Consider the following 53,922-nt stretch of genomic DNA (forward strand, 5'->3'; position numbering starts at 1 on the left):
GCAACATGCTCAAGTCATTTATGGGCAAGATGCCAACTACATCTTGCCGATGTTCGCGGCCTTGGCAGTGCTTTACTTCATCACTTGCTTTGGTTTATCTTTGGTTGGAAATTGGATTGATCGCCATCTGGCTTAACTGCAAATTGTTGTTTTCAGGTTCGAAGAGAAGTAAGAAAATCCAATCGATCAAGCTAACTAATTAGAAAAGATTTATCTTTAAAGACAAAGCCAAGCGCCAAGGCTTCTGAAATGAAATTTTCCTAGTTCTTAAGTTCAACAAATCTGGCCACTTAAATAGATCTATTTTGAACAGTAGACCTTATAAGTAGACAGTAAATTAATATCTTGCGACCTGATTCCTTGATCTTGGGAAATTAGGTCGCTTTTTTAAGAAAATCTATCTATAGTTGCAAAGATTGGCTTCGAGTTTAATTTGGTGAATTTAGCTAATGAGTTGAGATATTTTAGCCTGAATAGCTAATGTTTCCTAAAGGGCATGTTCTGGGAATATAGTTTGCGATATCTGGAGTTTCTGTAATTTCTATACTGGTAACGGGGCGATCTAAATCATGAGGCTCAGAGAGTAAAGTTAAATCAGAGAAACGGGGCAATAGGAGTAATTCTTGTAATGTAGTCAAAATTATTTACCTCTCAATCAGTAAGCGCTTGCACCAATTTAATTGAAACATACTTGTTGGTAATAGACAATATAAACTTTTAATTGTGCAAAAACTTCAAAGAGTGATTGTCAAAGTCTACAAGATTTAATTTTTCTAGTTCAAAGTGGGCAATGATGCTTGATAATAAGTTATTTATAATTGTAGTAATCGTTTACATAAACGATTTGTGAGGAGGTTTGACTATGGATACAGAGCAAGAACATTTGAAAATAACTTATTGGAAAGAAATTGTAGCCTTATTATGCACGGGGTGGGATTTATCGCTCAGCCTTAGTCCCTGTTTCCCCACCAAATCAGAGCCTCTTTGGGGAGAAATATTTCGGATACAGCAGTCGGCTTAATATCTAGTTTTTATTTTTTGGGATATTTAATTATGCAGATTCCAGCAGGATCATTGGTCGATAAAATTGGTCAAAAGAAAGTTTTATTGCCAGGTTTTCTGTTTTTCGGAGTGGCAGCTCTAATTGTTGCTTTAGCTCCATCGATTCAAATGATTTATTTGGGAAGTGTTTTAGCTGTAATTTTAATTATTTTTATGACGATTACCTTTCAATTTGTGATTAAACGCCCGCAAACTAGTCCAGTAGTTCCGCAAGAGCCAAGTTCAGGCTCGAAGAAGTCTGAAGAAACGGCTGAGATTTCGCCGAAGGCTTTATTCCAACCCAAAATGTTATTTTCTTATTTATTGTATTTTACAACTTGTTATGCCTATTACATGATTGTTACTTGGCTCCCTAATTTTTTGGCAACTGAACGGGGATTTCGGGAAACTGCCATTGGTTTTTCTTCCTCGTTGGGGTGGCTTTTGCTTCTATCCCAGGAGCGTTTTTCTTCAGTAAATTAGCGGTGGAACCAATCATTATTTCTTGGTTAGGTGAGAATGCTCCTCAAGTGGGAATTGGGACGACTCTGGGAGTCTTTAACTTCTTTGGGATGATTTCCTTAATTGTAGCCCCGCCCTTAACGGGAAATATTTCAGACTTGACAGGTTCCAAAGTCTTCGGCTTTTATATTGCAATCGTTCTCTTGGTTATTGGAAAAATTTGTTTCTTATTGACAAATCTAAAGTCTAAAAAAGCCTGATTGATTTTTTGGTGGTTGGAATTTTTCTAATTTTTCTATGGAGAAGTTAAAAAATTACAAATTTGGTCATAGATGTCTAAAGATTTGGGAGTGATTTTTCGATCAAAAATCATGCTCAGCCTGGTCTAAGGTCAATAAAGTAGCTTGGGGAATTAGTTGGGTTATTTGTTGAGCGAGGTGGAAGTTGATCCCCAAGATCCCGCTTTCCAACATCCGAGTAAGCCGATTGAGGTATTCTATGATCAAACTGAAGCCCAGAATCTGGAAGAAGAAAGAGTGTGGCAGATGGTTGAAGATGCTGGTCGAGGATATCGCCGGGTTGAATTTACTAAAAGTGGTGGTCGACTAGCAATTATTTGTGCCCTGGATGAAGCTGACTTAGCCATACAAGGACAAGCGGGAACTTGGATCAGTGATAATTAAAGACTAGAAAAGATAAAATTACCGTCAATTAGTTTTGAATAGAGCTTGAATTTTATTAAGTTAGTTCGGCCAAAAAATAATAATTCACAGGAAGCTTGAGCTTCTTGCGGATTATTGTCCGTTAGTTTTAAAGAAAGGGATTTAGAAAATAAGTTGGGTTGAAGTTTTCTGGGAGTTTGTTTCTTTGACTTTGAGATTTGATTTTAAAAAAGGCATTTTTATTGTAAGGTTCGGTCAATCTCTTGCCGCAGTTCTCGGCTCGCTTTTTGAATATCTGGTTGTTGTAAAATTGCGGAAACTACTGCAAAACCTTGAATTGGATCCTGTTGAAATTGGGAAATATTCTCGCGTTTGATTCCGCCAATGACAACAATTGGAATCTGGACCGCTTGGCAAATTGCTTGCAAGGTCTCATGAGAAACATGAATTGTGTCGTTTTTGGTATTGGTATTAAACATCGCTCCGACACCCAAGTAAGTAGCTCCTTCTTTTTCCGCTTCTTGAGCTTCGGCTACCGTTTGGATGGAAACACCCAAGATTTTGTCAGGTCCTAAAGCTGCCCGAGCCTGATGGACCGGTAAATCATTTTGACCGATGTGTAAACCATCAGCGTTACTTGCTTGAGCTACTTCTAAGTTATCGTTGATAATCAAGGGAACCTGATAATCATGCGCCAATTTTTTGATGGTGTTGGCTTCCGTAAGAAAATCTGCTGCAGCGAGTTGTTTTTCTCGAAGCTGTAAGAGAGTGACGCCGCCTTCCAAGGCCTCTTGAACCGCATCAGTTAAGATTGGGGTGGTCATCAAATTGCGATCAGTAACTAGGTATAAACGGTAATCAAGCAGTAACTTCATGGAATTTCCCCCGTTCTTGTAAAGTTTTAGTGTCTAAATGATTAATAGTATCAATAATCGCGGTTCGTAAACTCCCTGAGCCCAGCTTTTGGGTTCTTTTTTGACCAATTTCGCCGGCGATTCCCATCGCTAGTAAGGCGGTTAAAGTACTAGCAAAAATTTCCTGCGGTTGGCTTCCACAAAAGCTGCCAACTAAAGAAGTCGTCATACAACCAGTTCCGGTAATTTGTTTCATTGCTGGACAACCATTTTCAGCAGTTACAATCTGTTGTTCATCGACTATGATATCGGTAGCTCCAGTCACTGCGACAACACAGTGCTTTTTGTCGGCGACTTTTTGTGCCCTAGTAATCATCGTTGAAGTATCCAAAGTTTGATCGAAACTATCGACGCCTTTGGCAGAATTTTCTTTTCCAGCTAGGAAACTAATTTCAGAACGATTGCCGCGAATTACAGCCAAGTCTAGTTCAGCTAATAGCTTTTGGACAGCCTGCTGCCGGAAAGTAGAAATTCCGACACCCACCGGATCCAAGATGATTGGAATACCGAATTGGTTGGCTCTTTGGCCAGCAACCAGCATTGAAGCTAATATTCGCTGGTTCAAAGTTCCTAGATTGAGCACTAAGGCATCGGCTTGAGCGGTAATCGAGGCTACCTCTTGGATTTCGTCAGCCATAATCGGGGAAGCCCCAATCGCCAAGGTGATATTAGCGCAATCATTGACTGTGACATAGTTAGTCAAATGATGAACCAGAGGCTTTTTTTGTTGAAGTTGGGGAAGGACAGTTTCCAAAAAATCAGTAATCATTTGTTGAAACCTCCTTTTTTAACGGTTGCTGCTGCTTGATATAATTCATAAAAGTGGTGAGTCGGTCCGTGACCTTGGCCGATATCTAAGGAGTGGCGAATTGCGGTTGTAATATATGATTTAGCCTGCTGAATGGCTTGATTGAGGGACTGACCTTTGGCCAGCTCAGCTGCAATCGCGGAGGAAAAGGTACAACCAGTTCCATGAGTATTTGTCGTGGGAATTCGATCGGAAGAGTAGCTGTAGAAACTCTGACCGTCAAATAAAATATCCGTAGCCGCCCCAATTTTGTGGCCGCCCTTAATGAGGACGGCGGTATGACAGCTGGCAAAGATCGCTTGGGCGGCAGTTTTCATTTCTGCTAAATCACTAATCTCTTGGCCAGAAATCTTAATTGCTTCCGGAATATTGGGGGTAATTACGTCTGCTAGAGGTAAGACATCAGTAATCAAAGTGTCGATGGCCTCAGCTTCCATTAAGGCCGCTCCGTTTTTAGCGTACATGACCGGATCGAGAACAATATTGGCGGGATGCCATTTTTTGAGACTGGCGGCAACAGCCTTCATAGTTTCAGGATTGGAAAGCATCCCAATCTTGACGGCATCTGGTTGGATATCTGTAAAAACGGCCTCGATTTGGGCTTGAACAATCTCAGGGGCAATATCTTGATAGGTGAGAACACGAGCCGTATTTTCTGCAACTACTGAAGTAATCACCGACATCCCATAAACTTGATGGGCGGCAAAAGTTTTTAAATCAGCTTGAATTCCAGCACCACCCGAGCAGTCAGACCCCGCAATACTCAGAACTTTTTTCATAATTAATGACCTCCTACTAAATAAAAAATCAACAAGACCTTCCAGATGAGAACTAGAATATCTTGTTGATGAGATTGGACTTAACTTGGTCAGATTCAACTAGACATTTGCTCCCTACGCTGGTTTTAACCAACAGGTTCCAAGGGTCAGGTTTTACCTTCTCAACGTGAACACGTTCCCCTGCAAATCAAAAGCGAATTCGCTTTCACCGATATCATACTGAATTAAAATTTAAAATTCAAGTAGATAATATTGGACTGAAACATTTTTTGTGAAAATATCATTAAAATTATAGCTGAAATTGGTGACGGAGAGCTAAATAAGTTTTATAGTTAAGATATAAATTATTAGGAAACGGGATGAAAGATCATCGCAGAACAACCAATTTTTAAAATTGCTCAAAAAAACGATTTGCCAGCTATTGTCGCTATTTATAATCAAGCTATCAAGACCCGGCAATCAACCGCGGATCTACAGGCTGTTACAGTGGCAGAGCGAAGAACTTGGTTTTACCAACATAATGTTCAGCAACGTCCTTTGTGGATAATTTGTTGGAGTAATCAGACCGTCGGCTGGTTAAGTCTGAGTGATTTTAATCCACGGGCAGCTTATCGTCACACAACAGAAGTTAGTCTATACTTAGATAATAATTATCAAGGAAAACATTTGGGAACGGCTGCTTTACAATTTATGGAAAAACAGTTACCACAGTATGATATTCAAACCGTAGTTGCGCTAATCTTTAGCCACAATCAAGCTAGTCAACGTCTGTTTCAGAATTTTGGCTATCAAAACTGGGGTCATTTACCGCAAGTGGCCGAATTGGATGGTCTAAAACGAGATCTTGACTACTTAGGAAGAAAATATCTTTCTAAGTAAGTTGACTTAGAAGGATGTTCTTAGAAAATTTGACGGCGGTATAAACTGATGACCTTACCTAAAATTTGAACTTGCGAAAGAATGATCGGAGGATAATTATCATTTTCTGCTTGGAGACGAATATGATTCTTTTCTCGAAAGAAACGTTTGCAGGTAGCTTCATGATCAGAATTCATGGCAATCACAATTTCGCCATTTTCGGCGGTTGGTTGGCGCTGAACAATAACTTGATCGCCGTCTAAAATTCCCGCTTGGATCATACTGTCACCCTGAATTGTTAACATGAATAATTCGCTGGAACTATCTTTGAGATCCGGAGGAAACGGAAAAAATTCTTGCGCTGTTTCTTGCTGCGCTAAGATTGGCAGACCAGCAGTAACAGTTCCGATTATTGGAATTGTCTGCGTCTGCGGCTTGATTTGCAGAGACTCTAAGCCCTGATTGGTAATCTCAAGCGTTCGAGGTTTAGTAGGATCTCGGTGCAAACAGCCCCGCTTTTGTAAACGGGTTAGATGACCGTGAACAGTTGAAGTCGAGGATAATTGGACGTGATCACAAATTTCGCGCACGGTGGGAGGATAACCGGACCGTTGATTATAATCATAAATAAATTGTAAAATTGCTAGCTGTTTGGCACTGATAGATTGACTCATAGTTGAACTCCTAGTATCTTTAAAAATAGATTAGCATAGCTGGAAATGGATTACAAACGTATGTTCGTAACTAGTTAAAGGAGACTTTTGAATTAATGGTAACTGCAGATAATGATTTGGAACATTCAAAACTAATTAAGCGAATTAACGAATTAGCGCGGCTTAAAAAACAGCGGGAATTGACTCCTGAAGAGCAAGCAGAACAACAGGATTTACGCCAACGCTATTTATTCTTATTTCGTCAGGGATTACGTCAGCGCATCGAACATACCAAGTTGTATGATCAGCAAGGTAAAGAAATTACTTCGGCCCAAGTTCGCAAAATTCAAAAAAAGCAGGGCTGGCGGCCAGATTAGCTTTGCCAAATGATAAGAAATTGATTACACTATAAAAGTATCTTAAATAAAGGATGATTCAAAATGGGAATTACAATTTTTGTTGGTATTGTGATGTTACTAATTGGCTTAGCGGGGGGATTTTTTGGCGCTCGAGCATATATGAAGCGTTATTTGCAAGATAACCCGCCAATTTCTCCTGATATGATGCGACAGATGATGGCTCAAATGGGACAAAAGCCGTCACAAAAGAAATTAAATCAAATGATGCAGATGATGAAAAATCAATCTAAAAAATAATTTGATTCTGGAGCAAAATTAACAGGAAAAAGTAGCCTTTGGCTGCTTTTTTTTCGATTCAAATTTAGAAAAGGAGCTTTAAATGGGAATTTTTCGCAAATTAGCGTGGTTTTTTCGCCTGCAAAAACGCCGCTATTTAGTCGGGGTTGTTTTTCTAGTCTTAACGGCCTTCACTAATCTCGTGATTCCTCGCTCAATTGGCCAATTTGCCGACTGGGCTAACCAGCATCAGTTGACTTGGCCCCGCTTAGGAATCCTTTTGGGATTAATCACAATTGCGGGTCTCTTGCAGTACTGGTTTCGCTATATTTGGCGGAATCAGATTTGGGGAGGCGCGGCAGATCTTGAGCGCCAGCTGCGGGGAAAGTTGTTTCAACATTACTTAGCGATGGATGATACTTTTTTTAAGCGGCATCGGATTGGTGATTTGATGGCTCGTTGTACCAATGATATTTCGGCGGTCCAAAATGTTGCCGGGGTAGGAATTTTAACCTTAGCAGATTCCATTATCACTGGAGGCACAACAATTATCGCCATGATTGTTTTGGTTAACTGGAAATTAACCTTGATCGCTATCTTGCCACTGCCATTTTTAGCCTTGATGGCAAAAGTCTTGGGGGATAAATTGCACGCTAACTTTGCGAAGTCTCAAGCAGCCTTTGCGCAGTTAAGCAATAAAACCCAAGAAAGCATGACGGGAATTAAAGTCATTAAGACTTTAGGGCAAGAAGAAGCCGATATCGCAGACTTCAATAAGAAAGTCGAACAAACAATCAATATTAATCGCCACGTGAATCGAGTAGATGCCCTATTTGATCCCTTAACAAGTATTATTATCGGTTTAACTTACGTGATTACCATTGTTTATGGCTCACATTTAGTGCTCCAAAAGCAGATCACTATTGGACAATTGATCGCCTTTGTCGGTTATATCAATGCCCTAATTTGGCCGATGTTTGCGATTGGGCGTCTATTCAATGTCTTGGAACGGGGAAACGCCAGTTATGATCGGATTCAAGCCCTCTTAGCTGAGACCGCCTTGGTCCAAGAACCTGCCCAAGCCCAACTAGTTCCCGCCCAGCCAGATCTGGTCGTTGACATTCAGAGCTTTCACTATCCTGATAGTCAACAATTAGTCTTACAAAAAATTAATTTTCAGTTACCTTTTGGGAAAACCTTGGGAATTGTCGGTCGCATTGGTAGTGGGAAAAGTACGCTAGTGAAATTATTATTACGGCGGTTTGACAATTATCAAGGGCAAATTACTCTGGGAGGGATTGATTTGCGCAAGCTCCAACTTGACAGTTTGCGGGCCAGCTTTAGTTACGTCCCACAAGAAAATTTTTTATTCTCAACGACGATCGAAAATAATATTCGTTTTGGTAACTATCAAAGCCCTAAACAACTGGTGATTGCGGCTGCTCAAGTGGGAGCAATTGATCCTGATATCGCTAAGTTACCGGCGGGTTATCAGACCATGGTTGGTGAGAAGGGGATGTCTTTATCTGGAGGTCAACAACAACGTTTGGCTTTGGCTCGAGCTTTACTGCCCCAACCAGCAATTTTAATTCTTGATGATTCGACCTCGGCTTTAGATGCCAAGACGGAAGTAAAAATTAATCATAATCTGCGCCAATTAAAGACAGCTCAATCAAAGATTATTATTTCTCAAAGATTGCGAAGTGTGATGGATGCTGATGAAATCTTGGTCCTAGATCAGGGGAAAATTATTCAGCGGGGACGGCATGCCAAGCTAATTCAAACTACAGGTTGGTATGCTCAAATGTGGCAACGCCAACAATTAAACTTACAAAAGTAGGAGGCTTTTATGGATCAACACAATGCACCGGCCAGTCTTTCTGTTCGGGAACAAAGAAAAATTGTCACCCGCTTATTTGGCTTTGCTGTCAAATATCACACCTCCTTTTTGTGGGCCAGTTTGGCGGTTGTGGTCCAGTCAGTGATAAGTGTTTTATTACCTCACTTTCTACAGTATTATATGGATACTTATCTTGTTCGCTCGACTTTAACGGAGAAGCTAATCTGGGGCTGTGCGCTTTTATATTTCTTGGGCGTTATCTTACGAGCTGGGGCCCAATTTCTCACGACCTTCGCTTTTAATATGGGGAGCGAATATATGCTGGAGGATTTACGTCGAACCCTCTTTGCTAAATTACACCGTTTGGGAATGAGTTATTTTGACCGCACAGCAGCTGGTTCAATTGTTTCTCGGGTTAATAATGATACAATGTCTATTTCGGACTTTATGCAGGTCTTTTTATCGGCCATAATTGGTATTGTTTCAATTGTCGTTGCTTTAGGAGCCATGTTTTGGACCGATTGGGTGGTCGCTGTAGCCGTCTTGTTATTTTTACCAGTTTTAATTTGGGCCATTTGGCTTTACAGCAAATACAGTTCCAGTGCTTATCGTTATATGCGGCATAAGTTGAGTGAGATCAATACCAAAATCAGCGAGACTATTCAAGGAATTGCGATTGTGCAAAACTTTCGTCAACAGGGACGAATCCAAGCAGAATTTGAAAAGACTAATCAACAGTATTTGCGGTCGCGGCAATCAATGATTCGAATTAATTCACTCTTGTTAGCACCAATTGTGAGCTTACTTTATACCTTAGCTTTAGTTGCTGCGATGGGCTTGTTAGGACTTCATGCGCATCAAGGTTTGCTCCAGGCAGGAATGATTTATGCTTTTACAACTTATGTTAGTCAATTTTTTAATCCAATTATTAATTTAATGGATACCTTGTCCTTCTTTCAAGATGGGGTTGTTGCCGGTTCGCGAGCTTTTAAAATTTTGGATAGTCAAGAATATGGTCCGCAGCAAAAAGTGACTAAGCTGCAGGAAATTACCCGCGGAGCCGTTGAATTTCGGCACGTTAGTTTTGCTTATCCTGGTGGACCTGAAGTTTTACATGATGTTTCTTTCAAATTGGAACCCGGACAGACCTTAGGGATTGTCGGACCAACTGGCAGCGGAAAAAGTACGATGATTAATATCATGTTGCGCTTTTATGAATATGGTCAAGGACAAATTTTAATTGATGGAATTGATTTGCGAAACCTAGATCTGGTGGAAATTCGGCAAAAGATTGGGCTGGTTTTGCAAAGTGCTAGTTTATTTTATGGGGATGTTAATTTTAATATTCGCTTGTATAATAATGAAATTAGTGATTCACAAATTAATGCGGCAGCCCAATTAGTTCATGCAGACGAATTTATTGAACAATTGCCCAAACAATATCAAACGGTTTTGACAGCGCAAGGCAACTTATCCGCGGGTCAAAAGCAGTTAATTGCTTTTGCTAGAACCGTTGTCTTTAATCCGCGGATTTTAGTTTTAGATGAAGCGACCGCCAATATCGATACTCAAACTGAAGATTTAATTCAAACTGGTCTCCGTGAGTTACAAGCAGGGCGGACCACAATTGCGATTGCTCATCGCTTATCAACTATTAAAGATGCCGATCAAATTTTGGTCCTGCAGGCGGGTAGAGTCATTGAACGTGGAACCCATGAAAGTCTCTTGGCTCAAAAAGGAAGTTACTATGAACTTTATCGGTTGCAGGAGCAAAACCAATCGTAGGAAATCAATTATAGGATTGATAAACTTTAACTTTTAAGAGTTTACTTGCAAAAAAATGGAGATTAATTTTAATGATTGAACAAAAGATTATAATCCCGATGAGATTGGGATTTTTGTTCCTTAAGACAACTAGTAAGTACCCCAGAGAGAGTTGTGGTCGAATAATCTGACTTGAATTTTGAGGGTAATCATATATCATAAGTAATATAGAAATGATTTCTAGCTTGGAATGCTGATTTCAATTCCGTTCTAAGATGAGAGAGGAAGTTTTGTTATGAGTAAAATCCCCAGAGCTGTCACTTTAGGACTAATTTGTCCGTTATTATTAACGGGTCTTACTGTCCATAAGTCGTCAGCAGCAACTAGTAACTCGGAACGGCAACAAAATGTTCAAGTTACGAACGACCAAAAACAGGCTAAGACGGAGGCAATAACTTCTAAGGTAACTCCTAAGGAAGTAGCAACTCCAGAAAAGACTGCTGAAACTAAAGCAGAAGCTGATCAAGCAAGTCAGGCGTCGGCAGCAAGTTCTGAATCAGAAAAGGCGGCTACACCAGTGCAAGCAACCGAAACTGATGCGTCGACTCCAGCAGCTGGTCAAGATCAAGCAGAAAACCAGCAAGCTACTGAACAAACTAAGGCTGAACCAGAACAAACAACGACCTCGACAGAAACGCCGACAGTTGCGACCCATACTCCAGCCGAAGAACCAGCAACTAGTGCCAATTCTGAACAGCAGACGCCAGCTCTAGAAACACCGGTAACCACTCCAGCCAGCGATAAAAGCGATAAAACTGAAGCGCAGACACCGGCTCCAGCAAAAACCCCAGCTGAAACGCCGACGGTTAACCAAGAACAAGCAAAGCCCGAGGCTCAAAAGGAAAAGGTTGTTACCCCAGCACCAAAAGCACCAACTTCAGTGACTCCGGTACAAAAAGTTGTCCCAACTACGCCGAAGACTGCTACTCCTCAACAAAACTTAGCTCAAATGAAAACCTTAATTAGTAAGATCATGAACTATACTGTGACTGCTTCTGAACAACAGGCTTTTTTGGCTGCTATTAAAGAAGGAGCTTTAGAAGGTTGGCGCCAATATGGAATCCTACCTTCTATTACTGCTGCTCAAGCAATCTTAGAAAGTTACTGGGGTCAGTCACAATTAGCAACTGATGGCCACAACTTATTTGGAATTAAAGGTCAATATGAAGGTCAAAGCATTACTTATCCAACTCGGGAATATGTCAATGGAAAGTACATTACTATCCAAGCTCAATTCCGGAAATATCCTGACTGGGCTTCCAGTATTATCGATCATGGTTACTTCTTAAACGTTAATTCTCGTTATGCTAACTTAATTCGGGAGACTGACTACCGTCGGGTTGCGCAACTCTTATCCCAAGACGGTTATGCTACTGATCCTAACTATGCTCAAAGTTTGATTAATTTTATCGAAACTTATAATTTACAAGCCTGGGATAAAGAAATTACCGGGATTACACCTAATGTACCTGGTTTGAATGTCCAAGCAGCGTCTGGTTCTTACAAGTTCACTGTGGATACCAACATTCGGACAGCCCCAAGTACTAGTGCCCAAATTGTAGGTCAGTATAAGAAGGGAGAAACGGTTAACTACAACGGAAAAGTTGACTCTGAAGGTTATACTTGGTTACGTTACACCTCTTATAATGGGACAACTCACTATGTAGCTGTAGTGAACGGCAGTCTTAATCAGGGCTCTCAAAATACTCAACCACAAAAACCGGCTGATACGCAGAAGCCAACCGATACGCAAAAACCGGCTGATACGCAGAAACCGACTGATATCCAGAAGCCGCAGCAGACAGTTAAGAACGAAAGTGGTTCTTACAAGTTCACAGTAACTACTAATATTCGGACCGCAGCTAGCACCAAGGCTCAGATTGTTGGTCAATACCAAAAAGGAGAAACCGTTAATTATAATGGGAAAGTTGATGCTGAAGGTTATACTTGGTTACGTTATACCTCTTATAATGGGACAACTCATTATGTAGCTGTTGTTAATGGTCAAGTATCTACCCCCGCTCCAGCTAAGCCGAGTGCTCCTAAGCCGACGACACCGAAACCTCAGCAACCAACAGTCACAAATCAAAGTGGTTCCTACCGTTTCAATTCGACTACTAATATTCGGACGGCTCCAAGTACGAATGCCCAAATCGTTGGTCAATATACGGCCGGAGAAACGGTTCGTTATAACGGAACTGTTCAAGCTGATGGTTATACTTGGATGAAGTACCAAAGTTATTCGGGAGCAACTCATTACGTGGCTCAAACTGGCAGCAATTATAAAACGCCAGTTAAAGCTTCGACTCCTGCTCAAGTGCATAATAATCGAGGAGCTTATCGCTTTAACTCAACGACTAATATTCGGACGGCTCCAAGTACAAATGCCCAAATCGTTGGTCAATATACAGCAGGTGAAACAGTTTACTATACCGGAACTGTTCAAGCCAACGGTTATACTTGGATGAAATACCAAAGTTACTCTGGTCGGACTTGTTACGTTGCCGCTACCAACTAATTTATAAAAAATTGATTTAACAAAAGCAATTAGAGGCTCATTAGGAGAGTTCACTAATTGCTTTTTGTTTTGTCGAAAAGAGGATTGTCGGCACAATTACCCAAGTAGGGTGTTTATTTTTCTTAAATCGGTATAATAGTTTTATGAATTTCAAACAATCTCATCAAGAAGCAGTAAACTAGCGGATCTTTTTTGCACTTTCAGATTCGGGAAGATATAAGATCATCCGCCCACTTTATCGCATGAATCGGGAAATTGGGTGTAATCAATTAAACGAGCATTTAGCAATCAATAAGTCGACCTTGTCTTATCATTTGCGAATTCTGCGAGAAGTGGGCTTGATTTCCATGAGAAATGAAGGTCGTAAGAAATTTGTCAGCTTAAATAAGGAGCAAATTGATGACCTTTTACCTGGATTACTAGCGCGACTATAAGTTGGTCGCTTCTTTTTAAGGACTATTGTTTGGTTATTATAAAACTATGGAACTAAAGAGGCAGTCTTATGAACCACAAACGATTTTTGGGACCTTTATTTTTAATTATGTTTATGATTGGCGCTGATAGCTTCTTAATCTCACCATTGTTACCCACCTTAGTGCGTTATTACCATGTTTCAACGACAGTTTCCGGATTTTTGATTAGTAGGTTACGCAGGAGCCTCCTTAGTCATTGGTCCCATCTCTGATCGCTTTAATCGAAAGAAAATCATGCTGAGTGGACTAACGGTTTTCATGCTGGCCACGATTGGCTGTGGTTTTGCTAATAGCTTTTTGACAATGCTAGTCGTTCGGTGTATTGCTGGGATGGCGTTAGTACTGGTGCGCAGGCCGCAGTCGGGATAAACCATGGCAATGCTTGGCCTTGAGTCCCATATTCCTCTGAAATTACAAAAATCGAAATTGAAACTGGAATTACCGCTACAGGTTCCATCAATGGTCTTTTCGCTTGGTTACCTAATCTAAATTCGGTTACAGGTCTAGAAAATCTGGATGTCAGTGGGGTAACAAAATTAACCGGTCTCTTTGCAGCTGACCATTCTTTAACGGATTTAAATTTTGGGAAGAATTGATAAGTAACCCAAAATACTAGTGCTTTTAAAAAGTTTTATTATATAGATAAGCTAACTACAATTGGAGGCTTGGAAAATTGGAATGTTAGTAACTGGCGGAATCTAGGAACGATGTTTCTATATTCGAGTATCCAGAAACTGGATTTGTCTGCCTGAAACTTATCACAGGCCACTTCGCCAACGAAGATGCTTGCGGGGTGCAGAGGTTTGACGACAGTTGGCACGGATGTTGGAAACTGAGGTTGTGCAAAGGTTGAAAATCTTTCTTATCTTGTTTATGGCAATGCTTGGTTAACCTCGCTTACAGGATTAGATAAATGGAAAGTTAAGAAAGTTGTCGATACGTCTTATTTCCTTTACAATACTGGCGCTGGTCCTGATGGTACTACGGGGAACTTGGATTTACAGAGTTGGGATGTTTCTAACTGTAAAACCATTGAAGGGATGTTTTCTGGAACTGGATACCAGAGCTTAATTTTAAGTAGCGGTTTTAGGGTTAAGGTTGCTCAAAATGGTACACTGGCCACTGGTGATATACAGGGTCTGTTACTTGGGCTAGGGAAAACTTTTAGTAACTGTAATGCACTCAATACGATTGATTTAAGCTTATGAAATATTGATGCAGTTAGAAATATGTATCAAGTCTTTAGTAGTTGCCAGAATATGAAGAGTGTAACTTTTCCTCCAGAATTTACGGCAGCTAATGTAGACACATTTCAACGCATGTTCACAGGTTGCTCCAAATGGACTCAAATAAATGATATTGCAAACTGGAATCCTTTAAAAGTAACCAATTTTAGTGAGATGTTTGAGTTTAATACAAGTTTGACTACTCTTAGTCTTGATAAGTGGGAGTTTACCCAGGCCACAGATCTTTCCTATATGTTTTGGGGATGTAGTAAATTAGTGGAAATAACAAAGCAAAACATTTTAAATTGGGATGTTTCTAAAGTGCTTAAGTTTTCTCTGGTAAGTTTTGATGAGAAACACAATCTTAGAGCCTATGACGGGATGTTTAATGGCTGTACTAAACTGCAAAAGCTACGGTTAGATGGCTGGCAGATTAATCCGAAAGCAATTATCCCAATGTTTTTCCAAGACTGTTCTCGACTTTCCTACCTAGTTTTAGGGGCAGGCTTTAGATTCAACGTTAGTTCGGGAACGGGTTGGGGGCCGGCAAACTATCGAAGAGGTTTTCCAGAAGCAGATTCGCCGCAAATTAGTTATTCAAAAAATTGGCGACAGATCAAAAACGATTCCGAAATTGAACAGCGAAGCTATGTCGGTGAGCCCTTTAACGACTCAAGCTTTACTAGCCCTTTATCAATCCTGGGGAGACTGTGAATCGGCCTTATATTTGGGAGCCAGCTGATCGAGGAATTAAGCTGCAAAAGGTTCCCCAATCTTTGGCTTTCCAGTGGCCAATTTACAAGCAGGGTTTGGCGTCGCTCCAAACTGTTCCGAAATTTGAGCTTGAGGATACACGGACCGAGGCGGGCTGCAAAAAATAGAAAATAATTTTAAAAGCCCAATAGGGCGGCTCGTGGAAGAATCAGGATGGTAAAGAAATTGCGAACCAGAACGGTTGGCCTTTAGTGAACTCTAAATGCGAGGAGATTAAAAAAAGATTCTAAAACTGTCATTTATGAAAGCCTTGCACCTACGGCAGCTTATACTAAGATTGATTATAATCTGAATCAACTTTTAAAAAATAATGCCATTCAAGTAAAGGTTGCTAAACAGTCGACAAGATTAGGTGAATTTTCAACTACTTTGAATTTCGAGTTAACTACTGAACCGTCGGCTAGTGCCGCAGCGGTTCCAACTATTCAAGTGCATAGGTAAAACTATTCTTTAAGCTGTGATCTATTTCCCGAGGAGATAAGTCACAGTTTTTTTTAGATTTAGATATTTACTAGTAGTTTTTAAAAGTTAGGGTGTAGCTTTCTAAGACAAGCAAAAACAGCTCGACCAATAATGATCGAGCTGTCAGGAGAAGTACAGTAATTAAAGTTTTATTTTTAGTCCGTATATTGATTGAGATCTTGGGAGATATTTTGGAGATTAGTTTCAATTTGGGCGATATCAGCAGCATAAGTCTGGAGAGTAGTGACGTACTGGTCAATTTTATCTTCCGGGGTCCGAGTTTTATAACGGAGTTTATGCTCTAAGCTGGCCCACATATCCATCCCCATCGTTCGTAACTGAATCTCTACCGGAAGCCGGACACTCCCGCTGGTCTGATAAACGGGAACCAAGAGCACTAGGTGGAGACTGCGATAACCACTGGCTTTAGGATGGTGAATGTAATCTTTTCGCCGGATAATTTCTAGATCAGTCTGTTTATCTAATTCTTCTTCTATCGTGAAGACATCATCAGGATAATTAGTGACGACTCGCAGACCCGCGATATCGAAGATCTGTTCCTGAACACTTTTGATGGTCGGTGCCAGTTGTTTTTTGCGCATTTTGTTAATTAGGCTCTTGGGACTTTTGATTCGTGATTCCAGATGATGAATGGGATTATGCCAGTGCTGAGTTTGATATTCTTCATCAAGATTTTCTAGACGAGTTCCTAAAATGGCGCTCGCCGCATGACATTTTTGATAGTAATCTAGAAGTTCGCCAACTTGATTGGCTGATTCTGTTCCCACTAGGCGGCTTAGATCAGTTTGTAATTGCTGGACATTAAAAAGGTTCTTGTTTTCTGTAATCATAATGATCCCTTCAGGAATGATTTTTGCTTAATAAAGACCGAGAAGTTTCCACCATAAGAGACCGAGACCTGCAAAAAGGATAAATTCGACCACTGAAACTTCAAAGCCGACTCGCCACCAATCCTTTTGCGTCGTATAGCCAGTTGCAAAATAGATCGAACCAGTTCCAGTTCCGTAGTGAGTAGTAGCAGGAGAAACACAAGTTAAGAGCGCCAACAACATCACCGTGACTAGGGGATTAGCTCCCATGGAAACTAAAACGGTGGCAAAGGGGAGGAAGAAGACTTGGAGATGGACTAAAACACTCGTGAAGAAATAGTGAATATAGAGATAGACAAGCATTAAAATCAAAAAGGCAACACTGAGGTTCAAGCCTTGCACGCTATCAGCAATTAGAATCTGGAACCATTTGACAACTTTGGTTTGAACCAGGTAGGTGGTCATCGCCATAATAATTGGCAGCCATAAGAAGATATCCCAAACCTTTTTTTCTTCAAGGACATCATCAATCTTAATTACTTGGCTAATAATCAAGAGGACTAAGCCGCTGCCGGCAATAGCCGTGTTATCGAGATGAGTCCATTTGGAAGTTGACCAGCCAATAATTGTGAGTAGAAAGATGGCAGTCATCATTAGTTCTGAAGTTGATATTTTACCCATCGCTTGTAGTTGTTCCCGAGCAAATTTTTGGGCAGCCGGAATCTTAACTAATTCTGGCCGATTTTGCGAGTAAATCACTAGGGGAACCAAAATTAAGGCCGCAATTACGGGAACACAAGCGTAAAGGAACCAACTCCCCCAGCTAACGTTGATGTGAAAGACGGGCTTAGCTAGAGCCATGGCCAAGGGATTGGTCGCCATAGCTGTGAAAAAAAGAGCGCCAGCTAACAAATTGGTGTGGAAACTGGTCAAAATTAGAAAGGAACCGATCTTTCCTTCAGTGTGGTCTTGGGGATCGGAACCCAAAGCTTTAGCTAAAGACATAGTTATCGGATACATGATTCCCGCGCCCCGGGCATTGGTGTTCGGAACAAAAGGAGCCATGATTAAATCACAAGCGGTCAAAGTATAGGCTAAGGATAAGGAACTGCGACCAAAGCGAGCGATTAGGAAATAAGCGAGACGGGATCCTAAATTGGTAGTTCGAAAGCCAATGGCCATGAAAAAGGCGAACATAATCAGCCAGATAGCACTGTTTCCAAAACCGCCGTAAAGAGTTACTGGAGGAATCGTGTTCGTAATCGCTAAACTGGCTAGGGCAATGAGACCCAAAACTGCTAGCGGCGCGATGCTCAAGAGGCAGCCAATAATGAAGCCGACAAAGATCGCTAAAGTATGCCAACCTGAACTGGCAACTCCTGCAGGTACAGGGAGGAACCAGATAATTGCTGGAATTAAAATTAAGAGTCCAACTTTCCCGAATTGAATTGCTTTTTTGGTCATTGGAAAATCTCCTTTAATTTAGATTAGAACTAATGTGTCTTGGATTTTTTTGGTGGTTGATATTGGAAATTAGGATTAATTTGGTCGTCAAGTTGATCCCAAGCAGCTTGCATCTGTTGGTTAATCAATTCTGTATTTTCCGCGTTAACTTTTAACTTGTGTTCTAAGTAAATCGGTTGACCGAAGTTAATTGTACATCTTTGATGTTTTAAAAAGCCGGTAAATGTAAGGGGGCCTTGATAAACCACCGGAACAAGTGGCTTTTGCGCAAGCTTACTAATTAAGACGGCACCTCCTTTCAGTTGGCTAGAGTAGCGAGTTCCCGAAGGAAACATGATTAGACTTAATTGCCGTTTGGTTAAATCTTTCACCGGCGTCTTAATAGTTGATGGTCCTGGATGTTGACGATCAACCGGAAAAGCGTTGGCGTGGCGTAAAATAAAAGCTAGAAGAGGATTTTTAAAAAGTTCCTTCTTGGCCATAAAGGCACAGGGAGTGGGACTAACAGCTAAAGCAAATAATAAGGGTTCCCACCAAGTACGGTGGGGTGCTACTATGATATAGGATTCTTTTTGGGGAAGATTGTTTTGTCCCCGAAAATCCTGACGCCCATTGAGGAAGAAAATAATCACTCGGACAATAGGTACAATAATTTTGTAAAACATAACTAAACCTCAATTTTTTAGATTTCAAAGATATTATAGCAAATTCAAAGGATAGATTAATGGTGAAAACAAAAGAACAAATCCCCGGATTTGATTTAACAATTTTTCAGGATACCGATTTATTTCGGAGCTCAGTCGATTCACTTTTTTTGGCTCATTGGGTAGCAATTCGTCCCCAACAAAAATTAGTCGATTTATGTAGCGGTTGTGGGGTGATTGGGCTTTGCCTAGCTAAGAAATTTCAGTGTCCTACAGTTCTAATTGAAATTCAAGAAGCTTTAGCTCGACTAGGTCAAGAAGCAATTAACTACAATCACTTACAAGATCAGGTGCAATTAATTAATAGTAACCTCAAGTTAGCTTTGAATTATTTAGAACATGATAGTGTTGATGTGATTACTTGTAATCCGCCTTATTTTTCGGCAATGGCTAGTCCGCAACTGGGTCAGTCCAATTCGCAAAATATTGCTCGGCATGAACTTTATTTTGATTTACCCCTTTTAGGGAAAATTAGTAGTCGATTATTAAAAGACAATGGTTGTTTATATCTAGTTTATCGTCCGGATCGCTTACTAGAATTGGCTCAAGTTCTGCAAGAATATCATCTCCCAATTAAAGAATTACGTTTCATCTACCCTCATCAAAATGACCGCGCTAATTTAGTCTTAATTAAGTGCCGCAAAACCATGAGAACTAATGGTCTACGAGTTCAGCCGGGATTAGTAACTTATCAAGCCGACGGAACTTATACCCAAGAGGTGCGAGATTTCCTTCATGTCCCTACAAAATAATTATTCCGTATATATTGTTGAATGTGCTGATCGAACCCTCTATACAGGTATTTCCAATAATGTTTCAGCGCGGATTAAAACCCACAATTTAGGAAAAGGGGCTAAATACACTCGGGTGCGCCGACCGGTTCAGTTGCGTTATCAAGAATTTGTCGGGACTCGCTCCCAAGCCCAAAAAAGAGAAGCGGAAATCAAACATTATTCACGCCAAGAAAAATTCCGTCTTATCACTCAAAAAAGAGGCAATTAATCTAAAATATAAGGGGAGGATTCGGATGCAATTTCAATTAAAAAGATTCATCAATTATAAACTAACTTTAATTATTTTGTTAATTTTTTCCGAGCTGGGGTGGTCTTTGATTAAACCAACCAGTAAAAGCTGCCAGCCAAATCAATCAGAAATTTACGGCCACCTCCAAAATTGATCAATTGCCAATGCCTGTCTTGTCTCAAAGTCCAAAAAGATCAATTTCATTTCCGAAACAATTTCCTCTGAAAGATAAAATTACTCCGATTACAGATTGGACAACTCTGGAAACTATTTATACTTTCTCGGCCACAGCAACTGATTCCACGGAAGATGAGGTCAGTCCGACATATTATTCGGTGACTTTACCCGCTGATAATCTGCAGGTTCAATTAACAGGGGTTTCAGCAATTAAATTATGTCAATATTCAGTAACTTTATCTTACAGTTTAGAAGAAGCTAAGCTGGCTACAGCACCAGCAGTCAAGCATCGCTCTTAGAATTAATTCCTAGTGACTTAAAAAATACTTCCAAAGTAAGACTTCCAGTTCTTGCAATTTAGCTTTAGTTCGAGTAGAATTTAAATGCTGTTTTAAATACGCACGTCAAATGAGAGATTATTGGTGCACTTTAGGTGTGGTTAATCTCGGTTAGTTTGGCGGTGGACAAAACCATGGAGGAATTAAAATGTCTGTTTTATCAATGAAACAATTGCTTGAAGCCGGAGTTCACTTCGGTCACCAAACTCGGCGTTGGAACCCGAAGATGAAGCCGTATATCTTTACTCAAAGAAATGGTATCTACATCATCGACTTACAAAAGACCGTGCACATGATTGACGATGCTTACAACTTTGTCAAAGATGTTGCCGCTGATGATGGAGTTTTCTTATTCGTTGGAACCAAGAAACAAGCGCAAGATTCCATTGCTGAAGAAGCAACTCGGGCTGGCCAATACTATGTTAACCATCGTTGGTTAGGTGGAACCTTGACTAACTGGGATACCATCCAAAGCCGGATCAAGCGTTTGAAGCAAATTAAAAAGATGGCAGCTGACGGTACTTTTGAACGTCTTCCTAAGAAAGAAGCTGCTTTATTAGTTAAGCAACAACAAAAATTAGAGAAGTTCTTGGGCGGAATTGAAGATATGCCAAGAATCCCTGATGTAATGTTTATTGTTGATCCTCATAAAGAAAATATTGCCGTTAAAGAAGCTCATAAATTGAATATTCCGATTGTGGCCATGGTTGATACCAATACCGACCCTGACGATATCGATGTTATTATCCCATCAAACGATGATGCCATTCGGGCCGTTCGTTTATTAACTTCCAAGATGGCTGATGCGATTGTTGAAGGCCGTCAAGGTGAAGATGATCTTGATGTTCCTGAAGAACAAACGACTTCCCAAGCCAATCCAGAAGCTGCTCAAGACGAGAACGAAGCCAAATAGATAACTGTGATTGATGAAGAAACTATCTGGCTTTAAGTCCAGATAGTTTTTTCGGATTTTAGAGACCTTATTTAAAGGAGAAGAAAATGACAAAAATTACTGCTGCGCAAGTAAAAGAATTACGTGATCGAACCAGTGTTGGAATGATGGATGCTAAGAAGGCCCTTGTTGCCGCTGACGGCGATATGCAAAAAGCAATTGATGAATTACGTGAAAAAGGTGTCGCTAAGGCTGCCAAGAAGAGTGGACGGATTGCCGCTGAAGGTTTAGCGACGGTGAAAATTCAAGCTAATGATGCTGTTTTGCTGGAAGTTAACTCGGAAACTGACTTCGTAGCTTCAAATGAAAAATTCACTACTTTAGTTGCGGAAATTGCAGAAGCAATTGTAGCTCAAAAACCAGCTGATGTCGCTGCTGCCTTGCAATTAACTTTGGCTGATGGTTCAACCGTGGAAGCCGCAATTACGAACCTAACTGCTGTGATTGGTGAGAAGATTACTTTGCGGCGTTTTGAAGTGGTTACCAAGAATGATGATCAAACCTTTGGTTCCTATTTGCACAACGGTGGTCAAGTAGCTGTTTTAGTTGTCTTAGATGGTGCCGACAGTGAAACTGCTCATGATGTTGCGATGCACGTGGCTGCAATTAATCCGGAATACTTGAGTCGTGAAGAAGTGCCGGCCGCAACTTTGGATCACCAACGGGAAGTCTTCACTAAGGAAACCTTAAACGAAGGTAAGCCGGAAAAAATCGTGCCAAAGATTGTTGAAGGTCGGTTGAACAAGTATCTTTCTGAAATTAGTTTAGCCGATCAAGACTTTGTTAAAGATCCTGACCAAACTGTGGCCCAATATGTAGCCTCAAAGAAGGGACAACTGGTTTCCTTTAAGCGCTATGAAGTTGGTGAAGGAATCGAAAAGAAACAAGAAAACTTTGTTGACGAAGTTATGGGTCAAATCAATTAAAAAGCGCAGTTGCGCTTTTTTTTTGGAGTTATTTACCGGACCACCCGAAACGGGTCGTGGGTTATGGTAAAATAAACGAAAGAAATTGAAGGAGTTTATTTATGGCTGTTAAATATAAACGAATCGTTTTGAAGTTGAGTGGGGAAGCTTTGGCCGGGGAAAAAGGATTTGGAATTAATCCACCCGTAATTGCAGCTATTGCCGAACAAATTAAACAAGTTCATGAATTAGAAGTTCAAATTGCAATTGTTTGTGGCGGAGGTAACATTTGGCGTGGTGAAACCGGTGCGGAAATGGGAATGGATCGAGCCCAAGCTGATTACATGGGAATGTTAGCAACCGTGATGAATGGTCTAGCTCTCCAAGATGGTTTGGAGAACGCTGGAGTACCGACTCGGGTGCAAACTTCGATTGAAATGCGTCAAGTAGCTGAACCCTATATTCGCCGGCGGGCAATTAGAAATCTCGAAAAAAATCGAGTTGTTATTTTTTCTGGTGGAACTGGTAGTCCCTATTTTTCAACGGATACCACTTCGGTTCTTCGGGCAGCTGAAATTGAAGCTGATGTGATTTTAATGGCCAAAAATGGGGTCGATGGGGTTTATTCAGCTGATCCCCAAAAAGATCCGCACGCTAAAAAATATCAAGAATTAACGCAATTAGATGTGATTAACAAGAAGCTAGGAGTCATGGATTCAACCGCTAGTTCTTTATCAATGGATAATAATATTCCACTAGTTGTTTTTAATTTAAATGAACCTGGTAATATTCTTCGGGCTGTTCAAGGCGAAGCAATTGGTACGACCATTACAGGAGGAAAGTAAGCATGACGGCAACAATTATTAAAGAAACTGAAATTCATATGGAAAAAGGCTTGCAGGCTCTGCAAAGAGAATTAGGACAGATTCGAGCTGGCCGGGCAAATGCTAGTATTTTAAACGGGATTAACGTTGAATATTATGGAGCTGAAGTACCGATTAACCAAGTAGCTTCAATTAGTATTCCAGAAGCCAGGGTCATTTTGGTGACTCCTTTTGATAAGTCAGCTTTAAAAGATATCGAAAAAGCTCTCTTGATGTCCGATATTGGGATTAATCCGGCGAATGATGGTAGTGTGATTCGTTTAGTGATTCCCCAATTAACCGGGGAACGGCGCCAAGAATTGGCTAAAGAAGTGGGCAAGATTGCCGAGACAGCGAAAGTGGGTATTCGCAATATTCGTCGGGAAGCAATGGATAAGTTAAAGAAGCAACAAAAAAATAATGAGATTACTGATGATGAAATGCACGACCTAGAAAAGCAAGTTCAAAAAATTACCGATCAGAATGTTCAAGGAATTGATCAAATTGCTGCCAAAAAATCAGAAGAACTTGTCGAGGTGTAGACAAATAATCAGTTTTCTAAGGCCCAAAAAGACCGGACTTGTAAGATTGCCACGGTCTTTTTGTCCGTTAAATTACCGACTGAGGAGTTGACTTTATGGTCAAAATGAACGTACCGCAACATGTGGCAATTATAATGGATGGTAATGGTCGCTGGGCTCAACAACGAGGCTTACCCCGAATTGCCGGGCATCGTGCAGGCATGAATAATTTACAGACGATTGCGCAAACAGCCAGTGATTTAGGGATCAAGGCTTTAAGTGTTTATGCTTTTTCGACAGAAAATTGGACTCGTCCATCTAAGGAAGTTCGTTTTTTGATGAACTTACCGATTGATTTCTTTGGGACTTTTATGCCCCGGCTAATGAAAAATCAAACTCGAGTAACGATTACAGGTGATTTAACGACCCTTCCGTCCAAGACTCGCCAAGTTTGTGAACGAGCAATTGATCAGACCCGTAATAATACGGGTTTAATCTTAAATTTTGCCTTTAACTATGGAGCGCGCAAAGATCTACTCCAAGCGATAAGGCATCTTGGTCAGGACTACCAAAGTCAAGGAAAGGATTGGTCTGACCTTGATGAAGCCACTTTTTCCCAGTATCTACAGACAGCCCAATTAGGTTTTTTACAAAATCCAGATTTGTTAATCCGGACTAGCGGGGAAGAAAGGCTTTCTAACTTTTATCTGTGGGAACTAGCCTATGCGGAATTAGTCTTCTCTTCAGAATATTGGCCTGATTATTCTCCCGCTAATTTAAAACGGGATTTAGAGATTTTTAATCACCGTCAGCGTCGTTTTGGCGGTCTTGAACAAACTGAGAAATGAGGTTCACCCTTTGAAAAAAAGAATTATTACAGCAATTGTTGCCCTAGCAATTTTTATTCCCATCATTATCGCTGGGGGAGTTTGGATTGATGTTGCTGCTTCAGTCCTTGCCATTGTCGGTCTCTCAGAAGTCTATATTATGCGGAAACGAATTATTGTCTCTTTAGACTTTGTAATTGGCGCTATTGGAGTCTTATTACTTTCTTTACCAGAAAAAGCTTTAACTTGGCTCCCGGCCGGATTTTCCCGTTTTGATATTGCCTATACTTTTGTAGTTTTCTTATTGATCGTCATGGTTTTTAGTAAGAATAGCTATAACTTTGAAGACGCTGCTACGACTATTTTATCAATGTTTTATATTGGTAATGGCTTTCACTATTTGGCCACAATTCGCAACTCCGATGCCGGAGGCTTGAGTTTACTTTTATTTGGAATGATCTTAGTCTGGGTAACTGATAGTGGCGCTTATTTTATCGGTCGCTTATGGGGCAAACACAAACTCTTTCCTGCTATTAGTCCCAATAAGACTTGGGAAGGATCAATCGGTGGTGTAGCTGCTGCTATTCTCTTCGCGTTAATTTATATGTTTGGATTAAATCAATATGTTAATATGACCACAATGACTAATAATGTTTTGGATTTAGTGATTATTACTATTATTTTATCGGTTGCTGGGCAAATTGGTGATTTGGTGGAATCAGCCTATAAACGTTATTATGGGGTCAAAGATTCAGGAAAGATTTTACCGGGCCATGGAGGGATTTTGGACCGTTTTGATAGTATGTTGTTTGTGTTACCACTAATCCACGCATTGGGCTTCATTTAAGTTATTAAGGGGGATCAGCATTTGACCGCGATTATTACTTTTATTATTGTTTTTGGGTTAATTGTCTTAGTGCACGAATTTGGTCACTATTATTGGGCCAAAAGATCCGGAATTTTAGTGCGTCAATTTTCAATTGGGATGGGCCCCAAGTTGGTCTCGTATACGAAAAATCACACCCTTTACACAATTCGGCTCTTACCTTTGGGTGGTTATGTTATGATGGCAGGTTTAGAAGATGACGATGCTGATCTCAAGCCGGGGACAGTAGTTCGCTTAAAGTTGAATGAAGTTGGGGTTGTGGAATGTTTAGATTGCTCGGGAGCAGATGATGATGCCACTTTAATTCCCCTGCAAGTAACTCAAAGCGATTTACAAGAAGAGTTGTTTATCACGGGTTATCTGCAGGATGAAAGTGAAACTTTGCGGCGCTTCGAAGTTGATCATGATGCGGTAATTGTCGATCAAAATCGTACTGCACTTCAGATTGCCCCGCGTGATGTTCAATTTAATTCGGCCAGTTTATTGAATCGTTTTTTAACTAACTTGGCCGGACCGTTTAATAATATTGTTTTCGGGATTCTGGTCTCGATCTTGGGCGTTTTTTTGTTGGGGGGTGCCCCCAGCAACTCTAATCAAGTTGGAACCGTGACTGCTCACTCCCCAGCAGCCCAAGCTCAACTCAAACCGGGAGAGCGAATTTTGCAGGTCAACCACAAGAAAATCAATAGTTGGACTCAACTTTCCCAAAGCTTAAACCGCTACCCAAAGCAAAAAGTTCAATTAAAAGTTCAAGATAAGCAAAAAAAAATTCGGACAGTTCAAGTTCGTCTCAATGAAGTTCGCCAAGGTGGCCAACGCACGGGTCAATTAGGTATTACTGAGTCCCTAAATTCCGATCTGGGAGCAACTTTCAAGTACGGCCTTTATTCCGCCGGACAAAATATCATGACCATTATTATGGCTTTAAAGCAAATGGTCACGGGAGGTTTTAACCTTAACCAATTGGGAGGACCGGTGGCTATTTACTCGGAAACTTCTCAGGTTGCCGCTTTAGGTTGGAAATCAGTTGTCTTATTTATCGCTTGGTTATCAATTAATCTAGGTATTATGAACTTATTGCCTATCCCGGCTTTAGATGGAGGAAAGCTCCTCTTGAATCTAATTGAAGCTTTGCGTCGCAAACCAGTTTCACCAAAGACTGAAATGGTCATTAACCTAGTGGGAGTCGGTTTTTTGTTGCTACTGATGGTCGCTGTAACTTGGAATGATATTACTCGTTTTTTTATTAAATAATTGTTAAAGGAGACTGTCTATGAAACAATCACAAGTTTTGATTCCAACCCTGAAAGAAAACCCCACAGATGCGGAAGCTATCAGCCACCAGTTGATGGTTCGGGCCGGTTATATTAATCAAATTTCCGCCGGAGTGTATGCTTATTTACCCTTAGCTTTACGTGTTTTACAAAATATTGAAAAAATTATTCGCCAAGAAATGGAAAATATCGGTGCGGTTGAGATGTTAACGCCGGGAATTTTACCAGCCGATTTATGGCGGCAGAGTGGACGTTATGATACTTATGGCGATAATTTATTCAAATTACAAGATCGTCATGAACGTGACTTTATTTTAGGACCTACCCACGAAGAAACTTTTACCTATTTGGTGAAAAATGTCTTAAATTCCTATAAGAAGCTTCCCAAAGTTCTCTACCAAATTCAGACTAAGTATCGCGATGAAGATCGCCCACGTTATGGCTTGTTGCGAGGACGAGAGTTCATTATGAAAGACGCTTATTCTTTCACCGCTAATCGGACTGATCTTGATCGAATTTTTGACCAGATGGAACAGGCTTATCGAAATATCTATGATCGTTGCGGCTTAGACTACCGCGTCATTCTAGGTGATTCGGGTGATATGGGGGGGAGTGGCTCCAAGGAATTCTCGGCAATGGCTGCAATTGGTGAAGATACGATTGTTTATTCAGATAGCAGTGATTATGCTGCTAATCTGGAAATGGCAACTAGTATTATTGCTCCTAATCAAGTAGAAGCACCAGCCGAATTAACTTCCGTGGCTACTAGCAGAGCGAATACGGTTGAAGATATGACAGACGAATATCAAGTTTCTGCTAGCAAAATTCTCAAGAGTATGGCTTTTATGGCTGATGATCAACCGGTTTTAGCTTTAATTCGGGGTGACTACGAAGTTAATGAAGTTAAACTGAAAAATGCTTTGCAGGCTCAGGAATTACGGCCAGCTAATGAAGCTGAAATTAAGGCTGATTTTCAAAGTGCAGTTGGTTTCTTAGGACCTGTCCAAATGAATACGCAGGTTAAAATTGTGGCTGATTTATCAACCCAAGACTTGAGCAATAGTTTGACAGGGGCTAACCAAGCCGGCTTAAACTGGCAAAATGTTAATCCCGATCGTGACTATCAAGTGAGTGATTATCTTGATTTTCGGACGGTTAAAGAAGGTGAGGTTTCTCCTGATCAACAAGGAAAGCTGCAATTCAAACGCGGAATTGAGATTGGTCATATCTTTAAATTAGGAACTAAATATTCTGAAAGTATGGCTGCTAATTTCTTGGACGAAAATGGTCGTCAACAGCCAATCATTATGGGTTGTTACGGGATTGGGATTAGTCGTCTGCTCTCCGCCGTAATTGAACAACATAATGACGATCATGGAATTGTCTGGCCATGGGCTTTGGCTCCTTACCAAGTCCATGTTGTAGAAGTCAATGCTAAAAAAGAAGATCAACAGTGTTTAGGTTCTGAAATCGAACAGATGCTGACGGAAGCTGGTTTTTCTGTCTTAGTAGATGATCGCAAAGAACGAGCAGGAGTGAAGTTTGCAGAATCTGATTTAATGGGACTGCCAGTTCGGATCACAATCGGTAAGAAAGCTGCTGAAGGAATTGCCGAAATTAAGTTGCGGAATCAAGCAGATTCGATCGAAGTTCATCAAAACGATTTGATTGAATCAATGCGGATCTTACTCAAAAATTATAAATAGAAACTGGGGGCTGTTTTTTGCCAGCAAAAGATAAACATCAACTTTTTGTAACTTTAATGGATCAATTGGAGTTACCCACAGAGATACGCGAATTAGCTTTATTTCAATCGGCGCAAATTAAAAAAGTGGAAGTCCATACTGAATCTCAGCGATGGACTTTTATTTTCGAATTTGACCAAATCCTCCCTTACAAGATTTGGCAGGCTTTACAATCGCGACTCCAAGAAGTTTTTGCCCAAGTAAAGACCGTCGATTTTCAAGTCCAGGCTCGGCAAACGGAGTTTGATCAGGAATTATTGAATGATTATTGGGCCACAGTGATTCAAAGAACTAGTCCCAAAACTTCTATGATGAAAGAACTAGCTTGTCAAAAAGGACTTGAATTAGTTGATCATCGAGTCTTATTAACCGTAGATAATCAAGTCTTAAAGGATTATTTAAGTCAAAAATATTTATCAGTAGTTGAAAAAGAATATCAACGCTTCGGCTTTCCGGCTTTCCAAATTCAAGTTTTAGTTGATGATTCCCAAATTCAAAGTCAAATTGCTGAACTCAATCAACTACAGGCTCAACAAGAACAACAATTAGTAACCCAAGTCCGGCAAAAGCAAGCGACCAGAGAAGCTCAGGCTCCCGCTTCTGGAAGGAGGCAAAATCAGTCTTTAGGCAAGAAGATTGCGGCTGAGATACCGGTTACTAAAATGCAAGATATCACCGAAGAACAGCAGTCGGTGGTTGTGGAAGGTTATGTCTTTAGTTGTGAAGTTCGCGATTTACGTTCGGGCCGGCAATTATTGATTTTGGAAGTTACGGACTATACATCTTCTTTTGTGATTAAAAAGTTCTCGAAGAATGGTGATAGTAATGAAGTTTTTGCTAATTTTAATAAAGGTGTTTGGGTTAAAGTTCGTGGTTCAGTTCAAGAAGATAATTATTCGCATGAACTAACCATTAATGCTTTTGACTTAAATTTAATTCAAAAGGCGGGCCGCCAAGACCAATCGAGCGCTAAGCGGATTGAACTCCATACCCATACCAATATGAGTCAAATGGATGCGATTGCTTCAACAACTGATCTGGTTAAACAGGCTGCAGCTTGGGGACAACCGGCGATTGCGATCACCGATCATTCAACTGCTCAATCTTTCCCCGAAGCTCATAGTGCGGGACAAAAGTATGGCATAAAAATTATTTATGGGGTTGAAGTTAATTTAGTCGATGAAGGGGAACCTATTGCCTATAATTTACGTGATGAAGAATTAGAGCCTGCTGAATATGTCATTTTTGATGTCGAAACCACGGGACTATCAGCTGTTTATGATTCAATTATTGAATTAGCAGCAGTGAAAATGAAAGATGGAAAAGTCACAGCAGAGTTTGATGAATTTATTGATCCCGGACACCCTTTGTCCGCCACAACCATTAATTTGACTTCCATCACCGATGCCATGGTTCATAATAGTAATACCGAAGCTGAAGCGATGGTTAAATTTCAAGATTTTGTGGGCGATGATATTTTAGTAGGCCACAATGTAACTTTTGATATCGGTTTTTTAAATGCGGCTCGCAGTCGTTGTAACTTAGAACCTGTGCAAGTTCCGGTCATTGATACCTTAGAAATGTCGCGAACTTTGCACTCGGAATATCGAAATCATAAGTTGGATAGTTTAGCCAAACGTTATGAAATCAAACTGGAACATCATCACCGGGCTAATTCTGATGCTGAGACGACCGGCTATTTGATGTACAAATTGCTTGTTGAGTTAAATCAACGTTATCAAACCCACAATGTTTCCCAATTAAATGACCATCTTGGTGGTGCCGAGGCCTATAAACAAGCCCGACCTTATCACGCCACCGTTTTGGCGAAAACCCAAGCGGGGCTGAAAAATCTATTTAAAGTTATTTCCGCCTCCATGACGGATTATTATTTCCGAACTCCGCGAGTTCCCCGAAATCTGTTGAACAAATATCGAGAAGGGTTAGTTGTCGGTTCAGCTTGTAGTTCGGGCGAAGTCTTTACAAGTATGATGCAAAAAGGTTATGCCGAAGCTTACCAAAAAGCCCAGTATTATGATTATTTAGAAGTCATGCCCCCCGATATTTATCAACCCCTCCTAGATAGTCAATTAATTAGTGATTCAACGGCTCTTCACGAAATTTTGAGCAATATTATCAAGTTGGGAAAAGATTTACAAAAACCGGTTGTTGCTAGTGGAGATGTTCACTATCTAAATGAAACGGATCGGATTTACCGCGATATCATTGTCAAAGCTGTGAAAAGTAATCCTCTGGCACGGCAGAAGTTGCCTTTAGCAAACTTCAAAACCACCGATGAGATGCTAGCTGCCTTTGACTGGTTGAGTGCTGATGACGCCCAAAAGATTGTTATCCAAGATCCGCAGCAAGTGGCAGATTGGATCGATGGCTCAATTACCCCGGTAAAAGATGAGCTTTATACACCCAAAATTCCCGGATCAGAACAAGAAATTAAAGATTTAACCTATAATCGGGCCCGACAGTTATATGGAGAAAAACTTCCCGAAATTGTTCAAGCTCGTTTAGATAAAGAATTGAAAAGTATTATTGGTAATGGATTTTCGGTGATTTACTTAATTTCTCAACGTTTAGTAGCCAAAAGTAATAAAGACGGTTACTTGGTTGGTTCGCGGGGATCTGTGGGTTCTAGTTTAGTGGCCACAATGACCGGAATCACTGAAGTTAATCCTTTGCCGCCACACTATCGTTGCCCTAAGTGTCACTATACAGAATTCTTTACCAAGGGTGAATATGGTTCTGGTTTTGACCTTCCAGAAAAGCAGTGTCCTCAATGTGGTACTTGGCTCAAGAAAGATGGCCATGATATTCCTTTTGAAACTTTCCTTGGTTTTAATGGAGATAAAGTTCCGGATATTGATTTGAATTTCTCGGGTGACTACCAACCGTTGGCCCATAACTATACCAAAGTTTTGTTTGGGGAAGATCATGTTTTTCGAGCCGGAACGATTGGTACAGTGGCTGATCGAACTGCTTATGGTTATGTCAGCAATTATGAGGAATTAACCGACCAAAAATTTCGGGGAGCAGAAAAAGATCGTCTAGCGATGGGATCCACAGGGGTTAAACGAACCACAGGCCAACATCCAGCGGGAATTATTGTTGTGCCGGACTATATGGATATTTATGACTTTACGCCGATTCAATATCCAGCGGATGATCTCAAGGCGGCCTGGAAAACCACTCACTTTGATTTCCACTCAATCCATGACAATATTTTAAAGCTCGATATCCTGGGTCATGATGATCCAACGATGATTCGGATGCTCCAAGACCTTTCGGGAATTGATCCTCAAACAATCCCTACTGATGATCCGGGTGTGATGCAACTATTTTCGGGGACGGAATCTCTGGGAGTTACTCCAGAACAAATTAACTCGCAGACTGGAACCCTAGGTGTTCCTGAATTTGGCACAAAATTTGTTCGAGGGATGTTAGAAGAAACCCATCCAACAACTTTTTCTGAATTACTCCAAATTTCCGGTTTATCGCACGGAACCGATGTTTGGTTAGGAAATGCGGAAGAATATATTAAACAGGGAATCGTGACTTTGAAAGAAGTTATTGGTTGTCGAGATAACATCATGCTGGACTTAATCCACTGGGGAATGGAACCGGGAACGGCGTTCCAGATTATGGAACATGTGCGAAAGGGAAAAGGAATCCCTGATGATTGGCAAGATGAAATGCGGCAAAATCCGCAAATTCCTGATTGGTATATTGAATCCTGTTTAAAAATTAAATATATGTTCCCTAAAGCTCATGCCACAGCTTATATCATGATGGCTCTGCGAATTGCCTACTTTAAAGTTCATTTTCCGGCGATTTACTATTGCACTTACTTTTCTGTCCGGGCTGATGGTTTTGATTTACAGGCCATGGCGCATGGGAAAGAAGCGGTTAAGGATGTCATTCGCAATATTGAAGCTGAAGGAATGGCAGCGACGGCTAAGGACAAAAGTTTGTTGACTGTTTTGGAAATTGCTAACGAGTGTTTGGAACGAGGAATCACCATTAAAATGGTCGATTTGGAACGGTCGGATTCCTTAAACTTTAAGATTATTGATGATCACACTTTACTGGCACCTTTTGTAGCGGTACCTAGTTTAGGAGTGAACGTAGCTAAACAGATTGTGGCTGCTCGCGAAGAACAACCTTTCTTATCAAAAGAAGATTTAGCCCAGCGGGGTAAAGTCTCGAAGACGATTATTGATTATTTAACCGAAAATCAAGTAATTTCTGATTTGCCCGATGAAAATCAACTCTCTCTTTTTTAATTTTAGAGAAACAGACTCGAATTGCTTAGGGAAAAGGACGGCGAAATGTTTACTAAAGAACAGGTACGTCAACAACAACAGCAATTGTTACGGCAAAATCCTCAAACCTTAAAAAAAGCTGGCCAGACTTTAGCGCAAGAATTACTTGCTGATTCTCGTTGGCAAGAAGCTCAACGAATCGCGCTCACCATGAGTCAAACTCTAGAAGTAGACACACGCCCTTTAATTCAAGCGGCATGGCAAGCGGGCAAAGAAGTCTTTTTACCCCGGGTTTTGCCTCATCGGCAATTGGCTTTTTTACCCTATACCCAACAAGCTTGCTTGGAGAAAAGTCGTTGGGGTCTGTGGGAACCGCCCCTAGAGATTGACCAAGTGACGACACAATTTGATTTAATTATTGTTCCGGGAATTGCTTTTGTCAGAGATAGTCATCTCCGGCTGGGCTTTGGGGGCGGTTATTATGATCGCTTCTTAGCCCAACAAACCGCACTGACGATGGCTTTGGTCCCGCCAATCTTAGAATTTGCTACTGCAACTTGGCCGCAAGAAGAGTTTGATATTTGTCCGCAATTTTTAGTTACTTCAAGAGGAATTGAAGGTTAAATTACCTCTAGTTGCTTTTTTGAGTTACACTAAGAAGAGACAAAACTATTAATTAGAAAGAGAGGTTCATAACTATGTTTGACTACCGACAAGAGAAGGCTGATCATGATGCGGATTACCGTGTCTTAAATCAGGAATGTGCTGCTGTGGTGGAAAAGTTCGGCCAACTTCATGCAGAGGTGATTAAGCCGGGAAAACTTTCCGTGAAAGAAAAAGAATTAATTGCTTTGGGAATTGCGATTGCCGATCGTTGTGAAGGTTGCATTATGGCCCATGTTAAAACCGCTTTGAAAAATGGTGCAACAATGGGTGAATTAGCTGAAACTGTAGAAGTTGCAATTATGATGGGTGGCGGTCCCTCAACTGTTTATGGCAGTAAAGCTTTAAGTGCGGCAAAACAATTTATGGAACAAGAGAGTCACTAATAAAGGTAGAGATAATCTTATTCTTGCAAGTCGCATAATTTTATTTTATAATTAATATAAGTTGATTTCATATGACGAGTGAGCAGGAATGCTCACTCTTTTTATTGCAACTCTCGCTAATTATTAGTAATTAGTAGTGAATTTCGATATTTAAGGGGTGCTCAATTGAGTTCGGTAACAGAGACGGTAACAGAAATGATTCAACCCATTCTGGATCAAAAGGGTTTTTACTTAGTTGATCTAGAGTATGTTAAAGAAGGTTCTAGTTGGTATTTACGAATTTATATCGATAAACCGACGGGAATTGATATTGAAGAATGTGCTTTAGTCAACCAAATTGTGAGTGAAAAATTAGATGCTGATTATCCGGATCTAATTCCTAATGCTTATTTTCTTGAAGTATCGTCCCCCGGCGCCGAACGCCCCTTGAAGACCGAGGCCGATTTACAAAGAGCCCAGGGACAATATGTTCATTTGAGTTTATACCAGAAGTTGGCGGGACAAAAGGTTTTTGAAGGCACGCTTACGGATCTGACGGAGCAAGAATTAACCCTGACTTATCGCGTGAAAACCCGAGTCCAAACACTAACAATTCCAAGAAAAAACATTGCGGCAATTCGCTTAGCAATTGAGTTTTAAAGTTAGGGGATATAGTTGAATGAGTAAAGAGTTAATTGGGGCCTTGACAGCTTTAGAAAAGGAAAAAGGAATTTCTAAAGAAGTTATTATTGAGGCCATGGAGGCAGCTTTAGTTTCTGCTTATAAGAGAAATTATGGGCAGTCACAGCACATGGAAGTTAATTTTGATGAGCGAAAAGGCGACTTCCATATTTATACGGTCAAGGAAGTCGTAAGTGAAGTCACTGATTCTCAATTTGAGGTCAGTCTTGACGAAGCCCAACAAATTAGTAAGGGTTATGAAATTGGCGATCACATCAATTATGAAGTAACCCCTAGTAACTTTGGGCGAATTGCTGCCCAAACGGCCAAACAGGTTGTTATGCAGCGAGTTCGCGAGGCCGAACGCAATAATATCTACAATGAATACAGCCAATATCAAGGTGAGATTATCCAAGGAACCGTTGAGCGGAGTGACAATCGTTATGTTTATGTTAGCTTTGGTCGAGTGGAAGCGGTCATGGAACATAGTGACCAGCTGCCCGGAGAAGTTTATCGGCCGCAGGAGCGCTTAAAGGTCTATGTCGCAAAGGTTGAAAATACCACTAAAGGTGCGCAAGTCTTCGTTTCTCGGACCAATCCGGGCTTAGTTAAACGTTTATTTGAACAAGAGGTTCCCGAGATTTATGATGGAACTGTGGAAATCGTCTCGATTGCGCGGGAAGCGGGCGATCGAACGAAGATTGCAGTGCGCTCAGAAAATTCCAATATTGATCCCGTGGGAACGACCGTTGGTCCTCGGGGACAACGGGTTCAAGCCGTTGTTGATGAACTGAATGGTGAAAATATCGATATTGTTAAATGGGAAGCTGATCCATCAGACTTTATTGCCAACTCCTTGAATCCCGCTGAAGTAATTGCGGTTCAGTTTGATGATGAGACTAATCCCAAGTCTTGCATTGTAATTGTTCCTGATTATCATTTGTCTTTAGCAATCGGTAAACGAGGACAGAATGCTCGTCTAGCGGCTAAGTTAACCGGTTTTAAGATAGATATTAAACCTGAATCTGAAGTGGAATTTGTGGATGAAACAGGCGCTGAAGTTGACGAAGAAGGAATCGATTAATTTAACCTAAAGGGTGGTGATTCTTTGAAACCGCGAAAAATTCCCATGCGGAAAAATGTTTTGAATAATGAGATGGTTCCCAAAAGGCAACTGGTCCGGATTGTTCGTAATAAAGAGGGTAAAGTAGCAATTGATCCGTCTGGAAAGATGCCCGGTCGAGGGGCTTATGTTGGTCTGGATGCGCAAGCTTTACAATCTCCGCAGGCCCAAAAGACCCTAGCCAGAGTTCTCCAAGTTCAATTATCCGCGGATTTTTATCAAGAATTATATGACTACGTAGAGCATCAGCAGGCTCGTTTTGAGCTCTTTGGCGAGTTAGGTAAGAAACACTGATGGTTGATGCAAGTTTAAGTTTACTTGGATTAGCCTGCCGCGCCCGGAAATTAGTGACTGGTCAAGATTTGGTTTTAGCAGCGATTAAGAATCGCCAAGCCCAGTTTGTTTTTTTAAGTAATGATACCGGCGCTGGAGCAGCCAAAGAACTCAAGTTTTATCTCCAAAAGCAGCAAATTCCTTATACAGAACGTTTTAATCAAAATCAACTAAGTACCGCAATCGGCTCCTGGCGGAAGACCGTTGCCGTAACTGATCGGGGGTTTGCGAAGCGTTTTGTACAATTAATGACAGAGAAGTAATTAAGGAGCGTGAATTTATGGGAAAAAAACGTGTTTATGAACTAGCTAAAGAGCTGTCTATTCCTAGTAAAGATTTAGTTGATTTGGCGCGGAAAAACCACGTCATGGTTTCCTCACATATGGCAGTTTTAGAGGACCAGCAAGCGCAACAGTTAACTAAGTTGGTGCAGCATCCCCAAGCAAAGAAGGCTCCTGCCAAAACGCAAGATCGTGCCCAAGTACAAACCAGCAACTCCTCGCGGCGCGAGCGGCAGGATAATTCTGGAAAAACTAAAATTAAGGTGACCGCAATTAGACATTTGGAAAAGAAAACAACCCCAAATAATTCCCATAACAGCAATACTAACAATAACAACCAAAATGGTAATAATCGCAATGGTAGCAATGGGAATTCCAATAATCAAAAAAGTCGGACCAATAGTCGGCCTAATAACCGTAATCAAGACCGGAATCGGCGCAATCGTAGCAATGCGAATAATGATCATCGCTCATCGATGATTAATCGGGCAAGTGCCGGCAGAAAGCATTTGGCTCAGTATAAACAAAATGCCCAAGCTTCTGTAGAACAAATTGATCGTTCACGGCAAAAGCCGGCTCAAAAACCAAATCATAGTCAAAATAATGATCATCAGCGCCGCAATAATGTCAATTCAAATCATAAGCCAACAACGACTAGTCGCAATAGTCGGCCTAATCAAAGTCAAAGTCAAAATCAGCATTCTAATCGACCACGGCCAACTGCAGCCTCTAAAGTAACTCCTCAAGCAACGCCAACTGCAGCTACGACGACACCAACTAAAGAAAAGACGACAGAAAGTCGGCCAAAGCAATTTACCAATAATCGTCGTAAAAATGAACGGGTTGACTATCGCAATCGCCCTAAACATCGAAACAAGAAAAAAATGCGGAAGCAACAAGTTTCTCAACCGAGAAAGCCAATGCCACAGCGTAAAGAACGACCATTACCAGAAGTTTTGGAATTTAGTGTCGGGATGAATGCTCAAGATTTAGGGAAAATTTTGCACCGGGAACCAGCAGAAATCGTTAAGAAATTGTTCATGCTCGGAGTGATGGTTAACCAAAACCAATCCCTCGATAAGGATACAATTGAACTTTTGGCTACTGATTATGGAATTGAAAGTCAAGAAAAAATTGAAGAAGATATCACCGACTTAGATAACTTCTTTGAAGCTGAAACGAAAAATACTGATAATTTAGCCCAAAGACCGCCAGTAGTCACCATTATGGGACACGTCGATCACGGAAAAACTACTCTTTTGGACCGTTTACGCAACAGTCACGTAACTGCTGGCGAAGCGGGAGGAATTACCCAACATATCGGGGCTTATCAAGTAGAATTAGATGATCGTTTGATCACTTTCTTAGATACTCCAGGACATGCTGCCTTTTCCAATATGCGGGCTCGGGGGGCGGATATCACTGATATCGTCATCTTAGTAGTAGCTGCCGATGATGGAGTTATGCCGCAAACTATTGAAGCAATTAATCACGCTAAAGCGGCTAATGATCCAATTATTGTGGCAATTAATAAAATTGATAAACCTGACGCCAATCCGCAACATGTAATCGAGAAATTGATGCAGTATGAACTGATTCCGGAAGATTATGGTGGGGATACGATCTTTGTCAATATTTCGGCTAAGCAAGGGACCGGAATTGAAGATTTGTTGCAGATGATTTTATTAGAAGCTGATGTTTTGGAATTACAAGCTAATCCGGAACAACGTGCTGTCGGAACGGTTATTGAAGCTCGTTTGGACAAAGGTCGTGGCCCCGTGGCCAGTTTATTAGTTCAACAAGGAACTTTACACAAAGGTGACCCAATCGTGGTTGGAAATACCTTTGGCCGGGTTCGAATGATGACTAACGACTTAGGCAAACAGATTAAAGAAGCAGTCCCATCACAACCAGTGATGGTTACTGGCCTGAATGATGTTCCTCAATCGGCTGATAAATTTGTGGTCTTTGAAGATGAGAAGACCGCTCGGGCTGCCGGTGAAGAACGGGCTAAGCTAGCCCAAATTGAAGAACGGAAGCGGACCAATGCCGTAACCTTAGATAACTTGTTTGATACCATGAAACAAAACAACATGAAGAAAGTCGATGTTGTAATTAAAGGTGATGTCCAAGGTTCTGTGGAAGCTTTACGAAATAGTTTAGAAAAGATTGATGTTGAAGGAGTTAGTGTCAATATCATTCACGCAGCTGTTGGAGCAATTAATGAAAGTGATGTAACCTTAGCTTCAGCTAGTGGGGCAATTATCATCGGCTTTAATGTGCGGCCAACTAACCAAGCAAAAATGCAGGCTGATGAAGCCAAAGTTGATATTCGTTTGCATAATGTGATTTATAAGGCTATCGACGAAATTGAATCGGCGATGAAGGGAATGTTAGAACCAGTTTACGAAGAAAAAGTAACTGGAAATCTAACTGTCCGTGAAATTTATAAAGTGTCGAAATTAGGAACTATTGCGGGTTGTATCGTTGATTCGGGTTCCATTGCCCGGGAAAGTGGCGTGCGCTTAATCCGGAATGGAATCGTAATTTACGAAGGTAAATTGGCTTCTCTGAAACGATTTAAAGATAACGTTAAAGAAGTTAAGCAAGGCTTTGAATGCGGAATCATGATTGAAGACTACAATGATCTTAAAGTAGATGATCAAATTGAAGCCTATATCATGCAAGAAGTTCCAGTTAAGTAAGCATTAGTAGGAAAAAGAGGTGATTCCATGAAGTATCGTGTGGGACGTTTAGAGCAGGAGATTCAACGAGAAGTTAATGATATCTTGCTAAAGCACGTCCGAGATCCCCGGGTCCAGGGAATTACGATTACGGGAGTTGAGGTAACTGGCGATTTGCAACAAGCCACGATTTATTTCAGTCTTCTAGCGGATACGGCGCGGGCAGCTGAGCAAGCGCAAGCTGGGTTAGATCGGGCGCAGGGTCTAATTCGGCGCGAATTGGGACACCGCCTGTCAATTTATAAAACTCCAAGCTTAATTTTTAAACAAGATGACTCCGTACGTTATGGAGAGCATATTGATCAACTAATTCGGGACCTTAAACGTTCCGACCAATAAGAGAACGACTAAGACCGGGGAACCGGTCTTTTTTGCGATTTTAAATGGTTTTAAATATGGTATAATTTGAAACGTATCTTTAATGAGGTGACTCAATGTTAAACGGAATTATTCCGCTATATAAGCCCCGACAAATGACCAGTGGGGCCTGTGTTTATCAATTACGTAAATTGCTCCATGAGAAAAAAATCGGTCATACGGGAACTTTAGACCCCGATGTTGATGGAGTCTTAGTGATTTGTGTTGGTCAAGCCACTAAGTTAGTCAATTATTTATTAAATTCTGCCAAAGTTTATCGTGGTCAAGCTAGTTTGGGAACGGCAACGACTACTGAAGATGCTAGCGGGGAAGTAGTTGCTCAAAAACCAGTTTTAAAAGCAATTCCTCAAGCTGAAGTTTTAACCGCCTTACAGGAATTAACTGGACCTTTAACCCAAATTCCTCCCTTATATTCGGCAGTCAAGGTTAATGGACGTCATCTTTATGAATATGCCCGGGCGCATGAATTTGTCGAACGTCCCCAGCGAGAAATTGAGATTTATCGCTTAGACTTAATTAAAGAACCAGAGTATCAAGCTGCTGAGCAAATTGAATTACTTGATTTTGAAGTTGAATGTTCAAAGGGGACTTATATTCGAACCCTTGCTGTTCAATTAGGAGAAAAACTTGGTTTTCCGGCCCATATGAGTCAGTTGACTCGGATCCAGGGTGGAGGGTTCCAATTAGCACAAACGGTAACTTTAGCGGAGATTGCTGCGGCGATGGCTGAAAAGAGAACCGACTTTTTATTACCAATTACGCAAGTCTTTCCTGACTATCCGCAAGTAGAACTGACGGCAGATGCTTGGACCCAAGTGCAAAATGGTCGTTGGCTTGATTTGCCTAAGCAGACAGCTCCAAAATTAAAGTTAACTTGGCAAGGTGTAACCAAGGCTATTTATCGCCGCCAAGATAATTATTATTATCCAGAATTAATGCTACTAAAAAATGACAGGTGAAACTTATGCAAGTGCAAACTTTGCGCTATCCTCAAAGACCGCAGCTGGATCCGAAAAAGCAAGTTCTCGCCGCCGGCTTTTTTGATGGTGTTCATCTTGGACACCAGAATGTTATTAAAACAGCCATTCGCCTAGCTCAAACGAAAGGCTTAGTGAGTGCTGTTTTGACCTTTGATCGCCATCCTTCTTTAGTTTATGGGAAAAATAAAGGAATTGCTTATCAATATTTATCACCTCTAAAACGTAAATTACACCTTTTTCAGGAATTAGGCGTTGATCTTGTTTACATTGCTGAGTTTAATGCGCAATTTTCTCACCTAGCTCCGAGGGCGTTCGTGGAAGAAGTTTTAGAGCAATTAAACTTAGATACCTTGGTTGCCGGATTTGATTGGACCTTTGGTCCCCAAAAGTTAGCCAATATGACGACTTTACCGCAATTGGCCCAAGATCAATTTCAGGTAGTCCAAATACCCAAGTTGCAATTTGAGCAAGAAAAGATCTCGTCAACAAAGATTCGACAATGTTTGTTGCAAAAACAGCCAGAACAGGCGAATCTCTTATTAGGTTATAATTACCAGAATACAGGAATTGTAGCTCATGGTCGCCGAGTCGGTCGGCAATTAGGCTTCCCGACGGCTAATTTACAAATTCCGGCAGAACAGCTACTACCTGCGGAGGGAGTTTATATTACTCGGGTTCAAGTTCAGGGAACTTGGCATCCCGCGATGACCTCTATCGGGCGTAATGTAACCTTTGAACTGGGAGACAATCCAGTTACAGTGGAAGCTAATCTGTTAGATTTCAGCCAAAATATTTATGATCAACAGGTGAGAATCGAGTGGTTATCCTACCTACGTTCGGAGATTAAATTTGCGAATCAAACCGAATTAATTCAACAAATGAACCATGATCGGGCCCAAACACAAAAATATTTCCAAAAATAGTAGCAATCGTCTTGACAGAGTGCCAAGAGATTGCTATATTTTACATTGTTAGCACTCATATAATTAGAGTGCTAAAAGCGAGGTGATTTGTTTTGATAACCGATCGTCAAGCATTAGTTTTAAAAGCGATTGTTCAGCAATATATTGATACCGGGCAACCAGTAGGGTCTAAGGCCTTAATGGATTTATTACCCACCCATGTCAGCTCGGCAACCATTCGTAACGACATGATGCATTTGGAGCAGTTACATCTAATTGAAAAGATTCATCTGTCTTCTGGGCGGATTCCTTCAGTCCAGGGTTATCGCTATTATTTAGATAATTTGTTGCACCCAATCCATATTTCTGATCAAACCAGCGAGTTGATTCAGTTGGATTTTGCGAAACAACAATTTAACCGGATTGATGAAATTGTGGCTCAGTCGGCGAAGATTTTATCAACTTTAACTAGTTATACAGCCATTGCCTTAGGACCTGAGAGTAAACAGACGAAGCTGACTAGTTTTCGGATTGTTCCTCTGGGTGGACAACAGATAATGGCGATTATTGTTATTAGTAATGGTGATGTTTATAACCAAGTTTATAAATTACCGCCGGAAGTTGATATTGATCAGTTGGAAAAATTAGTTCGTTTAATTAACGACCAATTGGTCGGTGAAACTTTAGAGCATTTACAACAACGTTTACAAACTGACTTTTTGGAACTGATCGAACGATATTCACAGATGCCTGATAGTTTCTTGGCAATGTTTGATAATATTGTTCAACAGGTTTTAAGTGACCATTTCTTCGTTGATGGTAAGTCTAATTTGTTTAATTATGTTGATGCTCATAATAGCTCTAATCTAAAGTATCTTTACTCTTTGTTTGATAGTGATCATTATTTAGCCAAGTTATTAGAGTTTGATGATGATCGAACAGTCGATGAGTCTTCGCCAATTCGCGTCCACTTGGGCTATGAATTGGATCCGCAAGCGTTAGGTAATTATAGTTTAATTACGGCTCGTTATGGAGTTGATGAGTATGGTCAAGGGACGATTGCGTTACTAGGTCCGACCAATATGCCTTACTCGCAGTTGATTGGGCTTATTGCTTCCTTAAGCCAAGAGTTAGCCAAGCAGTTAAATGACTACTTTAATGAATTAAATGGCAATTCCAGTTAGGAGAAGACACCTTGACAAAAAAAGATATCGATCAAAACGAATTTCCTTCGGAAAAGGATCTCGATGCTACAGCTGAGCCCAAAGATGTGGAAAATACGGCAGAAGCCACAACGGCAGAAACTGAAGTTGAAACAGATCCCCAAGAAAATGAAATCGTTGATAAGTTATTAGATAAGAATCAAGAATTAGAAAAAGAATTAGGTGCCAGCAAGGACCAATATTTGCGGGCCCAAGCAGAAATTCAAAATATTAAGCGCCACAGCGAAATGGAACAGGCGGCGTTGCTTAAATATAATGGTCAAAAGTTGGCAACCGCCATCCTACCGTCGCTAGATAATCTAGAGCGAGCTTTGCAGGCCGCAGATGATGCCCAAGCTGATTCTGGTTTAGTTACGGGAGTAAAGATGGTTTTGAAGCATCTTCAACAAGCTTTAGCTGAGAACGGAATTGAAGAAATTAAAGCCGCTGGTGAAACTTTTGATCCTCATGTCCATCAAGCTGTACAGACGGTACCAGCGACGAAAGAACATCCAGCCGAAACAATTGTTGAAGTTTTGCAGGCGGGATATCAACTAAAGGATCGCGTTTTAAGACCAAGTATGGTTATCGTAGCGCAATAAGCTAAAAATAAGGAAGGTCAAATTAATGTCAAAAATTATTGGAATTGATTTAGGAACCACGAACTCTGCCGTTGCAGTTCTCGAAGGCGGCGAACCTAAGATTATTGCTAACCCTGAAGGGGGTCGGACAACACCTTCAGTGGTCGCTTTTAAAGATGGGGAAACCCAAGTCGGTGAAGTTGCCAAGCGGCAAGCAATCACGAACCCGAATACAGTTTCTTCAATCAAGCGGCACATCGGCGAAGCAGGTTACAAAGTTAAAGTTAACGACAAAGAATATACACCTCAAGAAATCTCCGCGATGATCTTGCAACACATCAAGAACTTTTCGGAAAAGTATTTAGGCGAAGAAGTTACCGAAGCGGTTATCACGGTTCCAGCTTACTTCAATGACTCTCAACGGCAAGCAACTAAAGATGCCGGAAAGATTGCGGGTCTAGATGTTAAGCGGATCATCAACGAACCAACCGCTTCAGCTTTAGCTTATGGTTTGGACAAAAGTGATGCTGACGAAAAAGTTTTAGTTTATGACCTTGGTGGAGGAACCTTTGACGTTTCCATCTTGGAATTAGGCGATGGCGTCTTCCAAGTTTTGTCGACCAATGGTGATACTCATCTTGGTGGGGATGACTTTGATAATGCAGTTATGGATTGGTTAGTAGCTGAATTTAAATCCGAAAACGGCATTGACTTATCCCAAGATAAAATGGCTTTGCAACGTTTGAAAGATGCTGCTGAAAAAGCTAAGAAAGATTTATCTGGTGTATCAGAAACCGAAATCAGCTTACCATTCATTTCTGCCGGCGATAATGGTCCTTTGCATTTGCAAAGAACTTTGTCCAGAGCGAAGTTTAACGAATTAACCGCTGATCTAGTTGAAAAGACTCGGATTCCGGTTGAAAATGCTTTGAAAGATGCTGGTTTAAGTAGTTCTGAAGTTGACAAAGTGATCTTAAATGGTGGTTCCACCCGGATTCCCGCAGTCCAAGAAGCAGTTCAAAAGTGGACAGGTAAAGAACCAGACCATTCTATTAACCCTGACGAAGCAGTTGCTTTAGGTGCTGCAATTCAAGGTGGTGTGATTACCGGAGACGTTAAAGATGTTGTCTTACTGGATGTAACTCCGTTATCCTTAGGAATTGAAACCATGGGTGGAGTTTCAACGAAGTTAATCGACCGCAACACAACTATTCCAACTAGCAAGTCCCAAGTCTTCTCAACCGCTGCTGATAACCAACCTGCCGTTGATATCCATGTTTTACAAGGTGAACGGTCAATGGCTGCTGACAACAAGACTTTAGGTCGTTTCCAATTAACCGATATTCCAGCTGCTCCGCGGGGCGTTCCACAAATTGAAGTTAAATTTGATATCGATAAGAACGGAATTGTCAATGTTTCGGCTAAGGATTTGGGAACTGGTAAGTCGCAAAAGATCACAATTAAGAGTTCTTCAGGTTTATCCGATGAAGAAATCGAACGGATGAAGAATGAAGCTAAGGAAAACGAAGCTGCTGACAAGAAGCGGAAAGAAGAAGCTGACTTACGCAACGAAGTTGATCAATTATTATTCACAACGGATAAGACCTTAGATGAAATGAAAGATAAGGTTCCAGAAGAAGAAATCCAAAAGGCTAAAGATGCCAAGGAAGCTTTGAAGAAGGCCCAAACTGATAATGATCTAGAAGCAATGAAGACTAAGAAGGATGACTTGAATAAGATTATCCAAGACTTATCAGTTAAGTTGTATCAACAAGCTCAAGAAGCTCAAAAGAATCAAGCTGGAGCAGATGCAACAGCAAAAGATGATCAAAATGGCGACAATACCGTTGATGGTGACTTTACTGAAGTCAACCCCGATGAAAAGAAATAGATCGTTGTGATTTTCGATGAGCCAAAGATAATCTTTGGCTCATTTTGCTAGTAAATAAAAGAAATGGAGGTTGGCTATGGATCCCTATGAAACTTTAGGCTTGGATCGGAATGCTTCTGAAGCTGAAATCAAAAAAGCCTACCGTCAATTATCAAAAAAATATCACCCTGATTTGAACAAGAACCCGGGAGCAGAAGAAAAATTTAAAGAGGTCAACGATGCCTACGATATCTTAAAAGATCCACAAGCAAAGGCTCGTTTTGATCAATACGGCACAACTGGTAACCAGCAACAAGGTGGTTTTGGCGGTGGCGGCTTCGAAGAAGGTGATTTTGGCGGCTTTGGTGATATTTTCAACTCTTTCTTCGGTGGTGGTACGACGCGTCAAGATCCAACAGCTCCTAAAGCGGGACGGGATTTAGAATACCGGATGAAAATTAAGTTTGATGAAGCTATTTTTGGTGGAAGTCAGACGATTCACTACAATCGTCAGGAATACTGCGGAACCTGTCAGGGTTCTGGAGCTAAGCCAGGAACAACTGCTAAGACCTGTCATCGTTGTCACGGAAGTGGTTATATTCGGGTTAATCGTCGGACAGCATTAGGTATGATGCAGAGTCAACAAGTCTGTGACGTCTGTGGCGGAACTGGGAAAGAAGTAACGGAAAAGTGTGAAACTTGTAGCGGTCGCGGGAAGATCACCAAGAGCCATACGGTAGAAGTTAAGATTCCTGCCGGAATTGAAGATGGTCAAAGAATGCGTCTTGACGGCCAAGGTGCTGCCGGAGAAAATCAAGGTCCTTACGGAGATCTCTATATTTACTTTGCCGTTGAAGCTAGCAAAGATTTCCAGCGGGATGGGGCGACAATTTATTCCCGGGTGATTATTTCCTTCCCACAAGCTGCTTTGGGTGATACCATCAAAGTAAAAACAGTTCGCGGCAAAGTTGACTTGAAGATTCCTGCTGGGACCCAGACAGGAACGGTTTTCCGATTGCGAGAGCAAGGTGCTCCTCGTTTGCATGGTGGTGTAGGTGACCATAAAGTTACGATCGATATTGTGACCCCTAAGCATCTTAATGTGAAGCAAAAAGAGGCTTTACAAAATTATGCTGAATTAGGTGGCAGTAAGATTAAAGAACAAGATCGCAACTTTTTCGAAAGAATGCGCGATAAATTTAATAATATTTAAGTCTTCAAGATTCTCTCACTTGGTGAGGGAATCTTTTTTTGGGCAAAATTAGGTTTCGGAAGCTAAGATTGTTATAATATAGGTCAGATTTTTAATTCGCGCCGTAGAGTTATTTTCTACGGGAAATAGTTAAGGAGTTTACTATGCCGGAGCAAGATTTAACTGAAAGACAAAAATATATTCGTAATTTTTCTATTGTGGCGCATATTGACCATGGAAAGTCGACGATTGCTGATCGGATTTTAGAATTAACAGATACTGTGGCCAAGAGAGATATGGAAAATCAAATCTTGGATAATATGGAAATCGAACGTGAGCGGGGTATTACCATCAAACTGAATGCGGTCGAACTGCAATATCAGGCCCAAGATGGCCATAATTACACTTTTCACCTGATTGATACTCCCGGACATGTGGACTTTTCTTATGAAGTATCCCGAAGTTTAGCGGCCTGTGAAGGGGCACTATTAGTCGTAGATGCAGCTCAAGGAGTAGAGGCTCAGACGATGGCCAACGCTTATTTAGCTGTCGATAATGATCTGGAAATTATTCCAGTTTTGAACAAAGTTGATCTTCCTTCCGCCGACCCTGATTTGGTCAAGTCCGAAATTGAGGATATGGTTGGAATTGATGCCGAAGATGCCGTTTTAACAAGTGCCAAAAAGGGGACGGGAATTCCAGAACTTTTGGAACGGATTGTACAGGATGTCCCGGCTCCAACAGGTGATTTACAGGCGCCTTTGAAAGCCTTAATTTTTGACTCAGTTTATGATAGTTATCGTGGAGTGGTCCTCAGTATTCGGGTTCTTGATGGTCAGGTCAAAGTTGGCGATCAAATTGAACTGATGAACAATGGTAAGAAATTTGAAGTCACGGAAGTGGGTGTTATGTCGCCCAAGGCTGTACCGCGAAAAAGTTTAATGGTCGGAGATGTGGGTTATTTAACGGCCAGCATTAAAAATGTGCAAGATACCCGGGTTGGGGATACAATTACCTCCGCAGAAAATTCGACTGCGGAAGCCCTGCCCGGTTATCGGAAGATTACACCGATGGTTTATTCCGGGATGTATCCTGTCGATAATGCTAAGTATAGTGATTTAAGGGAATCTTTAGAGAAATTGCAACTCAATGACGCTGCTTTGGAATTTGTCCCGGAAACTTCACAAGCCTTAGGTTTTGGTTTCCGGGTCGGCTTCTTAGGTCTTTTGCATATGGACGTTATTCAAGAACGCTTAGAACGAGAATTTGATTTGGACTTGATTATGACAGCTCCATCGGTTAATTATGAAGTTGTTTTAACCACGGGAGAGTCGGAAATTATTGATAATCCTTCAGCCTTGCCCGAACCCAGTGCAATTCGTGAAATTAAGGAACCAATGGTTCACGCGGAAATTATGGTTCCTAAAAACTACGTGGGAGCCGTGATGGAGTTAGCTCAGCGGAAGCGGGGCCAGTTCCAGACGATGGATTATTTGGATGATTACCATGTGAAAATCATTTATAATTTGCCCCTAGCTGAAATTATCTATGATTTCTTTGACAGTTTGAAATCTAGCACTCACGGGTTTGCTTCTTTGGATTATCATTTGTTGGATTATGAAGTTTCGCAAATGGTGAAAATGGATATTCTTCTGAATGGGGAAGCTGTTGATGCTTTGAGTTTTATCGTCCATCAAGACTTTGCTTATCAACGAGGACGCGCGATTGTTCAAAAGCTGAAGACAATCATTCCGCGGCAACAATTTGAAGTGGCTATTCAGGCGGCTATTGGGACTAAGATTGTCGCCCGTTCAACCGTTAAGGCTTATCGAAAAGATGTCACCGGTCCTTTATACGGCGGTGATCAGACGCGGAAGAATAAGCTCTTAGATAAGCAAAAAAAGGGTAAAAAACGAATGAAAGACGTCGGGCGCGTTAGTGTACCGCAGGCTGCTTTCATGGCCGTTTTACAAGTCGGTGATGATGATTTAAAGAATTAAGATCTTAATAGGTATAGGAGTAAAAATATTTTGGGATTAGCTTATCAATGGCAACCGGGGCCGTCCGTTCAAGTAACGCACCAGACCGAATTGGCTCAGAGTTTAAATTTGCCTGTAGTTTTGGTGCAGCTCCTGGCTCAACGGGGGTTGACTGAGGAAGAACAGATTCGGGATTTTTTGGAACCTAAGATTGAGGATTTACATGATCCCTATCAGTTACATGATTTAGATCAAGCGGTTCAGCGAATTCAGACCGCCATTAGTGAAAAGCAAAAAATGATCGTCTATGGCGATTACGACGCCGATGGAATCACCAGTACAACCATCATGTGGACGGCGATTAAGAAATTGGGTGGAATAATTGATTACTATGTTCCCGACCGTTTTAAAGACGGCTACGGACCTAATTTGCAACGCTATCAGGAGTTTGTTGCCGCGGGTTATCAACTAATTATTACGGTGGATAATGGTGTAACTGGCGTGGAAGAGGTGGCTTATGCCCAGAGTCAAGGGGTCGATGTCGTGATCACCGATCACCATAATTTACCAGTCCAATTGCCAAAAGCCGTAGCAATTGTCCATCCGCAGCATCCTGATCAGACCTATCCTTGTCCCTATTTGGCCGGAGCCGGGGTGGCTTTTAAAGTGGCTAGTGCCTTGTGGGGACGGGTTCCCCAAGAATTACTTGATCTTGCAGCCATTGGGACAATCGCGGATGTGGTGGAATTAGAAGGTGAAAATCGAACCTTAGTAGCTTTGGGACTTCAGCAAATGCGCCAAGAACCACGGCTAGGGTTAAGCTACTTATGTAAAAAAGCTAGTGTTCAGCTAGCTAGTTTGAGTGAAGAAGATATCGGCTTTCAGATTGCTCCCCGCCTCAACGCCTTGGGACGGCTGGATCAAGCTTCTAAGGGCGTGGCACTTTTAAGTAGTAGCGATCCCGATCAAGCCCAAGCTTTGGCGACAGAAATTGAACACTTGAATCGTGAGCGCAAGACTATGACTCAAGAAGTTCTAACAGCCGCTAATGAGCAAGCCCAAGCGCAGCTAGAGCAAGGGGCTAAGGTTTTAGTGATCGCTGGTCATGGTTGGCATCAAGGAATTTTAGGAATTGTTGCGGGGCGAATTCTCCAAGCCAGTCAGTGCCCAACTTTAATTTTGAATATTGATTCTCAGGGAGCGGCAACTGGTTCCGGTCGGAGTCGGGAAGATTTTGATTTATATCAAGCTCTGTGCCAATTTCGGGAGTCATTTACGAAATTTGGGGGTCATCCGCAAGCTTGTGGTATCACCTTGGAAGAAAAAGAAATTGAACCCTTACGGCAAAATTTAAATCGACTTCCCCAAGCGCAAGCTTTAGAACAAACAGAATATCCCAAACGACAGTATGATTTAGAATTACCTTTGAATCAAGTAACCTTGGAATTTTATCAACAATTACAACGTTTAGCACCCTTTGGTCAAAGTAATCCGCAGCCTCGTTTTAAAATTACCCATTTTCAGCAAGCAAATGTCCAGTATTTGGGTAAAAAGAGCCAAGACCACTTAAAAATAACTTTACGGCAGCATCGCCAATACTTAGATAGTGTCGGCTTTGGTCAGGGAGAATGGGTTCCGCGTTTACAGGCTAGTGGTTTGCATGCGGTTTATGGTACTTTGATGGCCAATCATTGGCGTAGACAAACGCGTTTACAAGTCAATTTAGCTGATGTTGAGCCATTTGCTACCCAGCAAGTTTATCTTTTACCGCAAACCAAGCAGCGATGGCTAGATCTTCGCCAAACCCCAGCTAGTATTTGGACACAGACTCCGGGCAACTTTCTCTTCTTTCGGGAGCATAATTTACAAGAATTTCAAAAATTATATCCTCAAGCTTCTTGTTATCCGATTGAACAGGCTCCCGTCGGTTTAAAGAAGAGTCTGATCATAGATCGGCCGCATAACTTAGATACTTTTCAAGATTTTTGGCAACGACAAGCTGACCCTGAACTAGCTTTCGTTTTTCAAACCAAGAATCTAGATTATTATCAAAATTTGCCGGAACATGACCAATGGCAGCAGTGTTTGAAATATTTTTGGTCCCATCAAAACTTACATTTAACAGATTTGGAAACTTTGAGTAATTATTTAGCCTTGACCAGTGGTCAACTAAATTCTGTCCTAGCCGTGTTTTCTGAACTGAATTTTGTTAAAATAACTAATGGTGTGTTGACTAAGCCTACAGCTGTCAAAACTTGTCCCTTAGCGTCTTCGAAAACTTATCGACACTGGGAGCAGTTGACCGCCGTCCAAAATAAATTAATCAATTCTAACTTTACCGAGATGGTTGCTTATCTTGAAGCCCTGGGTAAATAATTTGAGGGAGATTGGACATGGATTACAAAAAATATATCGCCGACGTACCAGATTTTCCAGAACCGGGAGTTATGTTTCGTGATATTTCGCCATTAATGTGTGATGGACAGGCATACGCTGCGGCAACAGATGAAATTGCCGCTTATGCCAAGTCTAAGGGTACCGAGATGATCGTTGGTCCAGAAGCCCGCGGCTTTATTGTTGGTTGTCCCGTGGCTTATAAATTGGGAGTCGGCTTTGCACCTGCTCGAAAGAAGGGGAAACTTCCTCGAGAAACGGTTTCAGTAACCTATGACCTAGAATATGGCCAAGCTTCTTTGTATATGCAAACGGATGCCGTTCGACCCGGACAAAAGGTTCTAGTAGTTGATGATTTAATGGCAACGGGAGGTACTTTGGCAGCAACTATTAAACTAGTAGAAGAATTAGGTGGAATTGTTGTGGGAACAGCCTTTCTGATTGAATTGACAGAGCTAGGTGGCCGTGATAAAATAAATGAATACGATATGTTCACTTTGATGAAATATTAGGTAGCTGAGGCTACTTTTTTTCTGGAGAGTTGGCAGAGTGGTAATGCACCGGACTCGAAATCCGGCGAACCGGTTAAGACCGGCGCGCAGGTTCAAATCCTGTACTCTCCTTTCTAAGTGTCAATACAAGAATATTCCGCGACCTTTCTAGATTGCGGATTTTTTTGTGTCTTTAAAATTAGCTGGGGGCGGATTGTTCAGATGAGTACGAGAAATATAGATTACTTCTGAGAGGCGGCATACTTGTTGAATCACTGTTATCTGAGTGAAGTATAGCTATAAGATAAAAAGTGACTCCAACTGTATTTCTAATAATCGGTAGAATTAGGGATTAAAGATGAAGGAGAAAAAATTTGCAAACAGTTTTAATAGCCGTTGGACTCATACTTGTTGTTGCCCTAGTCGTTTTCCTCATCACTAAGCGATACTCACATTTTAATTTGTCCGATAAAACATCTCACGATAGACAAACAAACGAAAAAGTTGATGCAGATACTCCATTAGAAAGTCCAAAACTGGGGTATTTTCAAGAAATCACTTTACCGAATGAGTTTAATTTTAGTGGATATAAGAAGCTTAAACATAGCGACTTAATTCTCACAACCTTTGATCAATTGGTTCCATCTTTAGCTACTGGAACATCGGCAGTAACATCAAAGTTAGCATATGATGCTACCAAAGGAACGTATCAAGCTATTTTAGAACCTGGTAAAGAACTTATGAAATCTGCTAAGACACCGGGACGTTTTAGAGGGATCGCTAAACGAGCAAAACATCCTGGTATTGCCGGTCAAGCAGAGTTGGAGAAAGTAAATGAAAAGCTCCCTAAACTAGCGACTAAAGCTGCTGTTCTGGAAAACGCAACGGCAGTTGTGTCTATGACCGTGGGCCAATATTATATGACAGAGATTAATGAAAAATTGGGCGAAATAGATAAATCATTAGAATCTATCAAAAACTTTCAGAACATAGAGCTTTTAGCGGATATTCGCTCCGTTATCCGCGAAACACGGCATATTGCAACTTTTAATGAAGAGATTATTGCTAATGAATCTGAGCGTCTAGAGTCTCGAAAGCATGTCCGGGAATTAGAAGAAAAAACTGCCAAACTTTTAGATCAAGTAAATGGGTTGATTAAAGCACAACTTGTTGATGTACACAAATTTGAAGAGTACGAACAATCTACGCGTGATATTGCTACCGCGATGTCGGCGCAAACTTCATTACTCGCTACTCTTCAAGAACTTAGTCGGCTTATCGTCGTATTAAGCAATTCTGAGATTTCTCAGGAAAGAGCCGAAGTGACGTATAAAGAGCTTAGTGAAAATTCGTTAAATGTCCAGATTGAATTGCAAAATTGGCATAAAAAGGAAATCGAACAGCTACACATTGATCTGAAACAAGCCCGTTATCCCAAGACAGGAATCAAAAAGATCGTGAGTCAGCCGGTTAAGCTAATTAATCAAGCATTTGCGTTTCAAGAAATATCCCAAAAAACTTTAGAACAAATAAATTCTGAAAGCTTACCTCGACAGACCGAATTACCTGAAACTGCGGGATATCAGCAACCTGTGGAGCTGTTGATTTCTGAAAACCAGATTTATTACCGCATACCAGATTTAAAGGACGAGACTACTTCCAGGCCAGGGTCGGGGAATCACTTTAATCTCAGTTTATATTCTTATAAGATTTTGCATTATTACAATGTGCTAGTCTTATTAATATCATTATTTGGTCTATATTAACGGGTAGGTATTTTAGATAATTAAATTATTGGATCGAAAAAGATTTTTTGAAAACTATAAAAGTGGAATTTTGTTAGGAATTTAACTAAAGAAAGCGCCATTAAGGGGTATCCAATATGAGTGTTCCATATCAATATTTACAAATTTTTAGTAATATCGAAGAGGAGATTATTGAACTATCCTATAAGATAACATTTGATGAAGATCAAAAAAGGACATATTCAACCTACATTGGTGAGTTAGAATTACGAATATTTACTCTTATGGAATCTGTAATTAAATTTCGAACACCGGAAATGTCTCAAAATGAGAAATACGAAGAACGATTTAAGAAATTATATTCATCCAAGACTCAACTACCAAATATCTATGTTGTTCTGAACAGTTATAATCTGAATAAAAAAGAATATACGGATATATTAAACAAAGATCAGGATAGAATTACTGGGGTAGTTGATGGAGAACTACAAAGGATTAGTAAAAAAAATGAAAAATATAATAATGCTTATCAAAATTTAAGGCATTCATTTATTAATTCATTACCTGTATTTGGTACAGTCGAATATTTATTTGAGGCCTTAGCCGTCCTTTACTTAGCCTTAGATACGCCCGGGCTGTCTCATATTTTTGCTGTGTATTATCTTGATAAGGATGGAAAAAAATGGATTTGGATCCCATCTAATGTAAGTAAAAGACAATCAATTGAATGATCCTTTATAGTATTCATTAAATTTATTTTTTAATAATTAGTCAAGAGAAACCTGGTCTTGTACCGACTTCCAGAAGTTAGATTTTTGGTCTGACTTTTGGGGGTCGGTACAGTCACTACATCTGTTAGGTTTCTTTTTTAGTCGTAGCTGATCCAAAATAGGTGTCGTTAAGATGTGAGTTGATTTTAGGTGCCAAAATATAATACTTTTGGAGTGACTCTGGAATGTTCGGTATTAGTAGTTAGGAAGTAGCTCAAAATAACTCAAAAATGGGGTTAGAAATGTCAGATTTGAAAATTTTAGATGAACTATTGCTTTTGGGTATTAATAATACTGAATTTTTATGTTTGTCGGAATCCTTTTATAAAAATATGAATTATAAGTCTGATTAAATATACTAAAATATAATATTTAGACTTATCGGTGGGGTTACATGAGACTTGCGCTGGTTGACTGCAATTAGCTGGTCGATATTACTCAAAAATCTTCCAATTCGCCGTTGTTCAGATAGTTGTGGAATATTTAAATTTTGCTTTAAGAAATCTTTGGTCACTAAATTATTCATCATTGTTGCC

The 53,922-nt window shown here is 40.8% G+C and carries 49 protein-coding genes, 1 tRNA gene, 3 pseudogenes and 1 riboswitch; of the genes and pseudogenes, 45 read left to right on the plus strand and 8 right to left on the minus strand.

Annotated elements, in window-relative coordinates; translation table 11 throughout:
- The first annotated feature begins 862 nt into the window (after window positions 1-862).
- The 3 genes and pseudogenes from HU830_RS09230 to HU830_RS07545 all read left to right on the plus strand — a co-directional run bounded on the left by HU830_RS09230 (window position 863) and on the right by HU830_RS07545 (window position 2,186).
- Window positions 863-1,021 carry a hypothetical protein gene (locus HU830_RS09230; protein ID WP_407647502.1) on the plus strand — a complete coding sequence of 53 codons (159 nt, stop codon included), beginning with the start codon at window positions 863-865 and terminating at the stop codon, window positions 1,019-1,021.
- Window positions 1,021-1,763 (plus strand): annotated as a pseudogene (locus tag HU830_RS07540) (MFS transporter); the annotation flags it as partial. The gene HU830_RS09230 and the pseudogene HU830_RS07540, both read left to right, overlap by 1 nt.
- Window positions 1,764-1,919: 156 nt before the next feature.
- Window positions 1,920-2,186 carry a hypothetical protein gene (locus HU830_RS07545; protein ID WP_176943169.1) on the plus strand — a complete coding sequence of 89 codons (267 nt, stop codon included), beginning with the start codon at window positions 1,920-1,922 and terminating at the stop codon, window positions 2,184-2,186.
- A gap of 218 nt (window positions 2,187-2,404) precedes the next feature.
- On the opposite strand, the gene thiE is transcribed toward HU830_RS07545, so the two are convergent.
- From thiE to thiD, 3 genes are read right to left on the minus strand one after another with little or no spacing between them, the layout of a single operon-like run.
- A complete protein-coding gene (gene thiE / locus HU830_RS07550; protein ID WP_176943170.1) occupies window positions 2,405-3,040 on the minus strand; it encodes a thiamine phosphate synthase in 636 nt (211 codons plus the stop codon).
- Window positions 3,024-3,848: a hydroxyethylthiazole kinase gene (thiM, locus tag HU830_RS07555; RefSeq protein ID WP_176943171.1), complete on the minus strand. Its 825-nt coding sequence runs from the start codon at window positions 3,846-3,848 to the stop codon at window positions 3,024-3,026. The genes thiE and thiM overlap by 17 nt, the downstream gene beginning before the upstream one ends.
- Window positions 3,845-4,666: a bifunctional hydroxymethylpyrimidine kinase/phosphomethylpyrimidine kinase gene (gene thiD, locus HU830_RS07560; RefSeq protein WP_176943172.1), complete on the minus strand. Its 822-nt coding sequence runs from the start codon at window positions 4,664-4,666 to the stop codon at window positions 3,845-3,847. Before thiD ends, thiM begins: the two co-directional genes overlap by 4 nt.
- A gap of 94 nt (window positions 4,667-4,760) precedes the next feature.
- Window positions 4,761-4,858: riboswitch (TPP riboswitch) on the minus strand.
- Window positions 4,859-5,050: 192 nt separating this feature from the next.
- Between thiD and HU830_RS07565 the strand changes: the two genes are divergently transcribed.
- Window positions 5,051-5,545 (plus strand): GNAT family N-acetyltransferase, encoded by a 495-nt coding sequence (locus HU830_RS07565; protein WP_176943213.1) that lies wholly within the window; start codon window positions 5,051-5,053, stop codon window positions 5,543-5,545.
- Window positions 5,546-5,565: 20 nt separating this feature from the next.
- On the opposite strand, the gene lexA is transcribed toward HU830_RS07565, so the two are convergent.
- The gene (lexA, locus tag HU830_RS07570; RefSeq protein WP_176943173.1) at window positions 5,566-6,198 is read right to left on the minus strand and encodes a transcriptional repressor LexA; all 633 of its coding nucleotides are present in this window, start codon (window positions 6,196-6,198) and stop codon (window positions 5,566-5,568) included.
- Window positions 6,199-6,293: 95 nt separating this feature from the next.
- Between lexA and HU830_RS07575 the strand changes: the two genes are divergently transcribed.
- From HU830_RS07575 to HU830_RS07615, 9 genes and pseudogenes are all read left to right on the plus strand, one after another.
- Window positions 6,294-6,554: a DUF896 domain-containing protein gene (locus HU830_RS07575; protein WP_176943174.1), complete on the plus strand. Its 261-nt coding sequence runs from the start codon at window positions 6,294-6,296 to the stop codon at window positions 6,552-6,554.
- A 63-nt stretch (window positions 6,555-6,617) separates the two neighbouring features.
- On the plus strand, window positions 6,618-6,833 hold the full coding sequence (locus HU830_RS07580; protein WP_176943175.1) for a YneF family protein: 216 nt from the start codon (window positions 6,618-6,620) through the stop codon (window positions 6,831-6,833).
- An 82-nt stretch (window positions 6,834-6,915) separates the two neighbouring features.
- A complete protein-coding gene (locus HU830_RS07585; RefSeq protein ID WP_176943176.1) occupies window positions 6,916-8,652 on the plus strand; it encodes an ABC transporter ATP-binding protein in 1,737 nt (578 codons plus the stop codon).
- A gap of 9 nt (window positions 8,653-8,661) precedes the next feature.
- Window positions 8,662-10,437 (plus strand): ABC transporter ATP-binding protein, encoded by a 1,776-nt coding sequence (locus tag HU830_RS07590; RefSeq protein WP_176943177.1) that lies wholly within the window; start codon window positions 8,662-8,664, stop codon window positions 10,435-10,437.
- 274 nt (window positions 10,438-10,711) lie between these two features.
- A complete protein-coding gene (locus HU830_RS07595) occupies window positions 10,712-12,994 on the plus strand; it encodes an SH3 domain-containing protein (RefSeq protein ID WP_176943178.1) in 2,283 nt (760 codons plus the stop codon).
- A gap of 185 nt (window positions 12,995-13,179) precedes the next feature.
- Window positions 13,180-13,428, plus strand: coding sequence for an ArsR/SmtB family transcription factor (locus tag HU830_RS07600; RefSeq protein ID WP_176943214.1), 249 nt, complete (start codon window positions 13,180-13,182; stop codon window positions 13,426-13,428).
- A gap of 243 nt (window positions 13,429-13,671) precedes the next feature.
- Window positions 13,672-13,836, plus strand: coding sequence for a hypothetical protein (locus HU830_RS09235; protein WP_407647499.1), 165 nt, complete (start codon window positions 13,672-13,674; stop codon window positions 13,834-13,836).
- A gap of 488 nt (window positions 13,837-14,324) precedes the next feature.
- Window positions 14,325-14,675: pseudogene (locus HU830_RS09240) on the plus strand (hypothetical protein); the annotation flags it as partial.
- Between the two features lie 3 nt (window positions 14,676-14,678).
- Window positions 14,679-15,407 (plus strand): BspA family leucine-rich repeat surface protein, encoded by a 729-nt coding sequence (locus tag HU830_RS07615; RefSeq protein ID WP_324196349.1) that lies wholly within the window; start codon window positions 14,679-14,681, stop codon window positions 15,405-15,407.
- A 677-nt stretch (window positions 15,408-16,084) separates the two neighbouring features.
- On the opposite strand, the gene HU830_RS07620 is transcribed toward HU830_RS07615, so the two are convergent.
- From HU830_RS07620 to HU830_RS07630, 3 genes are read right to left on the minus strand one after another with little or no spacing between them, the layout of a single operon-like run.
- Window positions 16,085-16,780: a GTP pyrophosphokinase gene (locus HU830_RS07620; RefSeq protein ID WP_176943180.1), complete on the minus strand. Its 696-nt coding sequence runs from the start codon at window positions 16,778-16,780 to the stop codon at window positions 16,085-16,087.
- A gap of 27 nt (window positions 16,781-16,807) precedes the next feature.
- Entirely contained in the window at window positions 16,808-18,223 is a 1,416-nt protein-coding gene (locus tag HU830_RS07625) for a DASS family sodium-coupled anion symporter (protein WP_176943181.1), read from the minus strand.
- 29 nt (window positions 18,224-18,252) lie between these two features.
- Window positions 18,253-18,888, minus strand: coding sequence for a lysophospholipid acyltransferase family protein (locus tag HU830_RS07630; RefSeq protein ID WP_176943182.1), 636 nt, complete (start codon window positions 18,886-18,888; stop codon window positions 18,253-18,255).
- A gap of 59 nt (window positions 18,889-18,947) precedes the next feature.
- Here HU830_RS07630 and HU830_RS07635 point away from each other — a divergent pair, with 59 nt between their 5' ends.
- From HU830_RS07635 to HU830_RS07790, 32 genes and pseudogenes are all read left to right on the plus strand, one after another.
- Window positions 18,948-19,679 carry a tRNA1(Val) (adenine(37)-N6)-methyltransferase gene (locus HU830_RS07635; RefSeq protein WP_176943183.1) on the plus strand — a complete coding sequence of 244 codons (732 nt, stop codon included), beginning with the start codon at window positions 18,948-18,950 and terminating at the stop codon, window positions 19,677-19,679.
- Window positions 19,663-19,929 (plus strand): GIY-YIG nuclease family protein, encoded by a 267-nt coding sequence (locus HU830_RS07640; protein ID WP_176943184.1) that lies wholly within the window; start codon window positions 19,663-19,665, stop codon window positions 19,927-19,929. Before HU830_RS07635 ends, HU830_RS07640 begins: the two co-directional genes overlap by 17 nt.
- Before the next feature lie 185 nt (window positions 19,930-20,114).
- The gene (locus tag HU830_RS07645) at window positions 20,115-20,426 is read left to right on the plus strand and encodes a hypothetical protein (protein WP_176943185.1); all 312 of its coding nucleotides are present in this window, start codon (window positions 20,115-20,117) and stop codon (window positions 20,424-20,426) included.
- Window positions 20,427-20,613: 187 nt separating this feature from the next.
- Window positions 20,614-21,378 carry a 30S ribosomal protein S2 gene (rpsB, locus tag HU830_RS07650; protein ID WP_176943186.1) on the plus strand — a complete coding sequence of 255 codons (765 nt, stop codon included), beginning with the start codon at window positions 20,614-20,616 and terminating at the stop codon, window positions 21,376-21,378.
- Window positions 21,379-21,464: 86 nt separating this feature from the next.
- Window positions 21,465-22,343, plus strand: coding sequence for a translation elongation factor Ts (gene tsf, locus HU830_RS07655; RefSeq protein ID WP_176943187.1), 879 nt, complete (start codon window positions 21,465-21,467; stop codon window positions 22,341-22,343).
- 101 nt (window positions 22,344-22,444) lie between these two features.
- Complete coding sequence (gene pyrH / locus HU830_RS07660; RefSeq protein ID WP_176943188.1) at window positions 22,445-23,167, plus strand: UMP kinase; 723 nt, start codon at window positions 22,445-22,447, stop codon at window positions 23,165-23,167.
- 2 nt (window positions 23,168-23,169) lie between these two features.
- Window positions 23,170-23,727 (plus strand): ribosome recycling factor, encoded by a 558-nt coding sequence (gene frr, locus HU830_RS07665; protein WP_176943189.1) that lies wholly within the window; start codon window positions 23,170-23,172, stop codon window positions 23,725-23,727.
- A gap of 95 nt (window positions 23,728-23,822) precedes the next feature.
- Window positions 23,823-24,554 (plus strand): isoprenyl transferase, encoded by a 732-nt coding sequence (locus tag HU830_RS07670; RefSeq protein WP_176943190.1) that lies wholly within the window; start codon window positions 23,823-23,825, stop codon window positions 24,552-24,554.
- A 10-nt stretch (window positions 24,555-24,564) separates the two neighbouring features.
- A complete protein-coding gene (locus HU830_RS07675) occupies window positions 24,565-25,380 on the plus strand; it encodes a phosphatidate cytidylyltransferase (protein ID WP_176943191.1) in 816 nt (271 codons plus the stop codon).
- Window positions 25,381-25,401: 21 nt separating this feature from the next.
- Window positions 25,402-26,673: an RIP metalloprotease RseP gene (rseP, locus tag HU830_RS07680; protein WP_176943192.1), complete on the plus strand. Its 1,272-nt coding sequence runs from the start codon at window positions 25,402-25,404 to the stop codon at window positions 26,671-26,673.
- A gap of 19 nt (window positions 26,674-26,692) precedes the next feature.
- Window positions 26,693-28,399, plus strand: a complete 1,707-nt coding sequence (locus HU830_RS07685) for a proline--tRNA ligase (RefSeq protein WP_176943193.1) — start codon at window positions 26,693-26,695, stop codon at window positions 28,397-28,399.
- Between the two features lie 17 nt (window positions 28,400-28,416).
- Window positions 28,417-32,733, plus strand: coding sequence for a PolC-type DNA polymerase III (locus HU830_RS07690; protein WP_267463558.1), 4,317 nt, complete (start codon window positions 28,417-28,419; stop codon window positions 32,731-32,733).
- Between the two features lie 45 nt (window positions 32,734-32,778).
- On the plus strand, window positions 32,779-33,336 hold the full coding sequence (locus tag HU830_RS07695; protein WP_176943194.1) for a 5-formyltetrahydrofolate cyclo-ligase: 558 nt from the start codon (window positions 32,779-32,781) through the stop codon (window positions 33,334-33,336).
- Window positions 33,337-33,410: 74 nt separating this feature from the next.
- Window positions 33,411-33,761 (plus strand): carboxymuconolactone decarboxylase family protein, encoded by a 351-nt coding sequence (locus HU830_RS07700; protein WP_176943195.1) that lies wholly within the window; start codon window positions 33,411-33,413, stop codon window positions 33,759-33,761.
- Between the two features lie 165 nt (window positions 33,762-33,926).
- Window positions 33,927-34,400: a ribosome maturation factor RimP gene (gene rimP, locus HU830_RS07705; protein WP_176943196.1), complete on the plus strand. Its 474-nt coding sequence runs from the start codon at window positions 33,927-33,929 to the stop codon at window positions 34,398-34,400.
- A 19-nt stretch (window positions 34,401-34,419) separates the two neighbouring features.
- A pseudogene (nusA, locus tag HU830_RS07710) lies at window positions 34,420-35,469 on the plus strand (transcription termination factor NusA); the annotation flags it as partial.
- Between the two features lie 60 nt (window positions 35,470-35,529).
- Window positions 35,530-35,838, plus strand: a complete 309-nt coding sequence (rnpM, locus tag HU830_RS07715; protein WP_228765889.1) for an RNase P modulator RnpM — start codon at window positions 35,530-35,532, stop codon at window positions 35,836-35,838.
- Complete coding sequence (locus tag HU830_RS07720) at window positions 35,838-36,140, plus strand: L7Ae/L30e/S12e/Gadd45 family ribosomal protein (RefSeq protein WP_176943198.1); 303 nt, start codon at window positions 35,838-35,840, stop codon at window positions 36,138-36,140. Before rnpM ends, HU830_RS07720 begins: the two co-directional genes overlap by 1 nt.
- A gap of 17 nt (window positions 36,141-36,157) precedes the next feature.
- On the plus strand, window positions 36,158-38,863 hold the full coding sequence (gene infB / locus HU830_RS07725) for a translation initiation factor IF-2 (RefSeq protein ID WP_176943199.1): 2,706 nt from the start codon (window positions 36,158-36,160) through the stop codon (window positions 38,861-38,863).
- A 27-nt stretch (window positions 38,864-38,890) separates the two neighbouring features.
- On the plus strand, window positions 38,891-39,241 hold the full coding sequence (rbfA, locus tag HU830_RS07730; protein WP_176943200.1) for a 30S ribosome-binding factor RbfA: 351 nt from the start codon (window positions 38,891-38,893) through the stop codon (window positions 39,239-39,241).
- Between the two features lie 95 nt (window positions 39,242-39,336).
- Window positions 39,337-40,239: a tRNA pseudouridine(55) synthase TruB gene (truB, locus tag HU830_RS07735; protein WP_176943201.1), complete on the plus strand. Its 903-nt coding sequence runs from the start codon at window positions 39,337-39,339 to the stop codon at window positions 40,237-40,239.
- 5 nt (window positions 40,240-40,244) lie between these two features.
- On the plus strand, window positions 40,245-41,183 hold the full coding sequence (gene ribF, locus HU830_RS07740; RefSeq protein WP_176943202.1) for a riboflavin biosynthesis protein RibF: 939 nt from the start codon (window positions 40,245-40,247) through the stop codon (window positions 41,181-41,183).
- A gap of 92 nt (window positions 41,184-41,275) precedes the next feature.
- Window positions 41,276-42,346, plus strand: a complete 1,071-nt coding sequence (hrcA, locus tag HU830_RS07745) for a heat-inducible transcriptional repressor HrcA (protein WP_176943203.1) — start codon at window positions 41,276-41,278, stop codon at window positions 42,344-42,346.
- Between the two features lie 11 nt (window positions 42,347-42,357).
- On the plus strand, window positions 42,358-42,966 hold the full coding sequence (gene grpE, locus HU830_RS07750; protein ID WP_176943204.1) for a nucleotide exchange factor GrpE: 609 nt from the start codon (window positions 42,358-42,360) through the stop codon (window positions 42,964-42,966).
- Window positions 42,967-42,991: 25 nt separating this feature from the next.
- The gene (gene dnaK, locus HU830_RS07755; protein ID WP_176943205.1) at window positions 42,992-44,836 is read left to right on the plus strand and encodes a molecular chaperone DnaK; all 1,845 of its coding nucleotides are present in this window, start codon (window positions 42,992-42,994) and stop codon (window positions 44,834-44,836) included.
- Window positions 44,837-44,912: 76 nt separating this feature from the next.
- Window positions 44,913-46,028: a molecular chaperone DnaJ gene (gene dnaJ / locus HU830_RS07760; RefSeq protein ID WP_176943206.1), complete on the plus strand. Its 1,116-nt coding sequence runs from the start codon at window positions 44,913-44,915 to the stop codon at window positions 46,026-46,028.
- Window positions 46,029-46,171: 143 nt separating this feature from the next.
- Window positions 46,172-48,007 carry a translation elongation factor 4 gene (gene lepA / locus HU830_RS07765; protein ID WP_176943207.1) on the plus strand — a complete coding sequence of 612 codons (1,836 nt, stop codon included), beginning with the start codon at window positions 46,172-46,174 and terminating at the stop codon, window positions 48,005-48,007.
- A 30-nt stretch (window positions 48,008-48,037) separates the two neighbouring features.
- On the plus strand, window positions 48,038-50,362 hold the full coding sequence (recJ, locus tag HU830_RS07770; RefSeq protein WP_176943208.1) for a single-stranded-DNA-specific exonuclease RecJ: 2,325 nt from the start codon (window positions 48,038-48,040) through the stop codon (window positions 50,360-50,362).
- A 17-nt stretch (window positions 50,363-50,379) separates the two neighbouring features.
- On the plus strand, window positions 50,380-50,892 hold the full coding sequence (locus HU830_RS07775) for an adenine phosphoribosyltransferase (RefSeq protein ID WP_407647498.1): 513 nt from the start codon (window positions 50,380-50,382) through the stop codon (window positions 50,890-50,892).
- Between the two features lie 23 nt (window positions 50,893-50,915).
- Window positions 50,916-51,003: transfer RNA gene (locus HU830_RS07780), tRNA-Ser, on the plus strand.
- 242 nt (window positions 51,004-51,245) lie between these two features.
- Window positions 51,246-52,637 (plus strand): coiled-coil domain-containing protein, encoded by a 1,392-nt coding sequence (locus HU830_RS09270; protein ID WP_176943210.1) that lies wholly within the window; start codon window positions 51,246-51,248, stop codon window positions 52,635-52,637.
- Window positions 52,638-52,753: 116 nt separating this feature from the next.
- Window positions 52,754-53,347, plus strand: a complete 594-nt coding sequence (locus tag HU830_RS07790) for a hypothetical protein (protein ID WP_176943211.1) — start codon at window positions 52,754-52,756, stop codon at window positions 53,345-53,347.
- A 397-nt stretch (window positions 53,348-53,744) separates the two neighbouring features.
- Here HU830_RS07790 and HU830_RS09250 read toward each other — a convergent pair whose 3' ends face one another.
- Window positions 53,745-53,915: a restriction endonuclease subunit S gene (locus HU830_RS09250; RefSeq protein WP_407647501.1), complete on the minus strand. Its 171-nt coding sequence runs from the start codon at window positions 53,913-53,915 to the stop codon at window positions 53,745-53,747.
- Window positions 53,916-53,922: the final 7 nt, after the last annotated feature.

This window comes from Bombilactobacillus apium (genome assembly GCF_013385145.1).
GTDB classification, from domain to species: Bacteria; Bacillota; Bacilli; order Lactobacillales; family Lactobacillaceae; genus Bombilactobacillus; species Bombilactobacillus apium.

What these genes read in the sequence shown, in the direction of transcription:
- lepA (WP_176943207.1), top strand. Translation starts at nt 46,172, where the DNA reads ATGCCGGAGCAAGATTTAACTGAAAGACAAAAATATATTCGTAATTTT.
- rpsB (WP_176943186.1), top strand. Translation starts at nt 20,614, where the DNA reads ATGTCTGTTTTATCAATGAAACAATTGCTTGAAGCCGGAGTTCACTTC.
- HU830_RS07630 (WP_176943182.1), bottom strand. Translation starts at nt 18,888, where the DNA reads ATGTTTTACAAAATTATTGTACCTATTGTCCGAGTGATTATTTTCTTC.
- HU830_RS07775 (WP_407647498.1), top strand. Translation starts at nt 50,380, where the DNA reads ATGGATTACAAAAAATATATCGCCGACGTACCAGATTTTCCAGAACCG.
- HU830_RS07595 (WP_176943178.1), top strand. Translation starts at nt 10,712, where the DNA reads ATGAGTAAAATCCCCAGAGCTGTCACTTTAGGACTAATTTGTCCGTTA.
- pyrH (WP_176943188.1), top strand. Translation starts at nt 22,445, where the DNA reads ATGGCTGTTAAATATAAACGAATCGTTTTGAAGTTGAGTGGGGAAGCT.
- HU830_RS07790 (WP_176943211.1), top strand. Translation starts at nt 52,754, where the DNA reads ATGAGTGTTCCATATCAATATTTACAAATTTTTAGTAATATCGAAGAG.
- dnaK (WP_176943205.1), top strand. Translation starts at nt 42,992, where the DNA reads ATGTCAAAAATTATTGGAATTGATTTAGGAACCACGAACTCTGCCGTT.
- HU830_RS07670 (WP_176943190.1), top strand. Translation starts at nt 23,823, where the DNA reads ATGGTCAAAATGAACGTACCGCAACATGTGGCAATTATAATGGATGGT.
- HU830_RS09250 (WP_407647501.1), bottom strand. Translation starts at nt 53,915, where the DNA reads ATGATGAATAATTTAGTGACCAAAGATTTCTTAAAGCAAAATTTAAAT.
- HU830_RS07635 (WP_176943183.1), top strand. Translation starts at nt 18,948, where the DNA reads ATGGTGAAAACAAAAGAACAAATCCCCGGATTTGATTTAACAATTTTT.
- HU830_RS07625 (WP_176943181.1), bottom strand. Translation starts at nt 18,223, where the DNA reads ATGACCAAAAAAGCAATTCAATTCGGGAAAGTTGGACTCTTAATTTTA.
- HU830_RS07720 (WP_176943198.1), top strand. Translation starts at nt 35,838, where the DNA reads ATGGTTGATGCAAGTTTAAGTTTACTTGGATTAGCCTGCCGCGCCCGG.
- HU830_RS07580 (WP_176943175.1), top strand. Translation starts at nt 6,618, where the DNA reads ATGGGAATTACAATTTTTGTTGGTATTGTGATGTTACTAATTGGCTTA.
- frr (WP_176943189.1), top strand. Translation starts at nt 23,170, where the DNA reads ATGACGGCAACAATTATTAAAGAAACTGAAATTCATATGGAAAAAGGC.
- rbfA (WP_176943200.1), top strand. Translation starts at nt 38,891, where the DNA reads ATGAAGTATCGTGTGGGACGTTTAGAGCAGGAGATTCAACGAGAAGTT.
- thiM (WP_176943171.1), bottom strand. Translation starts at nt 3,848, where the DNA reads ATGATTACTGATTTTTTGGAAACTGTCCTTCCCCAACTTCAACAAAAA.
- HU830_RS07575 (WP_176943174.1), top strand. Translation starts at nt 6,294, where the DNA reads ATGGTAACTGCAGATAATGATTTGGAACATTCAAAACTAATTAAGCGA.
- infB (WP_176943199.1), top strand. Translation starts at nt 36,158, where the DNA reads ATGGGAAAAAAACGTGTTTATGAACTAGCTAAAGAGCTGTCTATTCCT.
- tsf (WP_176943187.1), top strand. Translation starts at nt 21,465, where the DNA reads ATGACAAAAATTACTGCTGCGCAAGTAAAAGAATTACGTGATCGAACC.
- HU830_RS07590 (WP_176943177.1), top strand. Translation starts at nt 8,662, where the DNA reads ATGGATCAACACAATGCACCGGCCAGTCTTTCTGTTCGGGAACAAAGA.
- HU830_RS07645 (WP_176943185.1), top strand. Translation starts at nt 20,115, where the DNA reads ATGCCTGTCTTGTCTCAAAGTCCAAAAAGATCAATTTCATTTCCGAAA.
- HU830_RS07685 (WP_176943193.1), top strand. Translation starts at nt 26,693, where the DNA reads ATGAAACAATCACAAGTTTTGATTCCAACCCTGAAAGAAAACCCCACA.
- HU830_RS07585 (WP_176943176.1), top strand. Translation starts at nt 6,916, where the DNA reads ATGGGAATTTTTCGCAAATTAGCGTGGTTTTTTCGCCTGCAAAAACGC.
- dnaJ (WP_176943206.1), top strand. Translation starts at nt 44,913, where the DNA reads ATGGATCCCTATGAAACTTTAGGCTTGGATCGGAATGCTTCTGAAGCT.
- lexA (WP_176943173.1), bottom strand. Translation starts at nt 6,198, where the DNA reads ATGAGTCAATCTATCAGTGCCAAACAGCTAGCAATTTTACAATTTATT.
- HU830_RS07700 (WP_176943195.1), top strand. Translation starts at nt 33,411, where the DNA reads ATGTTTGACTACCGACAAGAGAAGGCTGATCATGATGCGGATTACCGT.
- truB (WP_176943201.1), top strand. Translation starts at nt 39,337, where the DNA reads ATGTTAAACGGAATTATTCCGCTATATAAGCCCCGACAAATGACCAGT.
- ribF (WP_176943202.1), top strand. Translation starts at nt 40,245, where the DNA reads ATGCAAGTGCAAACTTTGCGCTATCCTCAAAGACCGCAGCTGGATCCG.
- thiE (WP_176943170.1), bottom strand. Translation starts at nt 3,040, where the DNA reads ATGAAGTTACTGCTTGATTACCGTTTATACCTAGTTACTGATCGCAAT.
- HU830_RS09230 (WP_407647502.1), top strand. Translation starts at nt 863, where the DNA reads ATGGATACAGAGCAAGAACATTTGAAAATAACTTATTGGAAAGAAATT.
- HU830_RS07640 (WP_176943184.1), top strand. Translation starts at nt 19,663, where the DNA reads ATGTCCCTACAAAATAATTATTCCGTATATATTGTTGAATGTGCTGAT.
- HU830_RS07695 (WP_176943194.1), top strand. Translation starts at nt 32,779, where the DNA reads ATGTTTACTAAAGAACAGGTACGTCAACAACAACAGCAATTGTTACGG.
- HU830_RS07620 (WP_176943180.1), bottom strand. Translation starts at nt 16,780, where the DNA reads ATGATTACAGAAAACAAGAACCTTTTTAATGTCCAGCAATTACAAACT.
- thiD (WP_176943172.1), bottom strand. Translation starts at nt 4,666, where the DNA reads ATGAAAAAAGTTCTGAGTATTGCGGGGTCTGACTGCTCGGGTGGTGCT.